47 protein-coding genes (2 of these 47 cut by a window edge) are annotated in these 57,671 nt (G+C 72.2%); 30 read left to right on the forward strand and 17 right to left on the reverse strand.

What is annotated here, in order from left to right:
* From ACFT41_RS00495 to ACFT41_RS00515, 5 genes are all read left to right on the forward strand, one after another.
* On the forward strand, window positions 1-33 hold the 3' portion of the coding sequence (locus ACFT41_RS00495; protein ID WP_377582061.1) for a transglycosylase domain-containing protein. Its footprint begins 2,157 nt before the window's first position; the window shows 33 of its 2,190 coding nt (coding positions 2,158-2,190); its start codon lies off the left edge, out of view; it ends in the stop codon at window positions 31-33.
* A 180-nt stretch (window positions 34-213) separates the two neighbouring features.
* Window positions 214-3,360 carry a hypothetical protein gene (locus ACFT41_RS00500; RefSeq protein ID WP_377582015.1) on the forward strand — a complete coding sequence of 1,049 codons (3,147 nt, stop codon included), beginning with the start codon at window positions 214-216 and terminating at the stop codon, window positions 3,358-3,360.
* A 196-nt stretch (window positions 3,361-3,556) separates the two neighbouring features.
* On the forward strand, window positions 3,557-4,018 hold the full coding sequence (locus ACFT41_RS00505) for a hypothetical protein (protein WP_377582017.1): 462 nt from the start codon (window positions 3,557-3,559) through the stop codon (window positions 4,016-4,018).
* Window positions 4,019-4,100: 82 nt separating this feature from the next.
* Window positions 4,101-6,170 carry a GAF domain-containing sensor histidine kinase gene (locus ACFT41_RS00510; protein WP_377582019.1) on the forward strand — a complete coding sequence of 690 codons (2,070 nt, stop codon included), beginning with the start codon at window positions 4,101-4,103 and terminating at the stop codon, window positions 6,168-6,170.
* A gap of 52 nt (window positions 6,171-6,222) precedes the next feature.
* Window positions 6,223-6,870 (forward strand): response regulator, encoded by a 648-nt coding sequence (locus tag ACFT41_RS00515; RefSeq protein WP_377582021.1) that lies wholly within the window; start codon window positions 6,223-6,225, stop codon window positions 6,868-6,870.
* On the opposite strand, the gene ACFT41_RS00520 is transcribed toward ACFT41_RS00515, so the two are convergent.
* The gene (locus ACFT41_RS00520; protein WP_377582023.1) at window positions 6,860-7,120 is read right to left on the reverse strand and encodes a hypothetical protein; all 261 of its coding nucleotides are present in this window, start codon (window positions 7,118-7,120) and stop codon (window positions 6,860-6,862) included. The two genes, ACFT41_RS00515 and ACFT41_RS00520, sit on opposite strands and share 11 nt — an antisense overlap.
* Before the next feature lie 84 nt (window positions 7,121-7,204).
* On the opposite strand from ACFT41_RS00520, the gene ACFT41_RS00525 reads away from it, so the two are divergent.
* From ACFT41_RS00525 to ACFT41_RS00535, 3 genes are all read left to right on the forward strand, one after another.
* Window positions 7,205-8,026: a TrmH family RNA methyltransferase gene (locus ACFT41_RS00525; RefSeq protein WP_377582026.1), complete on the forward strand. Its 822-nt coding sequence runs from the start codon at window positions 7,205-7,207 to the stop codon at window positions 8,024-8,026.
* Window positions 8,027-8,114: 88 nt separating this feature from the next.
* On the forward strand, window positions 8,115-9,566 hold the full coding sequence (gene argG / locus ACFT41_RS00530; RefSeq protein WP_377582028.1) for an argininosuccinate synthase: 1,452 nt from the start codon (window positions 8,115-8,117) through the stop codon (window positions 9,564-9,566).
* Window positions 9,567-9,588: 22 nt separating this feature from the next.
* Entirely contained in the window at window positions 9,589-11,457 is a 1,869-nt protein-coding gene (locus ACFT41_RS00535; RefSeq protein WP_377582063.1) for a PucR family transcriptional regulator, read from the forward strand.
* A gap of 15 nt (window positions 11,458-11,472) precedes the next feature.
* Here ACFT41_RS00535 and ACFT41_RS00540 read toward each other — a convergent pair whose 3' ends face one another.
* Window positions 11,473-12,819 (reverse strand): hypothetical protein, encoded by a 1,347-nt coding sequence (locus ACFT41_RS00540; protein WP_377582030.1) that lies wholly within the window; start codon window positions 12,817-12,819, stop codon window positions 11,473-11,475.
* 87 nt (window positions 12,820-12,906) lie between these two features.
* On the opposite strand from ACFT41_RS00540, the gene murD reads away from it, so the two are divergent.
* A complete protein-coding gene (gene murD / locus ACFT41_RS00545; protein WP_377582032.1) occupies window positions 12,907-14,265 on the forward strand; it encodes a UDP-N-acetylmuramoyl-L-alanine--D-glutamate ligase in 1,359 nt (452 codons plus the stop codon).
* Window positions 14,266-14,299: 34 nt separating this feature from the next.
* Here the strand turns inward: murD and ACFT41_RS00550 are convergent, their stop codons facing one another.
* The 3 genes from ACFT41_RS00550 to ACFT41_RS00560 all read right to left on the reverse strand — a co-directional run bounded on the left by ACFT41_RS00550 (window position 14,300) and on the right by ACFT41_RS00560 (window position 16,382).
* On the reverse strand, window positions 14,300-14,749 hold the full coding sequence (locus ACFT41_RS00550; protein WP_377582034.1) for a DUF6114 domain-containing protein: 450 nt from the start codon (window positions 14,747-14,749) through the stop codon (window positions 14,300-14,302).
* Between the two features lies 1 nt (window position 14,750).
* Complete coding sequence (locus ACFT41_RS00555; RefSeq protein ID WP_377582037.1) at window positions 14,751-15,383, reverse strand: DUF6230 family protein; 633 nt, start codon at window positions 15,381-15,383, stop codon at window positions 14,751-14,753.
* A 237-nt stretch (window positions 15,384-15,620) separates the two neighbouring features.
* On the reverse strand, window positions 15,621-16,382 hold the full coding sequence (locus ACFT41_RS00560; RefSeq protein WP_377582039.1) for a TetR/AcrR family transcriptional regulator: 762 nt from the start codon (window positions 16,380-16,382) through the stop codon (window positions 15,621-15,623).
* Window positions 16,383-16,728: 346 nt separating this feature from the next.
* Between ACFT41_RS00560 and ACFT41_RS00565 the strand changes: the two genes are divergently transcribed.
* Window positions 16,729-17,418, forward strand: a complete 690-nt coding sequence (locus tag ACFT41_RS00565; RefSeq protein ID WP_377582041.1) for a Tat pathway signal sequence domain protein — start codon at window positions 16,729-16,731, stop codon at window positions 17,416-17,418.
* A gap of 98 nt (window positions 17,419-17,516) precedes the next feature.
* On the opposite strand, the gene ACFT41_RS00570 is transcribed toward ACFT41_RS00565, so the two are convergent.
* Window positions 17,517-18,503: a hypothetical protein gene (locus tag ACFT41_RS00570; RefSeq protein WP_377582064.1), complete on the reverse strand. Its 987-nt coding sequence runs from the start codon at window positions 18,501-18,503 to the stop codon at window positions 17,517-17,519.
* A gap of 219 nt (window positions 18,504-18,722) precedes the next feature.
* Between ACFT41_RS00570 and ACFT41_RS00575 the strand changes: the two genes are divergently transcribed.
* Window positions 18,723-20,027, forward strand: a complete 1,305-nt coding sequence (locus ACFT41_RS00575) for an aspartate aminotransferase family protein (RefSeq protein ID WP_377582043.1) — start codon at window positions 18,723-18,725, stop codon at window positions 20,025-20,027.
* Window positions 20,027-21,535 (forward strand): CoA-acylating methylmalonate-semialdehyde dehydrogenase, encoded by a 1,509-nt coding sequence (locus ACFT41_RS00580; protein ID WP_377582065.1) that lies wholly within the window; start codon window positions 20,027-20,029, stop codon window positions 21,533-21,535. The genes ACFT41_RS00575 and ACFT41_RS00580 overlap by 1 nt, the downstream gene beginning before the upstream one ends.
* Here the strand turns inward: ACFT41_RS00580 and ACFT41_RS00585 are convergent.
* Window positions 21,507-22,913: an acyltransferase gene (locus ACFT41_RS00585; RefSeq protein ID WP_377613703.1), complete on the reverse strand. Its 1,407-nt coding sequence runs from the start codon at window positions 22,911-22,913 to the stop codon at window positions 21,507-21,509. The genes ACFT41_RS00580 and ACFT41_RS00585 overlap by 29 nt on opposite strands.
* Before the next feature lie 302 nt (window positions 22,914-23,215).
* Between ACFT41_RS00585 and ACFT41_RS00590 the strand changes: the two genes are divergently transcribed.
* Both ACFT41_RS00590 and ACFT41_RS00595 read left to right on the forward strand, forming a co-directional pair.
* A complete protein-coding gene (locus tag ACFT41_RS00590; RefSeq protein WP_377582050.1) occupies window positions 23,216-23,617 on the forward strand; it encodes a hypothetical protein in 402 nt (133 codons plus the stop codon).
* Between the two features lie 323 nt (window positions 23,618-23,940).
* Entirely contained in the window at window positions 23,941-24,798 is an 858-nt protein-coding gene (locus tag ACFT41_RS00595) for a hypothetical protein (RefSeq protein ID WP_377582052.1), read from the forward strand.
* 163 nt (window positions 24,799-24,961) lie between these two features.
* Here the strand turns inward: ACFT41_RS00595 and ACFT41_RS00600 are convergent, their stop codons facing one another.
* From ACFT41_RS00600 to ACFT41_RS00630, 7 genes are all read right to left on the reverse strand, one after another.
* A complete protein-coding gene (locus ACFT41_RS00600) occupies window positions 24,962-25,210 on the reverse strand; it encodes a hypothetical protein (RefSeq protein WP_377587381.1) in 249 nt (82 codons plus the stop codon).
* Window positions 25,210-25,806 (reverse strand): VOC family protein, encoded by a 597-nt coding sequence (locus tag ACFT41_RS00605; RefSeq protein WP_377587380.1) that lies wholly within the window; start codon window positions 25,804-25,806, stop codon window positions 25,210-25,212. The genes ACFT41_RS00600 and ACFT41_RS00605 overlap by 1 nt, the downstream gene beginning before the upstream one ends.
* Window positions 25,803-27,473: a (2,3-dihydroxybenzoyl)adenylate synthase gene (locus ACFT41_RS00610; RefSeq protein ID WP_377587379.1), complete on the reverse strand. Its 1,671-nt coding sequence runs from the start codon at window positions 27,471-27,473 to the stop codon at window positions 25,803-25,805. Before ACFT41_RS00610 ends, ACFT41_RS00605 begins: the two co-directional genes overlap by 4 nt.
* On the reverse strand, window positions 27,470-32,743 hold the full coding sequence (locus ACFT41_RS00615; RefSeq protein WP_377587378.1) for a type I polyketide synthase: 5,274 nt from the start codon (window positions 32,741-32,743) through the stop codon (window positions 27,470-27,472). The genes ACFT41_RS00610 and ACFT41_RS00615 overlap by 4 nt, the downstream gene beginning before the upstream one ends.
* Before the next feature lie 166 nt (window positions 32,744-32,909).
* Window positions 32,910-34,223, reverse strand: a complete 1,314-nt coding sequence (locus tag ACFT41_RS00620; protein ID WP_377587377.1) for a cation:proton antiporter — start codon at window positions 34,221-34,223, stop codon at window positions 32,910-32,912.
* 135 nt (window positions 34,224-34,358) lie between these two features.
* Window positions 34,359-35,684, reverse strand: a complete 1,326-nt coding sequence (locus ACFT41_RS00625; RefSeq protein WP_377587376.1) for an NAD(P)/FAD-dependent oxidoreductase — start codon at window positions 35,682-35,684, stop codon at window positions 34,359-34,361.
* Window positions 35,685-35,939: 255 nt separating this feature from the next.
* Window positions 35,940-37,364, reverse strand: coding sequence for an MFS transporter (locus ACFT41_RS00630; protein ID WP_377587375.1), 1,425 nt, complete (start codon window positions 37,362-37,364; stop codon window positions 35,940-35,942).
* A 174-nt stretch (window positions 37,365-37,538) separates the two neighbouring features.
* Here ACFT41_RS00630 and ACFT41_RS00635 point away from each other — a divergent pair, with 174 nt between their 5' ends.
* Window positions 37,539-38,453, forward strand: a complete 915-nt coding sequence (locus ACFT41_RS00635; RefSeq protein WP_377613704.1) for a LysR family transcriptional regulator — start codon at window positions 37,539-37,541, stop codon at window positions 38,451-38,453.
* Here the strand turns inward: ACFT41_RS00635 and ACFT41_RS00640 are convergent.
* Entirely contained in the window at window positions 38,450-40,516 is a 2,067-nt protein-coding gene (locus ACFT41_RS00640; protein WP_377587373.1) for an FAD-dependent monooxygenase, read from the reverse strand. The genes ACFT41_RS00635 and ACFT41_RS00640 overlap by 4 nt on opposite strands.
* An 830-nt stretch (window positions 40,517-41,346) precedes the next feature.
* Between ACFT41_RS00640 and ACFT41_RS00645 the strand changes: the two genes are divergently transcribed.
* Window positions 41,347-43,131 carry a BTAD domain-containing putative transcriptional regulator gene (locus ACFT41_RS00645; protein ID WP_377613705.1) on the forward strand — a complete coding sequence of 595 codons (1,785 nt, stop codon included), beginning with the start codon at window positions 41,347-41,349 and terminating at the stop codon, window positions 43,129-43,131.
* A 111-nt stretch (window positions 43,132-43,242) separates the two neighbouring features.
* Here the strand turns inward: ACFT41_RS00645 and ACFT41_RS00650 are convergent, their stop codons facing one another.
* Window positions 43,243-44,232 (reverse strand): N-acetylglucosamine kinase, encoded by a 990-nt coding sequence (locus tag ACFT41_RS00650; RefSeq protein WP_377587370.1) that lies wholly within the window; start codon window positions 44,230-44,232, stop codon window positions 43,243-43,245.
* A 197-nt stretch (window positions 44,233-44,429) separates the two neighbouring features.
* Between ACFT41_RS00650 and ACFT41_RS00655 the strand changes: the two genes are divergently transcribed.
* Genes ACFT41_RS00655 through ACFT41_RS00680 form a run of 6 tightly spaced genes read left to right on the forward strand, consistent with a single transcriptional unit; the run spans window position 44,430 to window position 50,638 of the window.
* Window positions 44,430-45,386, forward strand: a complete 957-nt coding sequence (locus tag ACFT41_RS00655) for a MurR/RpiR family transcriptional regulator (RefSeq protein WP_377587369.1) — start codon at window positions 44,430-44,432, stop codon at window positions 45,384-45,386.
* Window positions 45,383-45,535: a hypothetical protein gene (locus tag ACFT41_RS00660; RefSeq protein WP_377613706.1), complete on the forward strand. Its 153-nt coding sequence runs from the start codon at window positions 45,383-45,385 to the stop codon at window positions 45,533-45,535. Before ACFT41_RS00655 ends, ACFT41_RS00660 begins: the two co-directional genes overlap by 4 nt.
* Before the next feature lie 25 nt (window positions 45,536-45,560).
* Window positions 45,561-46,973 (forward strand): N-acetylglucosamine/diacetylchitobiose ABC transporter substrate-binding protein, encoded by a 1,413-nt coding sequence (gene ngcE / locus ACFT41_RS00665; protein ID WP_377587368.1) that lies wholly within the window; start codon window positions 45,561-45,563, stop codon window positions 46,971-46,973.
* Window positions 46,974-47,016: 43 nt separating this feature from the next.
* Window positions 47,017-47,958, forward strand: coding sequence for a carbohydrate ABC transporter permease (locus ACFT41_RS00670; RefSeq protein WP_377587366.1), 942 nt, complete (start codon window positions 47,017-47,019; stop codon window positions 47,956-47,958).
* A 13-nt stretch (window positions 47,959-47,971) separates the two neighbouring features.
* Window positions 47,972-48,931: a carbohydrate ABC transporter permease gene (locus ACFT41_RS00675; protein WP_377587364.1), complete on the forward strand. Its 960-nt coding sequence runs from the start codon at window positions 47,972-47,974 to the stop codon at window positions 48,929-48,931.
* A complete protein-coding gene (locus ACFT41_RS00680) occupies window positions 48,932-50,638 on the forward strand; it encodes a bifunctional 3'-5' exonuclease/DNA polymerase (protein ID WP_377587382.1) in 1,707 nt (568 codons plus the stop codon).
* Here the strand turns inward: ACFT41_RS00680 and ACFT41_RS00685 are convergent.
* Window positions 50,623-51,261 (reverse strand): TetR/AcrR family transcriptional regulator, encoded by a 639-nt coding sequence (locus ACFT41_RS00685; protein WP_377587362.1) that lies wholly within the window; start codon window positions 51,259-51,261, stop codon window positions 50,623-50,625. The two genes, ACFT41_RS00680 and ACFT41_RS00685, sit on opposite strands and share 16 nt — an antisense overlap.
* 92 nt (window positions 51,262-51,353) lie before the next feature.
* Between ACFT41_RS00685 and ACFT41_RS00690 the strand changes: the two genes are divergently transcribed.
* The 8 genes from ACFT41_RS00690 to ACFT41_RS00725 form a co-directional block, all read left to right on the forward strand.
* Window positions 51,354-52,370 (forward strand): hypothetical protein, encoded by a 1,017-nt coding sequence (locus ACFT41_RS00690; RefSeq protein WP_377587360.1) that lies wholly within the window; start codon window positions 51,354-51,356, stop codon window positions 52,368-52,370.
* A 91-nt stretch (window positions 52,371-52,461) separates the two neighbouring features.
* The gene (locus ACFT41_RS00695) at window positions 52,462-53,055 is read left to right on the forward strand and encodes an NTP transferase domain-containing protein (protein WP_377587358.1); all 594 of its coding nucleotides are present in this window, start codon (window positions 52,462-52,464) and stop codon (window positions 53,053-53,055) included.
* 329 nt (window positions 53,056-53,384) lie between these two features.
* A complete protein-coding gene (locus tag ACFT41_RS00700; RefSeq protein WP_377587356.1) occupies window positions 53,385-54,290 on the forward strand; it encodes a PaaX family transcriptional regulator C-terminal domain-containing protein in 906 nt (301 codons plus the stop codon).
* Window positions 54,287-54,754, forward strand: a complete 468-nt coding sequence (locus ACFT41_RS00705) for a flavin reductase family protein (RefSeq protein WP_377587354.1) — start codon at window positions 54,287-54,289, stop codon at window positions 54,752-54,754. Before ACFT41_RS00700 ends, ACFT41_RS00705 begins: the two co-directional genes overlap by 4 nt.
* Window positions 54,751-55,080 (forward strand): hypothetical protein, encoded by a 330-nt coding sequence (locus ACFT41_RS00710; protein ID WP_377587352.1) that lies wholly within the window; start codon window positions 54,751-54,753, stop codon window positions 55,078-55,080. Before ACFT41_RS00705 ends, ACFT41_RS00710 begins: the two co-directional genes overlap by 4 nt.
* Window positions 55,081-55,179: 99 nt before the next feature.
* On the forward strand, window positions 55,180-56,127 hold the full coding sequence (locus tag ACFT41_RS00715; RefSeq protein ID WP_377587351.1) for a transporter substrate-binding domain-containing protein: 948 nt from the start codon (window positions 55,180-55,182) through the stop codon (window positions 56,125-56,127).
* A gap of 7 nt (window positions 56,128-56,134) precedes the next feature.
* Window positions 56,135-57,100 carry an LLM class flavin-dependent oxidoreductase gene (locus tag ACFT41_RS00720; protein WP_377587350.1) on the forward strand — a complete coding sequence of 322 codons (966 nt, stop codon included), beginning with the start codon at window positions 56,135-56,137 and terminating at the stop codon, window positions 57,098-57,100.
* On the forward strand, window positions 57,097-57,671 hold the 5' portion of the coding sequence (locus ACFT41_RS00725; RefSeq protein ID WP_377587349.1) for a hypothetical protein. Its footprint extends 580 nt past the window's final position; the window shows 575 of its 1,155 coding nt (coding positions 1-575); its start codon is at window positions 57,097-57,099; its stop codon lies off the right edge, out of view. Before ACFT41_RS00720 ends, ACFT41_RS00725 begins: the two co-directional genes overlap by 4 nt.

Below are 57,671 nucleotides of genomic sequence, written 5' to 3' on the forward strand. Positions count from 1 at the left end.
GTGCTGCGCTGGCTCACCCGAGGCCGTGGCTGAGGCGCCCGCCCCCGGCTGACGGCCCCGCCGACGGGGACAGCTGTCCCTTCCTCCCGGGACGGCAGGACCGCCACTGTCCAACGTGACGGGTGGGGCCCCTGCCCGGCGAGAGGAGCAGTGGTGAGAACAGCTGGAACACCGATCGGACGCCCGGGCTACCGGGGAAGACGACGCAGGCCCGTGGGCCGGGGTCGGTGGAGTGCCGCCGCGCTGAGCGCGGTGCTGGTGGTCACGATGCACCAGACGCCCGCCCGGGCCGCCGACCCGGTGCCCTTCGACGAGCAGACGGTGCACGGCGCGCTGTTCGGGGCGGTCGTGCAGCTGCGCGACCCCGGCCCGACCGGCCTGAAGGACGCCCTGCTCACCGCCGAGCTGCTGGACTGGCGTACCACCCATCAGGCCGCCGACGCCGGTCAGGTCGCCGGGCACGTGGCGGCGACCCGGGCGGCCGCCGACGTCACCGTGCCCGACGGCGGCGGTGACGAGCGGTCCCGGTTCGCCGTGGCGATGGCCGTCCTGGCCCGGCTCGCCCTGACCTCCGGCACCGGCGCGGTGACCAACGGCCCGGCGCTGCGCGGCTTCCTGACCAGCACCGTCGGCGCGGAGGGCGCCAACGTGGTGCCGGAGACGCTCGACCTGGTGCGTGGGGGCTACCAGGACGCGGCCTGGAACGCCCGCAGTCGGGACCTGGTCCGGGCGACCTGGTCGGAGCTGCACCGCCGGGCCGCCACCGACGACGCGCTCGCCGCCGGCTGGGACACCGCCTTCGCCGGCCGCACCGGCACGGGTGTCCGCACCAGCGTCGACACCCTGCTGGCCACGAAGATCCACGAGCCGCGGGCCGGGGGCAACACCGGAACGCTGGGGTACTACGTGCCGCTGGCCGCGATCCGCGACGAGCGCGACGACGCGACCGCCTACCGGGCGTTGACCCAGGACCGGGCGTACGCGGCACTGGCCGTGCTGGACGAGGGCGGCCGGACCCGCGTCGAGGAGGTGATCGCCCGATCCACCACCTACCCGGTCAACGAGAATCCGAAGCCGGATCAGGCGGTGATCGACGCGGAGAAGCGCAAGACCGCCGAGAACAAGCTCATCTTCGAGGGCCTCGGTTCCACGGTCAGCGTGCTGTCCACGTTGGTCGGCTTCGTCGATCCCGAGTTCGGCAAGCAGTTGGCGACCATCGGCAAGGCCGTGGTCACCTCGGTCACGGCCATCAACACCTACATGATGACGGTGCTGGGGCAGGGGTTGAGCGCCGCGGCGACCGCGATGGGCACGGCGGTGCTGACCGGCAACCTCCTCGGCGCGGCGGTCAGCCTGATCGGCCTGTTCACCGGTGGCGGTGACCCGAACGCCGCCATCAGGGCCGAGATCGGCAAGCTCCGCGACCAGATCAACCGGCTGGCCCAGGGCATGAACCGGCGGTTCGACCGCATCGAGTCGGCGCTCAAGGAGATGTACGCCAACCTGATCACCCAGCTCAACGAGCTGCTGAAGGCGATCGACGAGGTGCGGGCCAATCTCGGCAGGATCGCCACCCAGCTCCAGAGCATCGAGCGCAAGATCGACTCGATGGCGCTGGCGACCCACGTGTCCCTGGAGAACATCGCCCGGTCCGGCCTGAACTCGGTGATCACCACCTACGTGCACCACCGGGAGATCACCGGGCAGCCCATCCCGGACTACGTCAACACGTACTACCCGAAGGCCGAGTCGCCGACCTTCAAGTTCGCCACCGTCGACGCGGCCCAGGAGGGCACCTTCACCGTCCCGGCCGGCACCAGCCTCGCCGACCCGGTGGGCGCGCTCGACATCTACCTGCCCGAAGGCTCGATCAACTACCTGTCCCAGTGGGCCAGCGCGACGGTCGGCGGCACCTGGACCACCGGCACCGTCGCCAACCCCGCCGCGTGGAACACCGCCGCCCGCGTCTACAACATCCTGCAACTGGAGAACCCCACGTTCGCCGCCCAGATCATCCCCGGCCGCGCCGCGGCCGTCGCCGACGCCGGCATCACGATCAACGAGCGGGTCCGCGAGTTCAGCCGCCCGGCCGGCGACGGCACCACCAACGCCCTGTTCACCAGGCTGATGGCCGACTACCGCAACGCGGTCGTCGCCTGGAACCAGCAGGTGGAGGCGGTGCGCAAGGGGGTCATCTGGAACGGCGACGACCAGCCCGCGCCGGTACACGACATGTGGGGCAGCCCGGACCAGGAACTCCCGGCCGCGAACCGGATCATCGAGAACGAGTCCATCGGCGGCTGCACCACCACGGGCAACCGGCCCAGCCGCTCGATACCCGCCACCCTCCGCCGCGCCACCCTGCCCAACCCCTTCCACCTGACCAACCACGCGATGCCGCCGGGGCACAAGCCGACCTTCTCCTCCTGCTACGAGGCACAGTTCGTCAACGTCGAGGAGAACGAGGGGCCCCGGTTCCACACCTGGAGCGGTGACCTCCAGATCACCGTGCGATCGCGGGTGAAGTGGGCGACCGGCGACTGGCAGCAGGTGCAGACGGCCACCCGGGTCTTCCCGATCGGCACGTACTGCTCGTGGAGCACGACGTCGCCGACGCCCAGCGGCTACTGCTACGACGAGAACAAGTACCTCAACGAGCGCTGGGGCACGTACCGGTCGGCGTTCGAGTCGGCGGCCATCCCGGTGGACGCGGCGCAGGCGGCGAGCGCCCGGGCGAAGGCCGCCGCGATGCTCGCCGGCCGGCAGAAGTACTTCTACCGGGTGATGCGCGCCGGCACCGGGCCCAACCCGCCGAGCCCCGACACGTGGGCGGTGGCCCAGACGCTGTGGCAGCGGGGCAAGGCCGTCTCCAACGCGCTGCGGATGCTCCAGGCGTACTCGGAGCTGGGCTGGGCGGGCGCGTTGGAGCAGGACGACAGCCTCAACGCGCTGCTCTTCGGCGCCAACGGGCTGCCCGCCGACTACACGCGCCCGCGCAGCGACGCCGACCAGTCGCTCAATCGGCACCTCTACAACGCGTTCACCCAGGCGGTCGTCAACTACGCCGATTGCGAGCAGACGGTGGACTGGGACGCGTGCGCCAACGACAAGTCCGGCTTCGACCCGCAGGCCAACCAGGGCCAGTACGGCGTGGGCTGCGCGCAGGCGGACATCGCCGACAAGCCGCGCGAACCGGTGAGCGCCTGCCTGGCCGGTGGTGCCGCCGCCCGGCTCGCCCTGCTCGGGCAGCGCTACGACCACTGGTCGGCGCGGGTGCATTCGGGCACCCACACCGAGGGGCTGCCGAAGGTCAGGGCGGCGGTCGACATGACCCGGGCGACCAACGCGAGCGTGCACTGACCCCGGGTGCCACGACGCCCGCCGGCCCGGGACATCCGCCCCGGGCCGGCGGGACATCGCTCGGGTGACGATGAGCCGGACGTTCGCCGACGGTCATCGGCCCGCCCGGACGGTGCACTGTGGACGGCTGTCACCTACGCTGCGCCGGGCCGGAGGAACTCCAGCCGACGGCCCGGCCGTCACCCGAGGAGCACGCATGACCCTGCACACCGCCGGCGACCAGCGGATTCTGCTGATCGCCGTGAACGACACCTTCTGCCACGTCTACCAGAATCTCGCCGACCTGCTCACGGTCGACGACCACGGCGAGAAGCTCGGCGGAGCCGTTGAGTTCTTCGACGCCGCCGGCCGCCGGCTGCACCCCCGCTTCGCCGCCGACTGGCGGCTGGAGGACCTCCCGCCCGGCACCGACGCGGCCGACCCGGACGCCGTCCGCTCGCGGTTGCAGGCGGTCGTGAGCCACCTGGCGCGGTACGTCCGTGACCATCCGGACGTGCTCACCCGGTCCCGGCTCACCGTCGAGCAGGCCCTCGCCGGGTTGCCCGCCCTCGCCGGCCCGACCCTGTCGGACGACCTCGACGCCCTGCCGGACCACCTCGAACACGACAGCGGCAACTGGATGCACAACGCCATGCACGCGGCCGGCTGGGCGGACTGAGCCGCCCGGCACGGCGAGCAGCACGCCGAGAGCGGCCAGCCAGCCGGACCGGCCGCCACCACGACCGCCCGGAGGGCACACCTTGCCGTCGACCGCCGGCCCACCGACCGCCCCCCGCCGTGGCCTGGCCGCGCTGGGGCTGGCCATCGCCGTACTCGTCCTGATCGGACAGTGGCGCAACCACGACCCGGCAGCGGGCGGGCTGGCGGCGCTGACCGGCGCGATCGCGGTGTCGTTCACCGCCCTCGGCGGTCTGGTGCTCGCCGGGGTGCCCGGACACCTCGTCGGGCGGCTCATGGTGGCGGCCGGACTCACGGCCGGCGTGGCGGTCCTGGCGTTGAGCTGGCCGGACCTGGCACCGGTGGCCTGGCTGAGCCAGTGGCTGTGGTGGCCGCCGTACGGCCTGATCTTCCTGGCCCTGCTGGTCTTCCCGGACGGCCGGCTGCCCGGGCGGCGCTGGCATCCGGTCGCCGCCGGCCTCGTCGGCACCACCGGGGTCGCGGCCGTCGCCCTGGCGGTCGCCGCCACCAGCGACCCCACGGGACTGCTCCTGTCCGCCGCACCGGCGGCCACCCGCCAGGCGCAGCTGCTGGTCCGGATCGCCCTGGTCACGATCGCCGTCGAACTGCTGCTGGTGCTCGGGGTGCTCGGCTCGTTGGCGGGCCGCTGGCGGCGGGCCACCGGCGAGGCCCGCCAGCAACTCGCCTGCCTGTTGGCGGCCGGAGCCCTCTTCCTGCTCGGCTTCGGGCTGGACTGGCTGAACCTCTCCGGGGCCTGGGTGCTGATGGTGGTCGCCGTCCCCGGCGCGATGACCCTGGCCGTGCTCCGGTACCGGCTGTACGGGCTGGAGCAGGTGATCAACCGCACCCTGGTCTGGCTGGTGATGAGCCTGCTGGTGATCGTCGCCTTCGTGGCCACCGTGGCGGTGCTGCGCGACCTCGTGCTGCGGGGCGACACCTCGAACGCCTCGCTCGTGGCGACCGGACTGATCGCGGTGACCTTCGAGCCGCTGCGGCACCGGGTGCAACGCGGGGTGAACCGGTTGCTCTACGGCGACCGCGACGAGCCGTACGCGGTGCTGGCCCGGCTGGGCGATCTGCTGGAGCGGACGGTGGAGCCGCAGGCGGTGCTGCCGCTGCTCACCGGCACCATCGCCCGCTCGCTCCAGGTGCCGTACGTGGCGGTGGAGCTCGGCGGAGACGACCCCGGCCGACCGGCACAGCTGCACGCCGAGCACGGTCGGACGACCACGTCGGTCGAGCGGTTCGACATGGTGACCCACGGGGAACGGGTGGGACGGCTGGTGGTGGCCCACCGGGCGCCCGGTGCCCGGTTCACCCCGGTCGAGCGCCGGCTGCTCAGCGACGTCGCGTTGCACGCCTCGGTGGCGGCGGCGTCCGCCCGGCTGATCCGGGACCTGCGGGAGTCCCGGGAGCGGCTGGTCATGGCGCGTGAGGAGGAACGGCGACGCCTGCGCCGCGACCTGCACGACGGCCTGGGCCCGGCCTTCGCCGGCATGTCCATGCAGGTACGCGCCGCCCGCAAGCTCGCCGGCACCGACCAGGAACGGTTGACCCAGATCCTCGACGGGCTCGCCGACGACCTGCGCACCTGCACCGGCGAGGTGCGCCAGCTGGTCGACGAGCTGCGCCCGGCCGCCCTGGACCGGGGACTGGAGTCGGCGCTGCGGGCCGAGTGCCAACGCTTCGACGGGTCGAGCCTGACCGTGCGGTTGCGGATCGAGGACGCCCTGCCCCGGCTGCCGGCCGCCGTCGAGGTGGCGGCCTACCGGATCGTGGGGGAGGCGCTGGCCAACGTGGCCCGGCACGCCCGGGCCCACTCCTGCGAGGTGGCGGTGCGGCGGGGCCGGGCGCTGGTGATCGAGGTGTCCGACGACGGCGTCGGCATCGCCGGCCCCCGGCCGGGTGGGGTGGGGCTGGACTCGATGCGGGAACGCGCCGCCGAGCTGGGGGGCGAGTGCGAGGTGATCGGCCGGGAGCCGCGGGGAACCCTGATCCGGGTACGGCTGCCGTGCCGACCCGTACCCGATGTCCCGCCGGAGCCCGACGTGCTCACGGTGCCCGCGTCGTCCGCTGTGGACGACGGGGGCCCGCCGGCCCCGGACGGCGGTGCGGGCGGTCGGGCCGGCTGAGAGGATGACGGCCAACCAACGGGACGACAGGGCGGGGAACGGGGCGACGGGGATGGCCGAGCCGATTCGGGTGCTGATCGTCGACGACCATCCGGTCGTCCGGCGCGGTCTGCGGACGATGCTCGAAGGGGAGAGCTGGGTCGACGGCATCGTCGAGGCGGCCACCTGCGCCGAGGCGGTCAGCAGTGTCGTGACCGAACGCGTGGGGGTCGTCGCGATGGACGTGGCGCTGCCCGACGGCGACGGGGTGGAGGCGACCCGGCGCATCCTGCTGTCCCGGCCGGAGATCCGGGTGCTCATGCTGACCATGGCCGACGACGAGGACGTGGTCAACCGGTCGCTGCGGGCCGGCGCCCGGGGTTACGTGCTGAAGGACACCGATCCGGACGTGATCATCGACGCGCTGCGCACGGTGGCCGGCGGTGGTCTCGTCCTCGGCCCCCGGGTCGGCCCGCAGGTGCTCACCACCCTGCAACGCCAGCCGATCGAGCTGCCGCCGCCCTTCGACCAGTTGACCTCCCGCGAGCGGGACATCCTGCGGCACCTGGCGACCGGCGAGACCAACGCCCGCATCGCCCGGCACTTCGGGCTCAGCGAGAAGACCGTACGCAATCAGCTCTCGGCGGTCTTCGCCAAGCTCGGGGTGACCGACCGGGTGCAGGCCGCGCTCCTCGCCCGCGATGCCGGCCTCACCGGCTGAGCGGTCCCGTCGTCGGCGCAACCACCCGGTCCAGCGCGGCCGCCACCTCGTCGGGGTCGCCGTCGCCGGGCACCACGACGAACCCGCCGAACTCCGGCAGCGCCCGGTAGGCGGCGTCCAGGGCGCGCAGGTGCGCCAGCTCCTCCGTGTCGATGCCGCGGGCCAGCACCCGCCGCTGGGCCACCTCCGGCGCGACGGCCAGGAAACAGACCAGGGTCGGCGCCGGGAAGATCCGGTACACCGCCCGCACGGCCTGCGCCCCGGGTGCAAGAAGGGGACCCTTCTCTACCGTATGCGTTAACAAGGGGCCCTTCCTTGCGCCTAGGGTGGGCCGGTGGCCGTCCAGAAGATCACCGACCCCGACGACGACCGGATCGCCGACTACCGCGCGCTGACCGACGTGGAGCTGCGCACCCGGTGGGAGCCGCCGCACGGCCTGTTCATCGCCGAGGGGGAGCTGGTGCTGCGCCGGGCGCTGCGGGCCGGCTACCCGGCGCGATCGTTCCTGGTGGACGCCAAGCGGGTCGACCAGCTCGCCGACCTCGACACCGGCGATGCCCCCGTGTACGCGGCGACCCCGGACGTGCTGGAGAAGGCCACCGGCTTCCACGTGCACCGGGGGGTGCTCGCCTCGTTCCGGCGCAGGCCGCTGCCGGACGCCGCCGGGGTGCTCGCCGGCGCGCGGCGGGCGGTGATCCTGGAGGACGTGAACAACCACACCAATCTCGGCGCGATTTTCCGGGGGGCCGCCGCGCTCGGCATCGACGCGGTGCTGCTGTCGCCCACCTGCGCCGACCCGCTCTACCGGCGCAGCGTGCGGGTCAGCATGGGCGAGGTCTTCGCGGTGCCGTACGCCAGGTTCGGGCGCTGGCCGGAGGGCCTGGACCAGGTGCGGGAGGCGGGCTTCACGGTGCTCGCCATGACGCCGGCCCCGGACGCCGTGCCGATCCAGCGGTTGACTCCGGCGCAGCGCGAGCGGGCGGCGCTGCTGCTGGGGGCCGAGGGCCCCGGCCTCACGGCGGCGGCCCAGGCCGCCAGCGACGTGCGGGTGGTCGTCCCGATGCGGCGCGGGGTGGACTCGCTGAACGTGGCCGCCGCTGCGGCGGTGGCGTTCTGGGAGCTGGGCCGCGACGATCCGCCGTTCGGCGGCGGGTAGCCGCCGGCCGTGGGCCCGGCCGCGTGACGTCCGTCCCGTCGGGCGCTTCCGCTTGCATGACCATGCGGCGTGATGAATAATCTTCCCCGTGTCCAAGGTTCTCACCTCCCTGCCCATCGGTGAACGTGTCGGCATCGCCTTCTCCGGCGGCCTCGACACCTCGGTTGCGGTCGCGTGGATGCGCGACAAGGGCGCCGTTCCCTGCGCCTACACCGCCGACATCGGCCAGTACGACGAGCCCGACATCGACTCGGTGCCCGGTCGCGCGCTCAGCTACGGCGCCGAGGTCGCCCGGCTGGTCGACTGCCGCGCCGCCCTGGTCGAGGAGGGCCTGGCCGCGTTGACCTGCGGGGCCTTCCACATCCGCTCGGGCGGGCGGGCCTACTTCAACACCACGCCGCTGGGCCGGGCCGTGACCGGGACCCTGCTGGTGCGGGCGATGATCTCCGACGACGTCCAGATCTGGGGCGACGGCTCGACGTTCAAGGGCAACGACATCGAGCGGTTCTACCGGTACGGCCTGCTGGCCAACCCGCAGCTGCGCATCTACAAGCCGTGGCTCGACACCGACTTCGTCACCGAGCTGGGTGGGCGCAAGGAGATGTCGGAGTGGCTGCTGGAGCGCGGCCTGCCCTACCGGGACAGCACCGAGAAGGCATACTCCACCGACGCCAACATCTGGGGCGCCACGCACGAGGCGAAGACCCTCGAACACCTCGACACGGGCATCGAGACGGTCAACCCGATCATGGGGGTCCGGTTCTGGGACCCGGCCGTGGAGATCCCCACCGAGGACGTCACGATCGGCTTCGACCAGGGCCGCCCGGTGACGATCAACGGCAAGGAGTTCGGCAGCCCCGTCGACCTGGTGCTGGAGGCCAACGCCATCGGCGGCCGGCACGGCCTGGGCATGTCGGACCAGATCGAGAACCGGATCATCGAGGCCAAGAGCCGGGGCATCTACGAGGCGCCCGGCATGGCGCTGCTGCACGCCGCGTACGAGCGGCTGGTCAACGCCATCCACAACGAGGACACCCTGGCCAACTACCACCACGAGGGTCGCCGCCTCGGCCGGCTCATGTACGAGGGGCGCTGGCTGGACCCGCAGGCGCTGATGCTGCGCGAGTCGTTGCAGCGCTGGGTCGGCACGGCGGTCACCGGCGAGGTGACGTTGCGGCTGCGCCGGGGCGAGGACTACTCGATCCTCGACACCACCGGCCCGGCGTTCAGCTACCACCCCGACAAGCTGTCGATGGAGCGCACCGAGGACTCGGCGTTCGGCCCCTCGGACCGGATCGGCCAGCTCACCATGCGCAACCTGGACATCGCCGACTCGCGGGCGAAACTGGAGCAGTACGCCTCCCTCGGCCTGGTCGGCGGCGCCGTCCCCCAGCGGATGGTCGGCGCGGCGCAGGCGGCCTCGACCGGGCTGATCGGCGCGATGCCGCAGGGCGGCGCGGAGGCCATCGCCTCCCGGGGTGTCTCCTCCGCCGACGACGCGGCACTCGACCGCGCAGCCATGGAGCTCGGCGTCGACTGAGCGGCACCCGGGTCCGGCGGACCTGGTCAAAATCGGCGGCCTGTTCAGGTTCGGCGTCACGGACGGTAGCGTGTCGCCCGTGTTCCCTACCGTCCGTGAGGTTCTCGCGCTCGACCCGGTCCGCCACGGCGCGCCCCGCCTGGTGGCCGGGGAGGCCGGGCTGGACCGGCCGGTGCGCTGGGTGCACGTGGCGGAGGTGCCCGACATCGCCTCCCTGCTGCGCGGCGGCGAACTGGTGCTCACCACCGGCATCGGGCTGCCCGGCGACGACGCCGGCCTGCGCGCGTTCATCGGCGAGTTGGCCGACGTCGGGGTCTCCGGCCTCGTCGTCGAGCTGGGCCGCCGGTATGTCAGCGGCGTGCCCCGGGTGATGGCCGCCGCCGCGGCCCGGCGCGGGCTGCCCCTGGTCGAGCTGCGCCGGGCCACCCCGTTCGTGCGGGTCACCGAGGCCGTGCACGCGCTGATCGTCGACGCCCAGCTCACCGAGCTGCGGGCGACCGAGGAGATCCACCAGCGGTTCACCGAGCTGTCGGTCGAGGGCGCCGGGCCGGCCGAGGTGGTCCGGCAGGCCGCCGAGCTGTCCGGCTGCCCGGTGGTGCTGGAGAACCTGTCGCGGCAGGTGCTCGCGTACGACCCGGCGGGGCAGAGCGCCGAGCTGCTGCTGGACGGCTGGGAGCAGCACTCCCGGCGGATCAGCCCGCCGGGGCGGACCGCGTACGACGCGGACCGGGGCTGGCTGGTGACCACCGTCGGGGCCCGGGGGCAGGACTGGGGGCGGCTGTTGCTGCGCTGGCCGGGCAGCGGGGAGCTGACCACCGGCGCGCCGGTCGGAGACGGGGCGCCGGAGCCGGGCCCCGCCGACGTCGCCCCGCCGACCCGGCTGACGATCCTCGTCGAGCGGGCGGCCTCCACGCTCGCGCTGGGCCGGCTGATCCGGCGCGACGCCGAGGGGCTGGAGCGGCAGATCCACCGTACGCTGCTCACCGCCCTGCTGGACCACTCCCGTCCGGTGGACGAGGTGGCCCTGCGCGCGCGGGCGCTGGGGGTGGTGCTGGACCGCCGGCACCTGGTCGGCGTGGTGGTGCGCTGGCGCGGCGACGAGCCGGCCGCCGACGGTGCCCCGCCGGATGAACCCGGCCCGGTGGACCCGGAGGCGGGGCCGGCCCGGCTGCGGGACCTGTCCGAGGCGGTCGGGCAGGCCCTGCGGGAGGCGAAGCTGACCGGGCTGAGCAGCGCCGTCGACGACCAGGCCGTAGGCGTGCTGCTGGCCCTGCCCGACCCGGCGGCGGAGGAACGGGCGCTGACCGGGTTCGCCGCCGCGCTGCGCCGCAACCGGGTCGACGCCGCCGGGCCGAGGGCCGCCGAGCCCGTTGCGGCGCGGGCCGCCGACCCCGTGGCGGCGCGGGCGACGGAGCCCGCCCCGGCGCGGGGGACCGGGGCGGGCGGGGTGATCGTCGCCGCCGGCTCCGGGGTGGGCAGCCTGCGGGAGGCGCGCCGCTCGCTGGTGGAGGCGCGGCAGGTCGCCGACGCGGCCCGCCGGGACCGCCGGGACCTGCCGATCTTCCGGCTGCCGCATGTCGGGCTGGCCGGCCTGCTGCACCTGCTGCGCGACGAGCCGCGCCTACAGACGTTCGTCGAGCGCGAGCTGGGGGCCCTGCTCGCGTACGACGCCCGGCACCCCCGCGAGCAGCTGCTGGGCACCCTGCGGGCGTATCTGGAGCAGGGGCGGAACAAGTCGGCGGCGGCCGCCGCGGCACACCTGTCCCGGCCGGCGTTCTACGAGCGGCTGGCCCGCCTCGCCCGGGTCCTCGACGCCGACCTCGACTCGGTGGAGGCGTGCCTGTCCCTGCACGTGGCCCTGCTGGCCCTGGACGCCGTCCGCGCCCCCTGACCAGCTCACCCCTGATCAGCCCGGCGAGAGGGCCTTCGCGTAGGCGGGCGGGACAAAGTGGGGGCCGCCGGGGGTGAAGACGTCCGAGGTGGCCGCCGCCGACCAGGCCGTCTCGGGGACCGCGTCGACCAGGGCGCGGACGACGGGGGCGTCACGCCACTGGTCCTGCTCGGCGAGGAGGCTGAGCGCCACCACCGACTCCTCGACCTCGCCGACGCACTCGAACGGCTTGTGCCCGTCCACGCCGAGCAGCTCCCGGTAGCCGGGGAGCTGGGTGGCGTCGGCCAGCAGGTCCCCGCCGAAGATGCGTACGACCCGTTCGCGCGGCATGAACGGCGCCATGGCCAGGAACACGAACCGGCACTTCGGGCAGTCGCGGCACCAGCGCTCGCTGGCGTCGCGCAGCTTGAACGCGGCGTTGCAGCTGGTCACCACGTCGTCGTACCGGTCGATCTCGGCGAAGAGCCGGGCGATGTGCAGTTCGGACAGCGAGCGCAGCAGCGAGAAGTACGGCTCGGTGAGCCCGGCGTGCTCGGCCAGCGCCGCCCGCAGCAGCCCCTCGGCCTCCACCCCCTTGGACCACTGGTGGTTGATCTCGTGGCCGTTCCAGACCAGGTTCGGGTCGGACGCGGACCGCTCGTTGGACATCACCACCGGGCCGAGCCCGTTGAGCACGGCCGTGGCGACCGCGATCAGTGAGTTGATCGCGGTGACCGGGATGTGCCCGTTGCGGGCTCCGGCGGCGTTGAGGTCGAACAGCACCGGGTCGATGCGCCGCCGTGCCGCGAGGGCGGTCAGCCCGGACGCCTCGTTGACCGCGACGATGACGTGGTTCGGATTGACCGAGAACGGCACCGGGTCGAGGCCGGCGCGGCGCAGCGCCTCCAGGCTGACGATGGAGTCCTTGCCGCCGCCGACGGCGGACAGGGGCCGCAGGTCGGAGTTGTCGTACGCGCGGGCGGGCGACACCGACCCCGCCGGGACCTCCGGGGCCAGCTCCAGCACGTGCGGGAGCCGGTTGCGGTAGGCGTACTCGGCGAGGCCCTTGGTGTAGACGGCCGTGACCAGCGCGGCGGCGGCCCCGCCCAGCGGCGCCGGCAGCACCAGTCGGCGGGGCGCGGCGGCCTTGTAGTAGCTGACGCCGGCGACCACGTGCAGCAGCTCCAGGACCCGGCCGAGGGTGGCCACCGTGGCGTCGGACGGCGGCTGCGCCGGCAGGGGGAGGGTGATCGCCTCGGTGAACCGCTGCTCGCCGCCCGCGCCGGTCAAGGCGTAGTCGAACAACGCCTCGCCGGTGGCGAGGTCGATCGAGTAGGACGGGAAGGTGAAGGCGTCCATCCGCCGGAGCTGCTCGTTGGGCACACGCCATACTAGGCCCTGGTTCGTCCGGCCGTGCCCGGCTGCGCCGGGCCGGCCCGCCGACGTGCCCGACCGTGGAGGAGATCACCTGTGCGCCTGTCTGACCTGCGCGGACGTACCGTCGCCGTCTGGGGCACCGGCCGGGAGGGCCGGGCGGCGGTGATCGCGATCGCCGCGCACGGCCCGGCGGACCTGGTCGCGGTCGACGACAGTGGCAACTTCCTGGCCCTGCCCTGGGAGGGGCCGCTGGCCGAGGCGGCCCCGCTGGTCACCGGCGAGGAGGGTTTCGCCCGGCTGGCCGCCGCCGAGGTGGTGGTCCGCTCCCCGGGGGTGCCGAACACCCACCCGTGGCTGGTCGAGCTGCGCCGCCGGGGGGTCACCGTCACCCAGGGCAGCGCGCTGTGGATGGCCGACCATGCCCGGCGCACCGTCGGGGTGACCGGCAGCAAGGGCAAGTCCACCACGTCGAGCCTGATCAGCCACCTGCTCACGGCGGTCGACCGGCCGAACGTCTTCGGCGGCAACATCGGGGTGCCGCTGCTCGACCTGCCCGACGCCGACCTGTACGTGCTGGAGCTGTCCAGCTACCAGTGCACCGACCTGACCGACTCGCCGCGCGTCGCGGTGGTCACCGCGCTCTTCCCCGAGCACCTCGACGCGCACGGCGGCGAGCGGGAATACTATCGGGACAAGCTCAACCTGCTGGCCCACGGGCCGCAGACGATCGTGGTCAACGGGGCGGACCCGCGGCTCGCCGCCGAGCTGGGCGACCGGCCGGCCGTGCGCGCCGGCTCCCCGGACACCACGCACGTGGCCCCGGGCCCGGACGGCACGCCCTGGTTCCACCTCGGCGACCGGCCGCTGTTCCCGCGCGCGGTGCTGCCCCTGGTGGGCCGGCACAACGAAGGCAACCTCTGCGTCGCCCTCGCCGTGCTCGACGCGCTCGGCGTCGACGTGGCGGCCCGCGCCGACACCCTCGCGGTGGCGGTCGCCGGGTTCCAGGGCCTGGCCCACCGGCTCACCGAGATCGCCGACCCGTCCGGGCTCACCTTCGTCGACGACACCCTGGCCACGAGCCCGTACGCGGCGATGCACGCCATCGACGCGTACGAGGGGCGGCCGTTGACGGTGATCGTCGGCGGCACCGACCGGGGGCTGGACTACGCCCCGCTGCGCGAGCATCTGGCCGAGCGGGAGATCACCGTGCTCGGCATCCCGGACAGCGGGGAGCGGATCGTGGCCGCCCTGGCCGGGCTGCCGAAGGTGCGGGCCGAGGTGGTGGACGACCTGGTGGCCGCCGTGGGCCGGGCCCGGGAGCTGACCCCGGCCGGCGGGGTGGTGCTGCTGTCGCCGGCCGCGCCCAGCTATGGCCGGTTCCGCAACTTCGAGCACCGCTCCGAGGTCTTCGCCGAGGCGGTCCGCGACACCGCCGCCCACCCCGCCCGTTAGCCGGGGCGGGCGGCGATGGGCGGCGATGGGCGGCCTACGTCGGGTCGGCCTCCGCCGGTGCCGCCTGCGGGGCCGGCGACCCGGGGCGGGCCGCCTTGACCGGGGCCCAGGCCAGCGCCAGGCAGCCGCCGACCAGCGCGAGCAGCATCCCGACGAAGAACCCGCCCAGGTTGGACGTCAGCCAGGAGGCCAGGGCGAGGACCAGGCCGACCAGTGCGTAGAACGGCCGCTGCGCCGGCTGGGTCAGCAGCAGCACGCCGCACAGCAGCAGGATGACCGGCACCAGGTAGCCGGCCAGCCCCTGCGGCCCGATGTGCAGGATCACCGGCAGCGGGGCGCGCAGCGTCACCAGGATCTCGACCCCGCCCAGGGCGATCAGCAGACCGCCCCAGAAGGGGCGGCTGCGCCGCCAGGCCCGGAACCGGGCCCGCGTCGGGCGGCCCGTGGCGGGGCCGCCGGGTGCCACGGTCTGCCCGTCGGTCACCTCAGCACCCTTCGGGGCTGAAGCTCATCCGCAGGTTCGGCAGCGTGAAGACCGCGGCTGTCGTGGCGTAGTTGTGCTGCCGCAGCCCGGTGATGGTCACCTTGTCGGCCTGCTGCCCGAAGACCCCGGGGTTGCCGCGTACGCCGGGCACCTTGTCGAGGGTGCTGGCGTCCTGGCCGATGTCGATGGCGTCGAACGAGGCGTTGCCGGAGATCTCGTCGGAGTCGACCACGAGGGTGCGGGCACTCACCGGCTTGCCGGCGTTGCCGGCGGTGAGCTTCATGAACATGCCGCCGAGGTCGATGCTCTGGCAGAGGTTGGTCAGCTCGGCCTTGTCGATCGCCGAGACCAGCACGACGATCTGGCCGCCGGTGTCGCCCTGGTTGGGGCTGTCCGGGATCATCTGGTCGAGGGTGGCGAACTGCTCGAACCCGGTGCCACTGAGCTTGTCGGCGGTGACCACGAACGGCATTCCGGAGATCGCGAACTGGGCACCGAGCACGCCCTGGGCGGTCAGCATGACCATGCCGGCGGCACCCGCGCCGACGACCGCCATGCTGGCCGCGAAGCGGCGCCAGCGCACGCCGCCCTGCGGCGGCGGGACCGGCTCGGTGGGTACGGTGTCGTCCGACATGACGGCTCCCCTTCGTGTCGATTAGTCAGCGGCAACGGCACGGTCGCCGCGGGGCGGGGCGGGGTGGTGTGGTGAATGGGGGAAAGCTGCGCGACGGGGGCGCTGTGCCGGGGAAGTTACCGTCGGGTAAAGGTCGGGTCAAGTTTTTCGACCAGTGAACGTGGTCGATCTGCGAAAAATGGCCAATAGTGAGAAACCGCAGCGGTTTCTGACCGGGGCGGGGTCGGGTGTGGTCGGTCAGCCCGGCGGTGTCGCGCAGGGCGCGGTCACGCCGGGCGCGGCGTCCGGCTCGCTCGCCCGGGCGGCCCGGCCGGCGGCCTCGGGGCCGAGGAACGGCGCGGTCATGGCGTACGTCAGGACGGGCAGCAGGCGGGGCAGTTCGGCGGTGCGGCCCACGGCCACCCGCTGCCGGAGGGTGGTGTGTATCCCGCCGACCACGGTGGTGACCAGCAGATCGTCGTCCGCCTCGGGCAGCGGCGAGCGGGGGCGGGTCGGCTGGAAGAATCGGTGGAACCGCGACAGCAGCGCGTCCCGCTCGGCGCGGGCGTCCACGCCCGCCGCGTCGATCTCCACCAACGCCATCCGCGCGAACTCGGGCACGCTGGCCAGCACGTCCAGCAGCGTGCGCAGGGCGGCCCGGGCGCCGTCGGTCCAGTCCGGGCCGGCGTCGGCGTAGGCGTCGTCCATCATCCGCAGCAGCACGGCGGTGCCATGCCGGTAGGTGACCAGGAAGGCGTCCTCCTTGCCGGCGAAGAGGGCGTAGAAGGCGGGCCGGGTCACTCCGGCCGCCCGGCAGATGTCGGTGACCCGGGCGTTGTCGTAGCCCTTCGCCGCCACCTCGTGGACGAGCCCGTCGAAGAGTCGGTCGCGCTGGGTGGCCGCGATCGTCTCGGCCGGCAGGCGGCGCGGACCGCGCTTGATGGCGCGCTCCGGGTCGCGCCCGGGTCGGGCCCCGGGCAGCGGCGTGGCTCCGGACGCCGGGTGGGGTGCCAGCGACATTGCTATCGACCTTCCTGAATCATCGATTGACTTTGCGACCCTCTGAGGTTTATAACTTCACCACGTTTGGTACTCCGATTGTCACTGACGGCCGTCAGTGCGACACCGGGACCACCGCCCGGGCCGTCGCCGACCGTCAACCCGCACCGCCCGCACCGGTCGTCACCGTCCCGCCGTCCGGGCGGGCCCCACCCACCGTCGCCGGCCAGCCCGGCGACCCCGCCGGTCGCGTCCCGCACCACGCGGCCACCGCACCGCGGCCGTCCGGTCGCGCCCGGTCCACACCGGGCGCGGCGCCACGCCGGTCCGGCCGTCACCATCGCACCATCACCCGGAAGGATCCACCATGTCCCGACACGGACGCGCCGCCGTCGGCCTCGCCGCCGCGCTGCTGATCTCCCTCGTCGCGGCGGCCCCGGCCGCCGCCTCCGCCGCCGAGGAGCCGGAAGCCGCCTCCGGCGTGCTCACCTACGGCAGCCTGAGCGGCCCCGACGTCGCCGTGGGCGACGTGCTTCAGGCCAACCTCGCCACCGGCACCACCGCCAACTTCTACTCGTCGGCCACCGGCACGAGCGGCGTGAAGTGCGCCGCCTCCAGCTTCGCCGCCACCGTGCTGACCAACCCGGCGGCCCCGGGAACCGCCACCGAGCAGCTCAGCGCGCAGAGCTTCGGCAGCTGCACCGTCAACGTGTTCGGCGCCCTCGGGGTGAACAGCGTGTCGGTGGACAACCTGCCCTACACCACCGCGGTCACCAGCGCCGGCAGCCTCACCCTCAGTGGCACCGCCGCCGCGCCCATCCAGAGCACCGTCGTCCTGCGGACCCTGCTGGGCACCGTCACCTGCGTCTACCGGGCGACCGGCAACGTCGTCGCCGGGACCACGTCCAACGCCAGCCCGTCGATCAGCTTCGTCAACCAGCCCTTCGCCAAGTTCTCCGGGCCCGGCACCTGCTTCAACTCGGCGTACTTCACCGCCACGTACGCCCCGGTGCGGGACGCCAGCCAGGCTGGCAGCCCGATCGTCTACGTGAACTGAGCCACCCGTACCCGTCCGGCCGGCCGGCGTCCGATCTCCCCGTCGGCGTCGCGCCGGCACCGCCCCGCAGCTCGACCGGCTGCGGGGCGCGGGCGGGGTCAGCCCGGTGGCAGCGCCGAATGCAGGGCGCGCATCGACCGGATCGCCGAGCGGATCTCCTGGAGATAGCGCCCCGGCGTGAGGGCCGGCTCGGGCAGCCGCGCCAGGTCCGGCAGGGCCGGGTCGACGCCGACGGTCTCGATCCCGCACCCGTACGGCACGGCGAGCGTGCGCAGCGCGTCGCAGTGCTGGAACGGCACGTAGATCGGCGCGGTGACCATCAGCACCGGGTCGCCCGGCGAGAGCCGGACGTGTCCGGCCCAGAACCGTTGCGTGTCGGCGGTGTGCGCGCGCCGCCGCCCGGGTTCGCCGGACGGGGCGGCGAGCACCCGCACCGGGGGCAGCCCCGCCGGCCGCCAGGTGCGCGAGGACCAGGAGCGGTGCGGGTGGCCGGCGTCCACGCCGTCCTCCTCGGCCGACCCGGCCACGCCGAACGTGAGCCGGACCGCCGCGTCGAGGGCGTCCACCTCGGTGTCGCCGGCCGTGACGCCCGCGTCGGCCAGCACCCGCCGCTCCGCGCCGGACAGCGGGCGGAAGCTGCCCAGCACGGCCACCTCGCCGGCCACCGCCGTGCCCGAGCCCACCAGATGCGCGGCGTACGCGACCCGGCGCAGGCAGGCGTGCGCGAGCCCGCCGAGGACGACCAGGTACGCGTACGCCGGGCGGGCCGGCGGGACCGACCGGACCAGGCCCAGCGCGGACGCCGCCGCGAGCACCAGCCCCGCCGTGCGGGGATCGAACGCGGGCTCGGCGGCCTCGGGGCGTTCCCGGCCGCCCCGGAAGTCCCAGTGCCGGGCGGAGAAGTCGTCCAGCCAGGCCAGCGCCGCCGCCAGATCGCCGGAGAGCGGGTCGCCCGGGGGCCCGTCGCCGCCGAACCGCGCGACGAGGTCCCGCAGCGGCGGCGAGGCCACCCAGGCGCGCACGCCGTCGACGATCCGTGCCGGGGTGACGCCCGCCTCGCCGTCCGGCAGCGCCACGTCCCGCATGATCCGCACGCCCGGATCGTACCGTGCGGATCGCGTCGCCTCCGGAGCCAACAGCCACGGGAAACGCGCGTCGGTCGCGCCGAACGCCCCGGAAACCGCCGCCGATCGGTTGACGTGCTGTCAGCCGAAGGCCGCCGGTCCGCTACACAGTGGCAGTTGTCCCCGCTGCCGGTGAGTGGGAGCGTGCGGTGACCGCCGACGCGCTGGAGGGTGCGACACATGACCGACGACCTGCTGGCCCGGCACCGGGCCGTGCTGCCGTCCTGGATGCCGCTCTACTACGCCGAGCCGATCGAGCTGGTCTCCGGCTCCGGCCGCCGGGTCACCGACGTGCGGGGCCGCACCTACCTGGACTTCTTCGGCGGCGTGCTGACCAACATGCTCGGCTACGACATCCCGGAGATCCGCGAGGCCGTACAGCGGCAGTTGGCCACCGGCCTCGTGCACACCTCGACGCTCTACCTGATCCGCCAGCAGGTCGAGCTGGCCGAGAAGATCGCCCGTTGCTCCGGCATCCCCGACGCCCGGGTCTTCTTCACCAACTCCGGCACCGAGGCCAACGAGGCCGCCCTGCTGGCCGCCACCAACCACCGCCGCTCGCACCAGATCCTCGCCGTGCGCAACAGCTACCACGGGCGCACGTACGCGGCGATGGGCGTCACCGGCAACCGGAGCTGGTCGGCCAGCGCCCTCAACCCGCTCCAGGTGGCCTGGCTGCACTCCGGTGAGCGGCTGCGCGGCCTGCTGTCCCGCCTCGACCCCGCCGACCGGATCGACGCGGCGGTCGAGGACCTGCGCGAGGTCCTCGCCACCCAGACCGCCGGCGACGTCGCCTGCCTGATCGCCGAGCCGATCCAGGGCGTCGGCGGCTTCGTGCACGGCCCCGACGGCCTCCTCGCCGCGTGGAAGAAGGTGCTCGACGAGCACGGCATCCTGCTGATCTCCGACGAGGTGCAGACCGGCTGGGGGCGCACCGGCGAGCACTTCTGGGGCTACCAGGCGCACGGCGTCACCCCGGACCTGCTCACCTTCGCCAAGGGCATCGGCAACGGCTTCGCCCTGGCCGGGGTGGTCGGCCGGGCCGAGATCATGGAGTCGGTGCCGGCGATCAGCTTCTCCACCTTCGGCGGCAACCCGGTCGCCACGGCCGCCGGCAACGCCGTCCTGGACTACCTGCTCGACCACGACCTCCAGGCCAACGCGGCCCGCGTCGGCGCGATCCTCGCCGACGGGCTGCGCTCCGCCGTGGGCGGCCTCGACTGCGTCGCCGAGGTACGCGGCAGGGGGCTGATGCTCGGCGTCGAGTTCGTCCACCAGGGCACCGTCGAGCCCGACCCGGCCCTGACCACCCGGGTGTTCGAGGCCTGCCGGGCCGGCGGCCTGCTCGTCGGCAAGGGCGGCCTCTACGGCAACGTGCTGCGGATGGGCCCGCCGCTGACCCTCACCGAGGACGAGGCCCGCGAGGGGCTGGCCATCCTGGTCGACGCGATCCGCTCCTGCGCCGGCGGCGAGGTGGCGGCGTGATGTCCGGGGCGGGCGGCGGGCAGCCGATCGGGCACTTCGTCGACGGCAAGCGGGTCGACGGCACGTCCAGCCGGCGCGGGGACGTGTTCGACCCGGCCACCGGCCGGCGTACCGGGCAGGTGGCCCTGGCCTCCGCCGCGGACGTGGCGGACGCGGTCGAGGCCGCCGGTCGCGCCGCGCGGACCTGGCGCGACGCCTCCCTGGCCAAGCGGACGGCCGTGCTGTTCGCCTTCCGCGAGCTGGTCCACGCCCGCCGCGACCGGCTCGCCGAGGTGATCACCGCCGAGCACGGCAAGGTGCTCGCCGACGCCGCCGGCGAGGTGCAGCGCGGCCTGGAGGTCATCGAGTACGCCTGCGGCATCCCCTCGGCCCTGCGCGGCGGGTTCAGCGAGAACGTCTCCACGGAGGTCGACTCGTACAGTCTGCGCCAGCCGGTCGGGGTGGTCGCGGTGATCTCCCCGTTCAACTTCCCGGTGATGGTGCCGCTGTGGTTCGTCCCGGTCGCGGTGGCCTGCGGCAACGCGGTGGTGCTCAAGCCCAGCGAGAAGGACCCGAGCGCGGCGCTGCTGCTGGCCGAGTGGTTCGCCGAGGCCGGCCTGCCCGACGGGGTGCTCAACGTGGTCAACGGCGACGCCGAGGCCGTCGACGCGCTGCTCGACCACCCGGGGGTGAAGGCGGTGTCGTTCGTCGGCTCCACCCCGGTCGCCCGGCACGTGCACCAGCGTGGCACCGCCGCCGGCAAGCGGGTGCAGGCGCTCGGCGGGGCGAAGAACCACATGGTGGTGCTCCCCGACGCCGACCTGGACCTGGCCGCCGACGCGGCGGTCAACGCCGGCTTCGGCTCGGCGGGGGAGCGGTGCATGGCGATCTCCGCGCTGGTCGCGGTGGAGCCGGTCGCCGACGCCCTGGTCGCCCGGATCGCCGAGCGGATGGCCCGGCTGCGCACCGGCGACGGCCGGCGCGGCTGCGACATGGGTCCCCTGGTGACGGCCGCGCACGCCGCGCGGGTGCGCGCGTACGTCGAGGCCGGGGTGGCCGCCGGGGCGGTCCCCGTGGTCGACGGGCGCGACGTCGCCCCGGACGGGGACCCGGACGGCTTCTGGCTCGGCCCGACCCTGTTCGACCGGGTCACCCCGGACATGTCGATCTACACCGACGAGATCTTCGGGCCGGTGCTCGGCGTGCTGCGGGTCGGCTCGTACGACGAGGCGGTGGAGCTGGTCAACGCCAACCCGTACGGCAACGGCACGGCGATCTTCACCAACGACGGCGGGGCGGCCCGGCGCTACCAGCACGAGGTGGAGGTCGGCATGGTCGGCATCAACGTGCCGATCCCGGTGCCGATGGCGTACTACTCGTTCGGCGGCTGGAAGGCGTCCCTCTTCGGCGACCTGCACGCCCACGGCGCCGACGGGATGGCGTTCTTCACCCGGGGCAAGGTGGTCACCAGCCGGTGGCTGGACCCGCGCCACGGCGGGGTCAACCTCGGCTTCCCCACCCAGACCTGAGCGTCCGCAGCAGCCCCGCCCCGGCCAGGTACGCCACCAGCGCCGGGGCGGGCAGCCCCAGCGGCTCGGGCGCGGACTTCGGGGTGCCGGTGTTGACCAGCAGCCCCGCGACCACGGCGGCGTACCCGGCGACCACCAGCACGGTCCGGGCCGGGCGACGACCGCCGCCGGTGGTCCCGCGGCGGCGCGCCTCCTCCCCGGCGCGCCGCCGCCGGCCGGCCCGCGCCTCGACCGGCCCGAAGACGGCGACGAGCCCGGCCAGCACCACGGTGAGCAGCAGCAGCCAGGGCACCCGCCAGGCCAGCCACCCGGCGGTCCCCACCGCCGGGGTGGGCAGCAGGCCGAGCGCGTCCAGCAGGCCGACCAGCAGCAGGGCGGCCGTGAGGTGCCAGAGGAAGACGGTCAGCACCACCGAGTTCACCGCGACGACCGCCTGCCACGGGCCGGGCCGGCGCAGCCACCGCTCGGCGGGGGCGCGCAGCAGCAGCACCAGCCCGAGCTGGGCGGTGGCCAGGGCGAGTAGCGCCAGGCTCGGCGGGCTGGCGTTGTCCAGCCGCTCGCCGGGCACGTGCAGCATCGCCATCGGGTACGGTCCGACGGCGGTGAGCAGCAGCAGCGCGCCGAGGCCGCCGGCCAGCAGCGCGACCGCCGCCGGGCGGGACGTCGGCAGCGGATGGCGGGGTGTGTCGCCGCTTCGCCCGCTCCCTGGGTTCGGTCGGGCGGCGGCGTGGGCGTCGTACCAGGCGAAACCGACCTGGTGCACGGCGAGCCAGCCGGCCAGGTAGCTGCCGTACGCGAGGGTCGCGGGCCCGACCAGCCGTCCCAGGTCGCCGAGGGCGACCAAGCCGACCAGCGCCACCGGCACGGCGAGCCCGACGCGGCGGTGCAGGGCGTGCATCGGCGGGGTGAGGGCGACGACGGCCAGGTAGGGCACGAGGAACCACAGCGGGATGGTGGCGAACCAGACCACCGTGCGGATCCGGGCCTCCCCGGCGCCCCACAGGTACGCCCCGCCCGCGCCGGCCGCCAGCACCAGCAGCAGGACGGTGGTCGGCGGCACCAGCCGGGCGCTGCGGTCGAGCAGCCAGCCGGTGGCGTCGCCGCCCCGGGCCCGGTTCGCGGTCAGCGACGCGGCGTTGGCGAACCCGCCGACGAGGAAGAACACCGGCAGCACCTGCCCCACCCAGGTCAGCGGGTACGCCCACGGCAGGTCACCGAGCGCCGAGTGGCCGGTGGGCCGGCCGGCATCGTCGCGGCCGATGACGGTGACGCCCCAGTGCCCGACGACGACCATGCCGATGGCGATCGCCCGCAGCAGGTCGACGTAGCGTTCCCGCCGGGCCGGCGTGCGCTCGGCGAGCTGCCGCAGGCGGCGCATGGGTCCAGGCTAGGCCAGATCGGGGCGGCCGGTGGCGGCATCGGTCAGCATGTCGAGTGCAGCCCAGGCCCGGTGGGGGAGCGCAATTGAGGGCTGTGCCTGGTGGCGACCCGACGGTAATATGAAAAGCACCTCGACTGTCCGAGTAGCTTCATCCATTTTGATCGCATTGGTCGGGATGGGGAGATCTGGTTGACTCGTCGCACGAAATCTCTCTTGGCGCTGGCACTGGTGGTTTCCGCTGCGGGAATTGGCACGTGGGCCTGGTTCCTGTCCGGAAAGCCCCTTCAAGAGGCGGACAGTTGGTCGAGTGTGCTCGCGGGCTTCGCCGCCATGGCCTTTGGTTTCGCGAGCGTGTTGAACGCCGGTTGCAGGGCAGCCCGGAGTTCGTCAAGACAGCCCGAGCGCGCTTCGCGGGGGCGCTCCTCATTGTCGACGCGCGCGATGGCGGCCGTTTCGTCTACGATCCACCAGATTCGCGTACCGACGTCTTCCCGGTGACCGGAACCGTAACCAGCGCCGAGCCGGTCTATGTCCTTTCGGGGCAGCGTTCGGCGGGTGAAGGAGTCACCACGGCCAACGCCGTTGTCGGTGGCATGCTGGACCTCGGCGGTAACGAGCCGGTAATCCGACTCACGCTGACGACCACGGCCCTCGCCACGACAACCTCATACGAGGTCGAGGCCGTGCTCCGCGCGCAGTGATGCCACTGTCGGGTGAGCAACTCATTGACTGAATCACACGCGGGCCACAGGAGAATATCCGTATGGCTCGGCCTGTCGTCGCGCGGAATGTCAGTGGCAAGCAGGAGGTGAGGTCAGTCATGAGCATCGTCCGTCGTGTCTGTTCCGGTTTGGTGGCCACCACATTGCTCGTGGGGACGTCGGGCTGCGGCGACGACGGTCCGGGCACCTCGGCCGCCACGCCGAGCCTGGCCCCTTCGCCCACCGGCAACCAGGACAGTGAGCCGACGCCTGCGCCGTCGCCGACCACTGTCGCCATCAGGACGACGTCGCCCAGGCCGGTGGTGAGCATCCCGGGTACCTTCCGGACCCGCGACATCCTGTCGCTCAACGGGGCGGTGGGCGGTCAGCGGCAGCGGGTCGCGGACGCGATGTGGGACTTCCGGGGCGGCAGGTTCACCTTCGACTCGACGGATGTGATCGCCGATCTCTACCCGCTGGTCGGCACCTACTCGGTTTCCGGGACCAGGGTGTCGTTCCGCGCCTCGGGCTCGTCCAGCGCGGGGACCGGTACCAGCACGACCGCACATGTCGAGGGCACGATGGACCTGATGGCGGCCGAGGTGAGCTTTCTGTGGGAGAGCAACGCGTTCGGGGCGGCCGTTCCCAACGGTCAACCGATGGGCGGGGGAAGCGTCTCGGTGCTCCAGGGTGAGGTCCGGGTCAGGACCGGTCCCAGGATCCCGCCGCACTACACAGGCCCGCGACCCGGGTCATACTCCGTGACCCTTGACGGCACCGTCAACGGAGTCGGCTTCCGCCGGCCCGGCACCGTGCACGTGGCCAAGCCGGCCGGCGGCAATGCGGTGGACGTGTGCCTGATCTCCGGGTTCCCGCTCGGCGCACCCCAGGTGGGAGCCGTTCAGTTCCTCAGCAACACGGTGTGTGACCCCAACAGCAGCAACACCTTCGACATGGGGCGGGCCACGGTCTCCGGCTCGACCATCACCGTCACCGCGGACCCGATGACGGCGTCGACCGGGATGAGCCTGTTCACAGCCGCCAACAGCATTCTCGCGTGCCCGTACACCGTCCAGAGCGGGTCAATGAGGGTGACGGTCGCCAACGGCCGCGCCAGTGGATCCATCGACGTCAGCAGCGCCAGTTGCGGCGGTGGCCGCCTCCAGGCGACGCTGGGCTGAGCGGCCTCGCCTGGCCGGCGGCCACCACCAGCGCTTGGGCCAGCCCGAGCAGCCGGAACAGCCGGGCGGCCGGATCGCCGACCGCCGCGTCCACGACGTCCCGGCCGGCCGCCCCGGTGCGTCGCGACGCACCGGGGCGGACTTCAGTGGTGGAGCCGACGGGTCATTCGCTCGCGCGCAGGCACAACCGATCGTGGTCGAACTGGACGATGCTGCCGAGCAGGCCGCCGGTGAGCGCGGCGAACCAGATCGAGGGACGGACGTCGGTGTGCCTGCGTTCGAGTACGACCTCCGGTTCGCTGCTGGTCGCCTCGTAGTAGTCGTCCTGGTGGTGGATCTCCATGCCGGCCAGCCGGGCGGTGTGCAGGATCGGCTTGAATTCCGGGGTGTCGAGGATGAACAAGGTGAGCATCAGCGGATCCCCAACCCCAACTGCGAGCGGACCATGTCCGCCTTGCGCTGCCACATGGCCTCCACGGTCGGCTTCGGCGTCGCTGCCACCTCGGCCAGCGCGCGGACGGTCAGCTCGGCGTCTCGGGCATCGATGTCGTTGAAGGTGCGCAAGGGTCGGACGATCTCCAGTTGGATCCCGTTCGGGTCGTCGAAGTAGATCGACTCCAGCAGTTCGTGGGTCAGCGGCGGCGTGACCTGGATGCCGTGTGACTTGACCTTCGCTCGCCAGGCGAGCATCTCCTCCTCGGTGTCCACGTGCAGCGCGATGTGCCGGGCAAGGTGCATCAGCTCGTTCGGTGGCTGATCGACCGGAAGGCCGAAGAAGTAGAAGAAGGCCAGGTAGTTGCCCTTGCCGAGTTCGAAGAAGAAGTGCGCGAAGTCGGGGAAGTCGTCGCTGAGCCAGCCGACCCCGGTGACGGCGTGCACCAGCGGCAGTTCCAGCACCTCCCGGTAGAAGTCGGCGGTCTCGCCGGGTTTCCAGGTGACGTGGGCGAGGTGGTCCACGCCGTACAAGCTCAGGCCGGAGGGCCTGCTGCTCGACCGGGCTTCGATCATGATGCGACCGTCCTTGTCGGTAGGAGGGCGGTGCGGCCGGCGACATGTCGCCGGACCGCCTTGCGGTCGACCTTGCCGACCGCGGTGAGTGGCAGCGCGTCCAGCGCCTCGATCCGTTCCGGGATCTTGTAGTGGGCCACCCCGTGACAGTCGAACGCGGTACGCACCTCCTCCAGCCCGGGTGGCCCGGCCGGGCCCGGCACGACGACGAGACAGACCAGCTCGCCGAACCGCTCGTCGGGAGCCGGCACCACCAGGGCGTCCTGAATGGCCAACAGTTCCCGGGCCAGGTTCTCGACCTCCTCGGCGGAGATCTTCTCTCCGCCTCGGTTGATCAGGTCCTTGCGACGTCCTTCGACGACGAGGTTGCCGCCTGGACCCAGCCGGACCAGGTCACCGGTGCGGTACCAGCCGTCCCGGGTGAAGCTGCGGGCGTTGTGCTCGTCGGCGCGGAAGTACCCGCGCGGGGTGTACGGGCCGCGGGTGAGCAGCTCGCCCGTCTCACCCGGCGGGACCGGCCGGTCGTCCTCGTCCACGACCAGCAGCTCGTCGTCCCGGCTGATCGGTCGTCCCTGGGTGCCGAACACGATCTCGTCGGGGTCGTCGAGGCGGGTGTAGTTGAGCAGTCCCTCGGCCATTCCGAAGACCTGTTGCAGGCGTGCCCCGAGGGCCTTCGGGATGGCCCGCGCGAGCGCGGGGTCGAGCACCGATCCGCCGACCTGGACGACGCCGAGGCTGCTCAGGTCGGCGTCGCTGGTCGCCGCGAACTGGACCCAGCGCTGCGCGATGGCCGGCACCACCGAGGTGACCGTCACCCGCTCCCGGGCGATGGTGGCGAACGCCCGCCGCGGCTCGGGCGAGGACGACATGACCACCCGACCGCCGACCGCCAGGGTGCCGAGGATGCCCGGGCAGCCCAGCGGGAAGTTGTGCGACGCGGGCAACGCGACCAGGTAGGTCGTCTCCTCGCTGAAGAGGCAGACCTCCCCGCTGCGGCGGAGGTTGTACTCGTAGTCGTTGTGGGTCCGGCCGATCATCTTCGGTTGTCCGGTCGTGCCGCCGGAGAGCAGGAACAGCACGACGCCGGCCGGGTCCGGTCGTACCGCGTCGAGCCGGGCCCGGCGCTGCGGGTCACCGTCGACCTCCAGCAGCCCACCCAGGTCCACCGCACCGGAACGGGCCTGGGCACCGAGCACCAGCACCTGGCAGCGCCGGTCGAGCTGCGCGGCGATCGTGGCCGCGAGCTGCTGGTGATCGAACTCCCGCCACCGGTCCGGCACCACGATGGCCTCGACCTCGGCGTGCCGGGCGAGGTAGCCGATCTCGTGCTCACGGTGCGCCGGCAACGCGAGGACCGGAACGACGCCGGCGCGCGCGCAGCCGAGCAGCACCGCGACGAACTCCCAGCAGTTGGGCAACTGCACGAGTATCCGGCTGCCCGACTCGATCCCCTGGTGGCCGAGCCGCTCGGCGAACGCGTCGGCGTGCTCGGCCAGCTGTCGGTAGCTGATTCGCCGATCGCCGTCGACGATGGCCGTCCGTGCGCCGAACCGGTCGGCCCAGACCCACATCCAGTGCCCGAGCGGCTCGTCCCGCCACAGGCCGCCGGCCCGGTAGCGCCGGGCGAACTCCACCGGCCAGGCCACCTGGTCGGCCGCCGGCCTCATGCCAGCTCCAGATCGGGTACGCGTGCGGCGTGGTCCTGCTGCTCCCCGGTGAGCTGGCCGGCGATGTAGTCCGCGATCGCCGCCACGGTCGGGTGGTTCCACAGCAGTGTGGCCGGCAGGGTCAGGCGGAAGGACTTCTCCAGTTGCCGCCGCATGACCAGGGTCATCACCGAGTCCACGCCCATCTCGGCCAGTGGTCTGCGGACGTCGAGCTGGTCGGTCGGCATCCGCAGTTCGGCGCAGACGTGGCGGGAGACCTCGCCGACGACATGTGCCTGCAGCTCCTCCGCCGGCAGCTCGTTCCAGCCCGGGTCGTCCATGGCCGCGCCGGTGTCGGTGTCGTCGACGGAGATCTCGGCCAACAGGGGAATCCTCGGCAGGCCCGCCTCCATGGGGACCGGCCGGAACACCGCGAAGTGCGCGCCCCGGTACCGGTCGGCGTGTTCCCAGCTACGGAAGGCCTCTGTCGCCGTGATGTCGGCGGTGCCCCGGGCGTTCAGTTCGAGGTCGATGAGCTGCGACGAGGTGGACATGCCGAGCCCGCGCCACGAGGTCCAACCCAGGCTGACGGTGTCCCGCGCGCCGTCGGCCTGGCGGTGCGCCGCCAGCGAGTCGAGGAAGGCGTTCGCCGCACCGTAGCTGGCCTGCCCGGGCAGCCCGAGCAGGTATCCGCAGGAGGAGAAGTACACCAGGAAGTCCAGGCTCCCGGGCGGGAACATCTCGTGCAGGACGACCGCCCCGTCGACCTTCGGCCGCAGCACGGTCCGCAACGACTCCTGGTCGAGGTCGACCAGCATCCGGTTGTCGAGCACGCCGGCGGCGTGCACGACGCCCCGGATCGGTGGCAGCAGCCGGGTCGCCGCCTCGATGGCCGCCGGTGCGTTCCGCCGGTCGCTGATGTCGGCGGCGACGACGACCATGGCCACACCCAACGCCTCCAGGGATCGCACCGCGGAGATCTGCTCCCGGGTGGTGGGATCGACCACGTCGTCCCACTCCGCCCGTGGCGGCAGCCCGCGCCGGCCCACCAGGACGATCCGCCGGGCACCCTGCCCGGCCAACCACCCCGCGATCTCCAGGCCGAGGACCCCGAGCCCGCCGGTGATCAGGTACGTGCCGTCCGGTCGACACCCCACGGGGGAGCGGTCCGGCTGCCGGTCGACCAGGACCAGCCGGGTGCACAACGCCCCGCCGCGGCTCAGGGCGATGACGTCCTCGTGCGGGCGTGACCGGAGCAGGTTCGGCAGCATGCCGGCGGCGCCCCGCAGGTCGGTCTCGTCCAGGTCGACCAGCCCGCCCCAGAGCGCGGGGTGCTCACCCGCGATGATCCGGCCGATTCCCCACACGCTGGACTGTCCGACGGCGCTTTCGGAGACGCTGTCGCGTACCCCTGCGGTGACCGCCCACAGTCTCGGGCCGTCGGGCCAGGTCGCGAGCCGGGCGGCGGTGGCGCCGAGCAGCCAGGCCGCGCGGGCCGCTGTCTGGGGCAGGGCCGCGCCGTCGAGGTGGGAGGTCGCGACGAGGACCGCGCTGGCGCTCGTCAGGTCCGCCCGGCACGCGTCCAGCTCCCCCGGCCCGGTGACCAGCCGGTGCGGTATGCCGGCCGAGGTCAGCGCGTCGGTCAGCGCCGAGCCGACCGGGTCCTCGCCGCCGACGACGAGGACCCGGTCCAGCGTGCCGGTCGGTGCGGCATCCTGTTCCAGGCAACGCCAGGTGAGCTCGTGGACGAGCCGGCGAGGGCTGGCCGTGGCGCCGGGGTCACCGTCGAGCCGGCCGTACCGCAGGTTGGTCAGTTCGGCGACCACTTCGCCGTCGGGGGTGGCGATGACCACGTCGACGGTGTCGGCACCCGGGGCGTCGGTGGTCTGCACGCTGAGCAGCACGCAACCGGGCGAGTCGCCGCGGACGGCGACGCGTTCGATGCCTGCGGGCATGCGGAGCGCGGCGGGGCCGTCGAAGACGACCGAGGCCGCCGACAGTGCCGCGTCGAGGACGCACGCCCAGCTCGACGGGGCCTGCTCACCCGCACTGATCCTGGCGAACAGTTCCTTGCCCGGCGACCAACGCAGCTCCTCGATCCGCCAGGGAAAACCCATGGCGGCGACACCGATGGACGCCAGCCGGTCGATGACGAAGGTCTCGGGCAGTTGCACGGCGCAGCGCAGCCGGGCCTGATCGGGGTCGAGCACCGAGGCGACCGGATCAGCGGTGCGGTCGATGGTGGCGGTGGTGTGCACCAGCCACGAGTCGTCCTCCCCGGCCAGCCGGGAGGCCAGGCGCAGGGTGTTGTCCTGTGCGGATACCTGGAGGTCCCGAGGCGCGGCCACAGAGACCGGAACCCGCAGGTGAACGCCGGCCAGGGCGGCCCGTTGGGCACCGGTGGCGGTGCTGGCGGCGGTGAAGAAGGTGTTCAGCAGCACCGCTGCCGGGATGATCTCGACGCCCTGCACCGGGTGGTCCCCCGGGTACGGACGGCAGTCCTCGTCCAGGTAGGTCTGCCAGAGTCGGAGCGAGGTGGTGCCGGCCACCGTGGTCAGCCCGCCGAGCAGGGTGTGGCTCTGTACGTCGTGCTGCCGCACCTGGTGGCCCTTCCGGGCGCTGCCGTCGCGCCAGAAGGGCCGCTGTTGCCACGCGGTGGTGGGCAGGTCGGCGAGTTCCCGGGCGGAGAACTGCGCGGCGAGGTCGAGCGGTACGCCGTGGCAGTACAGCGCGGCGAGGGCGGCCAGCAACGCCTGTTGCTCCGACTGGTTGCGGCGCAGCGTCCCGGTCACGAACGCCTCCTCGACGCCGGAGTCGGCAAGGACCTCGGAGACCGAGTGGGCGACCACCGGGTGGCTCGACACCTCCAGAAAGACGCGATACCCGTCCTCGGCGGCCGCCTGGACCGCGGTGGCGAGCCGGACCGGGTTGCGCAGGTTGGCCGCCCAGTAGGCGCCATCGTGCACCGGGGTCGCGCGGGGATCGGCGAGCGCGGTGGTGTAGATCGGCAGTCGCGCAGGGCGAGGGCTGAGGTCGGCCACGGAGGCGGCGAGTTCGTCGAGGAGCGGGTCCATCTGGCCGGAGTGGAAGGCGACGTCGGAGGCGACCCGGCGGACCACCCGGCCGGCCTGCGTCCACCCGGCGGAGAGCTCGTCGACGGCGGCGGCGGTGCCGGCGACCACGGTGGCGGTGAAAGAGGCGGCGATGGCCGCAGCGACATCGGTGCGGTCGGCCAACTGCTGGGCCACCTCGGCGAACGGCAGGTCGACCATCGCCATGGCACCCTGTCCCGCGACGCGGCGCAGCAGGATCGACCGACGGCAGATCAGCCGCGCGCCGTCCGCCAGGTCCAGTGACCCGGCTGTGACGCTTGCCGCGATCTCGCCGACCGAGTGGCCGATCACGGCGGCCGGCTCCAGTCCGCGCTCGCGCCAGACGGCGGCCAGGCCGACCTGCATGGCGAAGATCATCGGCTGAATGACGTCGACCGTCTCCAGAGGGCCGTCGAGCAGCACGTCGCGCGGGGTGAAGCCGATCTCCTCGGCGAAGATCGGGCCGATCTCGTCCAGCACGGCGGCGAAGGCCGGCTCGTCCCGGATGAGCTCGCGTCCCATGCCCGGCCACTGCGAGCCGTGTCCCGAGAAAACCCAGACCGCCCCGGCGGCGGCACCGGCCACCGGGCTGCCGGTGGCTACCGTTCCGTCGCCGTCGCCCGCGAGGCAGCCAAGCTGGTTCGCCAGGTCGATCCGGTCCGTAGCCACGACGACCGCCCGTTGGCCGAGCTGAGCCCGGCGCGCGGCGAGGGTGTGTCCGATCGCGTCCAAGCCGGGCGTGTCCGTCCCGGTCAGCAGGTCGGTCAGCCGGGCGGCGTGGGCGCGCAGGCCGGCCTCGGTCGCTGCGGAGATCGGATAGAGGCGGGGTGCCGGGAACTGATCCGTGGTCGCGACGTCCGACGGCACCGAAGCCGATTCCGGAGCCTCTTCGAGGACGACGTGGGCGATGGTCCCGCCGTAGCCGTAACCGGAGACGCCCGCCCGGCGAGGGTGGTCGGTCACCGGCCACTTGGCCAGCTCGGCGACCACCCGCAGGCCCGAGGTGGCCCAGGGAATGGCGGGATTCGGTTCGGAGAAGTTGAGGCTGGGTGGGATCTCGCCGTGGCGCAGGGCGAGCACCGCCTTGATCACACCGGCCACACCGGACCCGGCCTCCAGGTGCCCGATGTTGGGCTTGACCGACCCGATCAGGCACGGCGCGTCCGCAGCTCGTCCGGCGCCGAAGACCTCGGCCATGGCGCCGGCCTCGATGGGATCACCGGCCCGGGTACCGGTGCCGTGCGCCTCCACGTAGTCCACGGTGCCCGGATCGATCCCGGACACCTGATAGGCGTGCCGGAGCAGGTCGGCCTGTGCCTCGCCGCTGGGTGCCATGATTCCGTTCGTCCGGCCGTCCTGGTGCACGGCGCTGCCCTGGATGACGGCGAGCACCCGGTCACCATCGCGCTCCGCGTCGGCGAGTCGCTTGAGGACGACGGCTCCGCAGCCCTCACCCCGGCCGTAACCGTTGGCGGCGGCGTCGAACGACTTGCACCGGCCGTCGGGGGAGATCGCGCCCGCCGCGTCCAGGACCATGGTGAGGCCCGGGCCGGCCATGATGTTCACCCCGCCGACCAGGGCGAGCGAGGTTTCCCCGGTGGCGAGCGCCTGGCAGGCCAGGTGGGTCGCCACCAACGAGGCCGAGCAGGCCGTGTCGACCGCGAAGCTCGGGCCACGCAGGTCGAGGGAGTAGGAGACCCGGTTCGCCACGGCGCACATCGCGGCTCCGATGCCGGTCCACGCCTCGATGCCGGGCAGATCCTCCAGCAGCCGCCGGCCGTAGTCGTCGGAGCCCACCCCGACGAAGACTCCGGTGTCGCTGCCGGCGAGGTGGTCCGGGACGATGCCGGCGTGCTCCAGCGCCTCCCAGGCCACCTCCAGCATGATCCGCTGTTGCGGGTCCATCAGTTCGGCTTCCCGGGGGGTGATGCCGAAGAAGTCCGCGTCGAATCCCGAGATGTCGTCCAGGAACGCGCCGAAGCGGGTGGTCTTCTGCAACGCGGCGGCGTTCTCCGTGCTTGCCTCGAGGTAGGCCGCCCACCGGTCCGGCGGAACCTCGGAGATCGCGTCACGGCCGTCGACGAGGAGCTTCCAGAAGTCCTCCGGCGAGTTCACCCCGCCGGCGAATCGGCAGCCCATGCCGATAATGGCGATCGGGACGGTGTCAGGTCTTTTCGAGAGGGCAGACGGATCGACCACAGGACGGTCCTTCCAGGCATGAGGGGTAGCTCTCGAGATGCGGCAGTGGTGCCGCGGGGCGCCGCGAGCCAGCGATTTCCGATCAGCCCGCACGGTGATTCTTGAACCGCTCGTTCGAGCCGATGCCGGGCAGGTGTCGAGCTGCTGTCGAGCCCTGTTGGTGCGATTACTGGACTGCGGCGGGGGTGCCGGCGGGAGTCCTCGCCACCTGCAGTTGGGCCTCGGCGTGGGCCCGTTCCACGTCCTCGAACCTGGCTGGCAGAGAGCGCCGGTAGATCGGCATGGCGGCAGCGGTGGTCACGACGGCGACGACGACGAGGATCGAGAAGAGTTGCGGCGCGACCAGGTGGTAGCCGAGGCCGACGTTGATGAACACCAGGATCATCAGCCCGCGGGCGTTCATCAGCCCGCCGATCGCGGACGCGTGTCGCCACGACATGCCCTGGCCCCGGACGGTCATGGCGCAGCCGACGTACTTCCCCACGGTGGCGACGAGCACGATGACCACCATGGGCAGCACGTAGCGTCCGTTGCCGAGACCGGACAACTGGGTGTTGAGTCCGGAGAACGCGAAGAAGACCGGCAGGAGGAGAATGGCGTTCAGGTCCATCAGCTTGACGCGGAGTTCCTCCCGCAGCAGCGGCGACTGTGGCATCGCCAGGCCGGTGACGAAGCCACCGAAGACCGAGAAGACCCCGATGCTGTCGGTCAACCAACCGGCGGCGAGGACGAGCAACAGGACGATGGCCATCGTGTCGTGCCGCAGCCCGCCGTCGCGTTCGACCCGGGTGGCGAGTCGACGTAGCAGGCGACGACCGATGGTGAGCATCAGCGTCGCGAAGAGCACTGCGCCGATCACCGTCGGCAGGGCGCTCGCCAGGTGGCCGGCCGATCCGACGGCGATCACCACGGCCAGCAGGATCCAGGCGACTGCGTCGTCGATGGCTGCGGCGACCAGGGTCAGGCTGCCGGTGGGGGTGTTGGCGATACCGCGTTCCTCAAGGATCCGGGCCAGCATCGGGAAAGCGGTGATGGACAGGGCGCCGCCGACGAAGAGCATGAAGACCCACCGGTCGGTGGTCGGTAGCGCGAGTCGGGAGTAGAACAGGGCGGCGGCACCGATCGCGAGCAGGAAGGTGGGGACGATGCCGGCGGTTGCCAGCACCGCCGCCCGCTGAACGGACCGCCTGGTGATGAAGCTGTGGTCGAGGGCGGCGCCGACCAGAAACATGTAGAAGGTCAACCCGATGGTGCTCAGCACGTAGAGGACGCTCTTGACGTCGGCGGGAAAGAGGTGGTGCTGCAGGCCCGGTGCCACGCTGCCCAGGAGGGACGGGCCGAGCAGGATGCCCGCCACCATCTCGCCCACCACCCCGGGCTGCCCGAGCCGGCGGGCGAGACGCCCGCACACGGTGGTGGCGGCGAGCACGACGAAGACGGCGGCGAGGACGTTGATGGCCAGGTCGAGGTTGTCCCCCAACGGTTTACTCCAGTTCAGAGGTTGTGGCGACGGAGCGGTGGCCGGTCCGGTGGGTTCGCTGGGCCGGCCACCGGCTGGGATCGGTTCGTTCGTGTGTCGTCGATCGGGGTCGGGCGCGGGCGGTGGAGCAGCCGGTCAGGAAACGGCGAGGGCCTTCGCCTCCTGTTGGTTGAGATGCTCGTAGAACGGGCAGCCCCAGGCCGGCTCGAACGGTGCGAACGTGTCCCAGCGGGACTGCTCGCGCAGGCGGTGGGTCAACTCGTTCTGCCCGGCCCAGAAGTCACCGCTGAGGAGCCGGACCAGCCATTTGTTGCTGGCGAGCTCGTCACCGGCGAGGTCGAATCCGACCGACTTGAGGAAGGGCCGCAGGTTGTAGTCGAACGCGTAGTACGCATAGATGAGTCGGGCGTAGACGTCGTAACCGGTCTTGTAGAAGTTCGAGTACGCGTGTTGCAGTTCCTCGGCGCGTGCGGGTTCGGCCAGGATCTGGGCCACGGTTTCCGCCGCGCGGACACCGGTGGTCATCGCGAGGAACGCCCCGCCGGAGAAGATGGGGTCGACGAAGCAGGCGGCGTCTCCGGCCATGAACCAGCCGGGGCCGGTGATGGTGTCGGAATAGTAGGAGTAGTCCGCCTCGACGTGCAGCTCGCCGGTCGGTCGGGTGCCGGTGATCCGGGCCGAGATGCGGGGCGCCCGCGAGACGTGCTCCTGGAACAGCTGCTCCGGGTCCCCGGCGCGCAGCACCGAGCGGGGCATGACCGCGCCCACGCTGATCGTGTCGGCCCAGATCGGGATCCCCCAGACCCAGCCGTCTTCGTGGCCGTGGATCTGGATGTCCCCCGCGCAGCCAGGATTGTTGCGCTCGTCGAGGCCGGTCAGATGCCGGTAGACCGCAACCATCCGGACCCCGTCGATGGTGCGGCGCAGCCCGAACGTCTGGGCGATCTTGCTGGCCCGGCCGCCGGCGTCGATGACGTACCGGGCGTGGACGTTGTGCGCGGCCCCACCATGGTCGTAGCGCACGCCGACCACCCGGTCGCGGTCGAGGAGCAGCTTCTGGACGGTCGCCTCCTGCAGGACGTGCGCACCGCACTCCTGGGCGTAGTCGGTGAACGTCTTGTCGAAGTGGGCACGCTCGACCTGGAAGGTCGAGGGGTGCCGGCCGGGCCCCTGGCCGCTGAAAGGGATGCGGCCGAATTTGCCACTGCGGCCGCCGCTGAACTCGGCACCATGCTTGATCACGTAGCCCTGGCTCTTCATCCGGTCCAGGACGCCGAGTCGCTCCAACAGCGCGTTGGTGGGCGGCAGCAGCGATTCGCCGACGTGGAATCTGGGCAGGGAGCGACGCTCCAGCAGCAGGACTGAGTGGCCGGACCTGGCCATCTGGGTGGCCGCAGCCGCGCCACCGGGGCCAGCCCCGATGACGACGACGTCGACGGTTTCCGGATACAGGGTTGTCATGTGTCGCTCTCCTGATTCGAGCAGTTCGACGGAAGACGGGACGAGAGTGTCGATCGCGTTTCGTTCCGCGTGCCGGTGGCCCGGCAGGGATTTCCCGTCTCGACCCTGCCGGGTGAGCGTCGAATGATTGTCGAAGTCCGGTCGGAGCACGGTCTGATGACGTTCGGGTTCAGGCCGACGGGCGATTCGGAGTCGGCTGCAGCACAAAAAGCCCGTCGTGCCGGATCCGGCACGACGGGCTTTTCTCGGTGCTGCTCAGTTTCTTCGGCCCACGAAGGCCGCCACCACGACCGCGCCGACGACCAGGGCGACACCGGCGACGGTGAGCGCGGCCCGCGCCCCGCTGGTCGTGGTCGATCCGGTGTTGAGGATCGCACCGAGCACTGCCACCCCGAGCACGGCGCCGGTCTGCCGGCTGGAGTTCAGCGCGCCGGAACCGATGCCGGTCAGGTCCTTGGGCAGCGCACTGACCACTGCCGTCAGCAGCGAGGGAATCGCGAAGGAAACCCCGAGCCCGAGGACCAGCAGACCGATCATCGAGATCGTGACGTCCCGGGCCGAGCTTCCGCTGAAGGGCACCTGGACGAGGGTGCCCACGGCCATCATCAGGAAGCCGACGGTGGCGGGAACGCGTGGTCCGACCCGGGCCACCAGCCGGCCGGTGAAGATCGGGTTGAAGGCGGTCGGCACGGTCAGCGGCAGGAACGCCGCCCCGGTGGCGGCCGCGGTGTAGCCCCGGCCGTCCTGCAGGAAGAGGGAAAGGACGAACAGGACGCCGGAGAGACCGAAGTTGACCAGGGCCCCGGCGAACAGCCCTGCGGAGAAGGTGCGGTTGCGGAACATCCGGGCCGGCAGCATGGGCGAGTGCGTCTCGGTCTGCGGTCGGCGTTCGGCGGCCACGAACACTGCGGCGGCGATCAGGAACACCAGCAGCGCGGTGAGCACCTCGGGGGCCGACCACCCGGTCGCCCCGCCCTGGATCAACCCGTAGGTCAGGCTGGCGAGGGCCGTCACGGCGGAAATCTGACCGACCAGGTCGATTCGGTGGCCGGGCTTGATGGTGGTCTCGGCCCGCAGCCGGCTGACGGCGATGATGCTGATCAGCGCGAACGGCACTGCGGCGATGAAGATCGACCGCCATCCCAGGGCTGCGGTGAGCACCCCGCCGAGCAGTGGTCCGGCCACCAGCCCGGAACCGCTGAGCGCCGCCCACACCCCCAGCGCCTTGGCCCGTGCCCCGGGGTCGGAGAAGACCGTGGCGATCAGTGCCAGCGAGGTCGGCACCAGCAGCGCCCCGGCGATGCCGAGCAGCGCCCGCAGCACGATCAGGGCTTCCATCGAACTGGCCAGCGCGCAGGCCGCCGAGAGGATGGCGAACGCCCACAGGCCGATGAGGAACACCCTCCGGCCACCGAACCGGTCGGACAGCGCGCCCGCGGTCAGCAGCAGGCCCGCGAAGGTGACCGTGTAGGCGTTGGAGACCCACTGCAATGCGCTGAGCCCGCCGGACAGTTGGTCGCCGATCGACGGCAGGGCCACCGTGACGATCGTCGTGTCGAGCATGACCAGGAAATATCCGAGTGACAGGCCGAACAGCAGCAGACCGTTGCCCCCCGTGACGGTGGACTTCGCTCCGCCGGGAGCCGCCGTTGCCCGCTCCTGCGTGCGCTGTTCTTTCATTGCTTGGTTCTCCCGTGCTGGCTGGTTTCTCGGTGAGCAGGCATGCGGAGCCACGGCAGATCGGCTCGTCGGGCGTCGAGATGCCCTTCGTACGTTTCCAGACCGGTGGTGTGGAGGGAAATCGGCAGTTACGATGCGGCATATCGACGGAACCGAAAGGGGGCATCGGGCTCGATGGAGTTGCGACACCTTCGCGCTTTCCGTGTCGTGTCCCGGACGCTGAGCTTCACCCGCGCGGCGTCCGAGCTGCACTACGCGCAGTCCAGCGTCACCGAGCAGATCCAGGCGTTGGAGGCGGAGCTGGGCACGCCGTTGTTCGACCGCAGCGGCCGGCGGCTGCGCCTCACGGCGGCCGGCGAGCGCCTGATCGAGTACGCCGACCAGGTCCTGCTCCTGGTCGAAGAGGCTCGCAGCGTCGTGCCGGAGAGCCCGGACGAGCCGAGCGGGGAGCTGACCGTCGGCGCGCTGGAGACGCTCTGCGCCCATCGGCTACCGCCACTGCTGTCGCGTTACCGCGAGAACTGGCCGAAGGTGCGGGTCGCACTGAAGGAGGGCAACCGGGGTGAGCTCTACGGCGCGGTGCGTCGGGGCGAGATCGACGTCAGCCTGACCTTCGGTGCCCCGCCGACGGATGCCGCGCTGGGCAGCGAGACCCTGGCGTACGACCGGTTGATGCTGGTCACGCCGCCGGGGCACCGTCTCGCTGCGTTCGACGAGGTGCGGATCGCGGACCTCAAGGGCGAGGCGGTCCTCGCCACCGAGCAGGGCTGCGGTTTCCGTGAGATGTTCGACCGCGCGGTGGCGGGACTGGGGCCGGACGGACCCTTGATCGTCGCCGAGGTCACCAGCCTGGCGGCGTTGTGCACCTGCGTCGCGTCCGACATGGGCTGTGCGCTGCTGCCCGAGATGGCCGTCAGCGGATTCGTCAGCCAGGGCCGGATCGCGGCGGTTCCCCTGCTCGACGGGGACGGCTGGACCACCCTGACGATGACCTGGCTCGCCCGGTGGGAGGGCAAGCCCGCGCTGGCCGCGTTCATGTCGACCGCGCGGGCGATGTTCACCCAGCAGGTCGTCCAGCCCCAACCCTAGGACGGTCCGACAGGTGCCGGGTGCGGTCCCGCTGCCGCCAGTCCCTTGTCGGACACCGCCGGTGGCCGGTGCGGCCGATCAGGGGTGAGCTGTGGCCGGGCGACGACGATGTCGACCCGGCCGGCAAGGACGGCCAGGTGCAGCCGGGGCCCGCAGTCGTCGTCGATGTCGTGGTGGGTGCCGGTCGTCCAACCGGTCGGGCCGTCGAGCAGCACCGGCAGCTCGGCCTCGGTGCGGATCCGGTCGGACCAGTCCAACCGGCGGTCCCAGTCCTCGTGGAGCGCGCCGACGGTGTGCAGGTGCACGGCGGCGATGCCGGCGGCGTGCAGTGCCCGGCAGTTCTCCAGCAGTTCATCGCCGAGCGCGGACCAGGCCGCGTCGGGCGGGCAGTGGATGCCCACGCAGAGCGGGGTGGGCGTCAGCCGGTCAGCGATCGTGGTCAGCCGCGGCACGTCCTTCGCCGAAGCAGCTCCGAGCAGCATCTCGACCATCCCCGCGCCCGTCGCCACCACCATACGCACGAGGTCGTCGATGCTCGTGGTCTGGTCGACCACCATCCCCAGCGCCCCGTCACGGGCGGTGATCTCCCTGGCCGATGCCGGCCGGCCGGCGAACCGGTCCACGGGGGGCGCCGAGGCCGCTGTCGGATCGCCGGGCCATTCGGCGGAGCTGCTCCGCTGGCAGTCCAGCAGCACCAGGGAGGCGCTGCTGAGCCCGTAGGTGAAGGTGGGTGCCTGCTGGTCGCCGGTGGCCGACACCGATACCGCGATGCGGTTGCGCAGTCGGAGCGGGCCGAGGTGTACCGGCAGGTCCAGGGCATGCGTCCCGGGAGCAGCGAGGAGTGGCTCCGGTTGCCTGCCCGGCCCGTCCCCGGCCGCCTGGTGCGGCGTGCTGCGTCGCCGGAGTTCGATCTCTGCGGCGTCCAGCCGGTCGCGGTGCCGGCGGACAAGTCCGCCATAGCTGATCGCTCCGGTACGCGTCACGAAATGGGCCCCGAACTGGTTCGGTGGCAGGTGCAGGCGACGGCCGAACGTTTCCCACCAGCGCATGCTGCGGGCCGCCCAGGTCTGGGTCCGCGCCACCGGAGGTTGCCGGATCGCCTGGTATCCGGCGAAGGCGTCGGCCACGGTCGCCTCGGTGCTCAGCGTCCGGGCCAGCGCGATGGCGTCCTCCATGGCCAACTTGGTCCCCGAACCGACCGAGAAGTGCGCGGTGTGCGCGGCGTCGCCGAGCAGGACCGCGTTGTCGTTCCACCAGCGGTCGTTGTGCACCACCCGGAAGGCCGCCCACCTGCTGTTGTTGCCGATCAGGGGCGCGCCCGCGAGGTGCGCGGCGAAGACGTCGGTGAGCAGCGAGCGGGAGTGTTCGTCGGTCCCGGTGGTGCCGGCGGCGGTGGACCGGTCCATGCCCGCAGCCACCCAGGTCGGTTGGTCCGTTTCGACGATGAAGGTGCTCATCCCGTTGTCGAACGGGTAGGCGTGCGCACCGAAGGTGCCGTGCGCCGTACGCACGAACGGGAAGGTCACGGCATCGAACATGGCGGTCGTGCCGAACCAGATGTACCGGGCCTTCCCGGTCTCGATGCGGGTGCCCAGTCGAGGGGCCAGTGAATCCCGATTGACCGAGTTGACCCCATCCGCGACGGCGATCACGTCCGGCCGGGCGCTGCCTTCGCCGTTCAGCGTTTCCAGTGTCAAGGTGCTGTGGAAATGTAGCTCCACACCGGATTGCCGGGCCTGTGCCTGGAGGATCTGCAGCAGACGCCGTCGCGAGATCGCGGTGAAGCCGTACCCTCCGAAGCGGAGGGTGTCGGTGGGCAGCCGGATCTCCATGTCGGTCCAGGACACGCTGGCGTGCCGCATGAGCTGGTAGGTCTCGGGGTCCGCCTGGTGGAACGACGACATGGTGCGGTCGGAGAAGACCACCCCGAAGCCGAAGGCGTCCGTGGGCCCGTTGCGTTCGTGCACTTCGACACTGGTGCCCGGGTCGGCCAGCTTGAGGAGCCGCCCCAGGAACAGGCCGCCCGGCCCTCCACCGATCACTACGACTCGTAGGGAACGCAAGACGCCTCCTCATGCGTGGCACCTGGGCTGTTGCGGATCGGCCGGCTGTCGCCCGGGACGCTCGGTGACGATAGGCGCTCGTGGTCGAACGGAGATTGAGCGAATGTCGAGGATTTCCGACAAGCCTGCGGGTGCTGGTGAGGGCCGGTCGGCCGGTCGGCGGCGGGGCACCCAGTGGGTGAGAAGACCGTTTCTTGCAAGAAAGTGCCTTATTGGCAATTTGGTGGGGTATGGGAGCTTTTCGACGGGGCGTCGACCCCTTCGTCAAGTGCGTGTAGATCGCGCCGATTGTGATGTGAGTCACGTTGCGGTTGGCAGCGGCGGTGGGGTGAATCGCCACCCTGCCCTGGGTTCTGGTGACGCGGGTGGGCGGGCGGGTCGGGGTCGGCTTCGCCGGTGCCGGTGTCATTAATGAGGGACTTGCCGTGCGTCGATGGTTCATCTAACGTGACTGAGCGATCGCGCAGAGCTATTCGATGCGGCTATCCTTTACCGTCGGGGCGTCGTAAAACTGTAATAAGTGGGCATCAGGAAAGATCCAATGCTGCTCAATGCAAGGTTTCCAGGGTGTAAATTCCGGGGCTGTCGCCCTGTGCTGAGACGTAATTTCCCGTAAATTGCGCAAAGGCTCTTCGTTTGCGTGGTCGAGCCTGGCGGATGAACAGAAAGAGGTCTTTTGAACAGCCTGTCCACGGCGCCAGTGCGGGCGCCCTGTCGGTGCGGCTTCGAGTGGATCGGCATCGAGTGGTCCGGCAAATCGGGGGAGGCAAGAGGGAATGCAGATCGACCTTCTGGGACCTTTGCGGGTCCTTCGGTACGGCAAAGAGATCATGCTGCCTGCGGCAAAGCCGCAGCTAATTCTCGCGATGTTGAGCATGTACGCCGGGACCGTGCTGCAGACGCACCAGCTGGTCGATGAACTATGGGGGGAGCGACCGCCGCCGAGCGCCACCCGCACCGTCCAGACGTACGTCTACCATCTGCGGAGAAGGTTTACACTCGGCGGTAACCGGGACGCCGGCGAGCCCGGTCGCAGCCTCCTGTTGACCCGCACCGGTGGCTACGAGCTGCGCTTCGGCGAGCCTACCGTCCTCGATTCGGCGCGCTTCACCCTGCTGGTCAACCAGGCGCGTGAGCAGGTCAGCCGGAACCACCTCGCCGATGCGGCGAAGAGCCTACGGGCCGGATTGGACCTCTGGCGGGGTGAGCCCTTCGCCGGGTTGAGGTCCGGACCGGAGCTCTCCGCCGCCCGGGTCCGGCTCGGTCAGGCCCGCATGAGCGCGATCGAGCTGCGCCTCGACCTCGAACTCCAGCTTGGGCGACATCGCGAACTTCTCGACGACCTGCCGAGCCTCGTGCTGGGCGCTCCGGCCAACGAGGGCTTCTCGAAGTGTCTGATGATCGCGCTGCACCGTTGTGGCCGGCGCACCGAGGCCCTGGAGGTGTACCACCGGCTGCGCCATCATCTGCGCGAGGAGTTCGGCGTCCTGCCGTCCCCTGCCGTGCAGCAGGTGTTCCAGGACGTGCTCAACGACGAGGTTCTGCAAGCGGATTCGCCTCGACGTTCGGCGCTGACCCTCAGCCAACCCGGGCACAACCAGCTGGTCCTGCCTCCGCGTCCCGCCCTGCTCGGGCGGGATCGGGAGATGCGGCGTCTGCACGGTGCCCTGAGTCAACGAGGGCTGCAGCAACTGAGGACGGTCGAGGTGACCGGAGGCCCGGGGGAGGGGACGACCTCCTTCGCCGTCCACGCCGCCCACGAGTTCCGCTCCGAGTACCGCGACGGGGCCGTCTTCGTCGATCTGCGCGGCATCGTCGAGGACGAGCCGAACGTGGCCCGGCTGCTGTCCGAGCGGTTGTCCGACGCCGGGGTGCAGCTGGACGAGGTCGACGATCTCGACGAACTGTCCTGGGCGTTTCGGACCTGGAGTCGGAATCGGAGCATTCTCCTGGTCGCCGATCATGTCTTCTCGACCAGGGTGCTCGCCGCCGTCCGACCGTCCGGCCCGGACAGCGCCATGATCGCCGTCAACCACTCCGGGACGCCGGGGCTGGTGGGTGACGTCCTGATCGAGCTGGGGCCGCTCAGTGCCGACGTCGCGCTGACGTTGCTCACCAGCATCACCGGTCCGGGTTGCGTCCGGCAGCAACCCGAGGCGGCCGCCCGGTTGATCGAACTCTGCGACGGGAACTCCCTCGCGCTGTGCGCTGCCGCCCGTCTGCTGGCCTGCCGGCAGGACGTCCAGGCATCCCGGGTGGTACGCGACCTGGAGGGCGATCCGAAGCGGTTGATCAGATTGTGGTGGGCCGGTCGGACGGTCGAGGACAGCATCCGGGACCGGCTGCGCCACCTGCCCGCGGACGCGACGGCGGCCCTTGCGGCACTCGGGGAGTCCAATCCCTCGTCCCGACCGGTCCGGGCGGGACTGTTGACGGCGATGCTGGAGTGGGAGCCGAACCGGGTCGAGTTCGGCCTCGACAAGTTGGCCGACGCGCAGTTGATCGAGGAGGTCTCCGACGGGACGGAGGAGGGACATCGGGCCGCGTCCCGGCCCCTCGCCCGGGCCTTTCGGGTGCGGCCGCTGATCCTGCTCAGCATGGCCGCACAGCCGTGAGGGCGGCGGTCCCCGTCGCGCCTGCCCGGGTCGCCGACACCGGATCCTGCTGATCACCGAGCTTCGGCCCGGCACCCGCTCCAGCAGCGGTCCACCCGGTCCGGGATGCCCTCAACCCGTGGGCGGGACCAACAGCGCGTGCAGGGCGGCCGGGTCGGTCACCTCGGGCAGGTCGCGGGCGGCGAGCCAGGCCGCGCCGGCCGCGCCGTCCCCCGCCGGGTGGACCGCGGCATCGGGCCAGCGCCGGCCCGCCTCGACCCGGATCGCCGCGGCCAGTGGGGTGTCGCCGGTGAGCAGCCCACCGCCGAGGACCACCGGGTCGACCGCGCCGGCCGGTCGGATCCGCGCGGCGCTGTCGGCCAGGTGACCGGCCGCCTCCCCGATCAGCCCCGCCGCGGCCGGTTCGCCGTCGAGGGCGGCGGCGACCACCAGTGGCGCGAGGCGGGACAGCTCGACCGGGGGCCGGCGGGTGACGGCCTGCACCACCGCGTCCACTGTGTCCCGGGGTCGGTCGGCGACCCGGCCGACGCCGAGCAGTTCGGCGAGCACCCGGCGGCCCAGCGGCCCCGGGGGGTGCCCCGCGTCCAGGTCGGCCAGGAGCCGGCGGACCGCCTCCCGGCCCAGCCAGAACCCGGAGCCGGCGTCGCCGAGGAGCCAGCCGTGGCCGTCGGCGACCCGGTCCAGCCGCAGGTCGCGGACCTGCGCGGCGATCGCGCCGGTGCCGGCGATGAGCACCGTGCCGTGCGCGCTGGGCGTGCCGGAGGCGTATGCGACGAGGGCGTCGCCGTGCAGCGTGTACGGGCAGCGCAGGCCGGCGTCGCGCCAGGCGTCGTCGAACGCCGCCTGCCCGGCTGGGTCGGCGCGCAGCCGTCCCGCCCCGGCGAGCCCGATCGTGCCGGCCCGTACCCGGGTCGGGTCCACGCCGGACAGTGCGGCGCGCAGGGCGGCCAGGAGTTCGGTGGCGGCCCGCTGGGCGCCGTGGCTGGTCGGGTTGCCCCCGCCGGCCCGGCCGGTGCCGAGGCGTTTCCCGGCCAGTGTCACGGCGAGCGCGCGGGTGGACGTACCCCCGACGTCGAGGCCGACCACGACGGTGTCGGACATCCGGTGGGCCTCCCGGGTCGACAGTGCGGGCGGCTTCATGCTGGTCGGCCGGGCCGCGTGGGGCAAGGTCCGCGGCCGGCCCGGCGGCCGTGCGCCAGGTAACAGTTTGAAAACTTCGACCACGGTCTTGACACGGAGGGCCCTTCAGTAAGAACTTTTACCACTAACAGTTAACACTCTTTTCCGAAAGGCGTCGCATGGTGGATCACGAGGTCGACACCCCCCGGGGCGCCGCCGTGGTCGACGCCGGCCCGGCCGATCGGCGGGGCACGCTGCCCACGGACGGCGTGCTCGCCCGGGTCCGGGCCGGCGCGGGGGAGCTCACCGGCGCGCTGCGCCGCGTCGCCGAGCACGTGCTCAGCGACCCGGAGGCCGCCGCCCGGGCGACCATCGTCGAGCTGGGCGAGCGCAGCGGCACCTCCCCGGCCACCATCACCCGGTTCTGCCGGGCGATGGGCTTCGAGGGGTACGCCGACCTGCGCCTCGGCATCGCCGCCGAGACCGGCCGGGCCCGCTCCGCCGGCTGGACCGTCGACATCGGCCGGGAGATCCAGCCTGGCGACCCCCTGGAACGGGTGCTCGACCAGATCATGGCGGCCGACACCAGGGCCATGCACGACACCGCCGCGCTGCTCGACCTCGCCGAGGTGGAACGGGCGGCGGTGGCCATCGCCGGGGCCAGCCGGGTCAACATCTTCGGCGCCTCCGGCAGCGCCCTGGTCGGCGAGGAGATGCAGTTCAGCCTGCACCGCATCGGAGTGGCCGCGTGGGCCTGGAGCGACGTGCACGAGGGATTGGCCAGCGCCGCGCTGCTCGGCCCCGGTGACGTGGCGCTGGGCATCTCGCACACCGGGCAGACCCGGGAGACCATCGAGATGCTGGCCGAGGCCGACAGCCGGGGCGCGACCACCGTCGCGCTCACCGGCTTCCCCCGCTCACCGCTGGCGGAGCTGGCCGACCTCGTGCTGCTCACCGCCAGCCAGGCCACCACCTTCCGCCCCGACGCGCTGTCGGCCCGGCACCCGCAGCTCGTCGTGCTCGACCTGCTCTACGTCGCCGTCGCCCAGCGCACCCACGACCGCGCCCACGCGGCCTTCCGGCGCACCGCCCAGGCCGTCGACGGGCACAAGGCCGCGAAGGGGGCCACCGCATGACCAGGCTGGTGACCGCAGCGGTCGTACGACGGTTCCACCAGGCCGGGGAGGTAACCCCTATCCGCCTCTCCGCCGACGTCCCCGGTGGGGACGAGCACCACCTCGCCCTCAGGTCGCGCCACGCCGGGCGTCTCCGGCGTACCGCCTGATTCGACACCTCAAGGAGAGACAACGATGTCGGTTACCCCCGAGCACCCGGCCGATCTTAGCCGTCGGACCCTGCTGCGCCGCGCCGCCACGGCGGGCCTGCTCGTCACCCCCGCCGTGGGCCTGCTCAGCGCCTGCGCCGGCAGCGAGCCGAGCAAGTCCGACGACACCGGCGCGGCCAAGAGCAAGGACAACCCGTTCGGCGTGCAGGACGGCAGCGCCGTCAAGGTGGTCGTGTTCAACGGCGGCCTGGGCGACCAGTGGGCCCAGGAGGACAAGGCCGTCTTCACCGCCAAGCACGCGGGCGTGACGGTCAACATGAGCTCCACCCAGAAGATCAAGACCGAAGAGCAGCCGAAGATGGCGACGCAGCCGAGCGACCTCGTCATGAACTCGGGCGCCGACATGATGGACATCAGCACCCTGGTCAACGAGGGCGCGATCGAGCCGCTGGACGACCTGCTCACCGCCCCGGCCTGGGACAGCGAGGGCACCGTCGCCGACTCGCTGCTGCCCGGCACCGTCGAGGACGGCACCTTCCAGGGCAAGTTCTACGTCGTCAACGTGGCCTTCACGGTGTGGGGCAACTGGTACAACGGCGCGCTGTTCACCAAGGAGGGCTGGCAGCCGCCGACGACGTTCGACGAGTTCTTCGCCCTCGCGCCGAAGATCAAGGCCAAGGGCATCGCCCCGTACGTGCACGACGCCGTGCACGGCTACTACCCGCGCTGGGCGCTGATGGCGACGATCTGGAAGTCCGCCGGCAGGCAGGCGGTCGTCGACATCGACAACCTCAAGGAGAACGCCTGGAAGGCCGACGGGGTGCTGCCAGCCCTCCAGGCGTGGGAGAAGCTGGTCAAGGACAAGCTGCTGCTGCCGGGCAACCTCAACCACACCCAGTCCCAGCAGGCGTGGCTCGACGGCAAGGCGGCGTTCATCCAGGTCGGCACCTGGCTGAAGAACGAGATGGCGGCGACGATCCCGCCGGGCTTCGAGATGAAGCTGTCGGACTACTGGGGCCTCGGCGCCACCGACAAGGCGCCCAAGGACGTCTTCGCCGGCGCCGGCGAGGGCCTCGTGGTGCCGAGCAAGGCCCCGAACAAGGCGGCGGCGAAGGAGTTCCTGCGGGCCGTGCTGTCGAAGTCCGGCTCCGCCAAGTTCGCCGAGCTGACCAAGTCGCTCGCCTCCACCAAGGGCTCCGGCGACGGCGTGCAGGACACGGCGCTGGCCAGCGCCAACGAGCTGATGCGTAACGCGCCGAAGGACCTGATCAAGACCAAGCTCTTCGACTTCTACGCCGACCTGGACAAGGAGAGCCAGAACCTCTCCGAGGAGCTGATGGCGGGCCGGCTCACCGCGCAGCAGTTCGTCGACAAGATGCAGGCGGCGGCCGACAAGGTCGCCAAGGACTCGTCGATCAAGAAGCAGACCCGCGCCTGACCGACGGTGGCGGCCCACTGATCCGTTCGAGAGAGTGAGTGGAATGCGGCACGGTGTCGCGCGCTTCGTCACGGGCTTCCTGGCCCTCCCCGTCGCGCTGTACCTCTTCTACGTGGTGTGGCCCTTCGCCCAGGCGGCCGGATACTCGCTGACCAACTGGGGCGGCTACTCCGACAGGCAGGAGTTCGTCGGGCTGGACAACTACGTCCGGCTGTTCTCCGACGAGCTGATCAGGAAGGCGTTCTGGCACAACGTGTTCTTCCTGGTCACCGTGCCGCTGTTCACGATCGCGCTGGCCCTGTTCCTCGCGTTCCTGCTCAACGTGGGCGGACGCGAGGACAGGGCCGGCATCCGGGGGGTCTTCGGCTCCGGGCTCTACAAGGTCGTCTTCTTCTTCCCGCAGGTCCTGTCGCTCGTGGTGATCGCCGTGATGTGGCAGCAGATCTACCGCTCGGACAACCAGGGCCTGATCAACGGCCTGCTGATGAAGACCGGGCTGGTCGACGCCGACAACCCGATCGGGTTCACCGCCGACCCCGAGCCGTTCCTCGGCGTGCCCGCGGTGCTGTGGTGGCTGCTGTTCATCGCGGTGTGGAGCGGGGCCGGCTTCTACATGGTGCTCTTCTCGGCGGCGATGCAGTCGATCCCCAGGGACATCTACGAGGCGGCCATCCTCGACGGGGCCGGCCGGTTCCACACGTTCTTCCGGATCACCCTGCCGCTGCTGCGGGACACCATCTCGGTGGCCTGGGTCTACCTGGGCTTCATCGCGCTGGACATGTACGCCCTGGTCTTCGTCATGACCCCCAGTCAGGGCGGGCCGAACCATGCCAGCGAGATCTTCGCGTCGGTGCTCAACTTCACCGCGTTCCAGAAGGGGCAGTTCGGCTACGCCTGCGCGATGGGCGTGGCGCTGGCCATCTTCACGATCCTGCTGGCCGCTCTCCAGCTGCGGATCACCCGCCGTGAGCGGATCGAGTACTGAGGAGAGTCCGACGATGAGCACGGTGACCCAACCGTCCGGCGAACTGGCCCGCCCCGGGCGTCTGGCCCCCCGCCCCGCGCCGCACCGGGGCCTCGTCAGCCGCGGCCGGGAGCTGGGCGGACGCGTCTTCAACGGCTTCTCCCACCTGTTCCTGGTGGTCTGGGCCGTGATGGTGATCTACCCGCTGCTGTGGGTGGTGATGTCGGCCTTCAAGGACGACTCGGAGGTCATCCGCGAGCCGCTGTCGCTGATCCCCGACGAGCTGCACTGGGACAACTTCACCCGGGCCTGGGGCGAGGGGCACCTCGGCGCGTTCTTCCTGAACACGCTGCTGGTCCTGGTCGGCAGCGTCTTCCTGACCATGCTGCTCGGCTCGATGGCCGCGTACGTGCTGGCGCGCTACGAGTTCCCCGGCAACCGGCTGATCTACTACATGTTCCTGTCCGGCCTGACGCTGCCGATCTATCTCGCCGCCGTGCCGCTGTTCAAGGGCGTCTACAACACGGGGATCGTCCTGCCCCTGCTGGGCCCCAACAAGCACCTCATGCTGATCATGGTCTACGTCGCCTGGTCGCTGTCGTTCACGGTCTTCTTCATGCACTCGTTCTTCCGGACGCTGCCCGACTCGATCGCCGAGGCCGCGATGGTGGACGGGGCCTCGCACAGCCGGCTGTTCTTCAGCGTCATGCTGCCGATGTCCAAGCCGGGCCTGATCAGCATCGGCATCTTCAACGTGCTCGGCCAGTGGAACCAGTGGTACCTGCCGACGCTGCTCATGCAGTCGGTGGCCGGGGAGCCGAAGAACCAGGTGATCGCCCAGGGGCTCATCGAGCTGTCGGTCAACCAGGGCTACAAGTCCGACTGGAGCGGGCTCTTCGCCGGGGTGACCATGGCGATGCTGCCGGTGCTCATCGTGTACGTCGTGTTCCAGCGGCAGGTGCAGTCCGGCCTGACCGCCGGCGTGAGCAAGTAACTGTCGCACCGGACAGGCAGAATCGCGTCCGTGCTGGTGGCGGTGGCGGCGGACGACCGGGGCGGGGGAGTGCTGTGCTCCCTCGACCCGGCGGGCCGTCCCGCCGGCCCGGCCGAGCCGGTCGCCGACCTCGCCGCCGCCGTCGCCGCCCGGGAGGCCGCCGCGCGCCCCCGCTGGGTCTGGGGCTGCGGTGCCACCGTCTACCCGGCGCTGCTGCGCGCCGGGGTGCGGCTCGACCGCTGCCACGACGTCGAGCTGACCGAGTCGCTGCTGCTCGGGCACGCCGGCCGCTGGGGCGAGCCCCGCTCGCCGGCCGCCGCGTGGGCCCGGCTGACCGGCGCGCCCGTGCCGCCGGACCCGCCGCCCCGCCAGGCCGAGCCGCCCGGCCACGGGCAGGGCGCGCTCTTCGACACCCTGCCCGGTCCGCCGGGCCCCGGCGTCGAGGCCCTCACCCGGGTGTACGCCGACCAGCTCGACCGCATCGCCGCCACCGCGCACCCCGGCCGGTTCCGGCTGCTGGTGGCCGCCGAGTCGGCCGGTGCGCTGATCGCGGCCGAGATGGGGGCGGCCGGCCTGCCCTGGCGGGCCGAGGTGCACGACGGGCTGCTCACCGAGCTGCTCGGCGAGCCGTCCCCGGTCGGCGGTCCGCCCCGCCGGCTGGCCGAGCTGGCCGCCCGCATCGCCGAGGCGTTCGGGGTGCGCCAGGTGCACGCCGACTCCCCGGCCGAGCTGCTGCGGGCGTTCGCCCGCGCCGGCGTCGAGCTGCCCAACACCCGGGCCTGGGTGCTGCGCGGGGTCGACCACCCGGCGGTGCCGCTGGTGCTGGAGCACAAGGAGCTCTACCGGATCTGGACGGCGCACGGCTGGGCCTGGTGCGACGCCTGGGTGCGCGGCGGCCGGTTCCACCCGGAGTACGTCCCCGGTGGCGTCGTCTCCGGCCGGTGGGCCACCCGGGGCGGGGGCGCGTTGCAGATTCCCAAGGTGATCCGGCGGGCGGTGGTGGCCGACCCGGGCTGGCGGCTCGTCGTCGCCGACGCCGGCCAGCTCGAGCCGAGGGTGCTCGCGGCGGTCTCCGGCGACGTCCGGCTGGCCGCCGCCGGCGGGGCGGGCGACCTCTACGCCGCCCTGGCCCGGGACTCCTTCGGCGGCGACCGGCCCCGGGCCAAGGTGGCCCTGCTCGGCGCGATGTACGGGCAGACCGGCGGGACGGCCGTGCCCGCCCTGGCGGTGCTGCGGCGCAACTACCCGACCGCCTTCGCGTACGTGGAGGCGGCGGCCCGCACCGGCGAGGCCGGCGGCCTGGTGCGGTCCTGGCTCGGGCGCACGTGCCCACCCGGCGCGGCCGGCTTCGCCGACGGCGACGACGCACGCGCCGATCCGGAGGCGGCGGCCGACCCGCAGGGCCCCCGGGCGAGGGCGGCCCGCTCCCGGGGCCGGTTCACCCGCAACTTCGTCATCCAGGCCACCGCCGCCGAGTGGGCCTCCACGCTGCTGGCCACGCTGCGCACGGCGCTGGCCGGCAGCGACGCCGAGCTGGTCTTCTTCCAGCACGACGAGGTGATCGTGCACTGCCCTGCCGGCCAGGCCGACGCGGTGGCCGAGGCGGTCCGCGCCAGCGGCGAGCGGGCCACCGCCCTGCTGTTCGGCGACACCCCGGTCCGGTTCCCGCTCGACCTGTCGGTCGTGGACTGCTACGCGGACGCCTGACCGGCGCCGTCGCCGGGGCGGGCGCGCCCGCGCACCAGCGGCAGGTACACCTCGTCGACGATCTCGACGAGCACCTCGTCGGGCGGGCTCGCGATCCCCCGCGTGACGATCTCGTTGCGCAGCAGCGCGACGGCCACCGTGGCCACCCGGGGGTGCAGGGCCTCGGGCGGCGCCTGCCCCCGGGCGACGGCGCGGGCCAGGACGGCCAGCCACACGTCGGCCCCGGCGACATCGGCGTGTGCCTGCAACTGGGCCAGCAGCTCCGGCTCGGCACCGACGCCCGCCAGCAGGCCGCGCAGGATCTCGCCGAGCGGAGAGCCCCACTGGCAGTTGATCCGGCGGAGCAGTTCCAGCATGTCGTCGCGCAGTTCGCCGGTGTCGGGCGGGACGAGCCCGGCCATGGCGAGCTGCCGGTACGCGGCGACGCCGAGCGCGGCCCGGTTCGGCCAGCGCCGGTAGATCGCGTTCTTGTTGGTGCCGGCCCGCCGGGCGACCCGGTCCATGGTCAGTCCGGCGTAGCCGGACTCCCGCAGCTCGTCGGCTGCGGCACGCAGGATCGCCTGCTCCAGGAGCGCGCCGCGTCGCCGCGTCGCCCCGGCCCGTGTCACCGAGTCGCCTGCCATGTCGGGTACGGATCGTACTCCGGCTTCCGCCTTGCGCCGCCTGCCTCCACCGCTTTAAGGTACTCCTCGTACCTTAAAGGAAGGGGCCGACTGTGCGCGGCAAAGGAATCACGTACGACACCGGCTACGTCGACGGCGGCTCGACCACCCGCGAACCGTTCGACCCGGACGTCGTGCGGCGCGAGATGCGGGTCATCCGGGACGATCTGCACTGCACGGCGGTCCGGGTCACCGGCGGCATACCGGACCGGATGGAGGTCGCCGCCCGGCACGCCGCCGACGCCGGCCTGGAGGTGTGGGTCTCGCCGTTCACCTGCGACCTGACCACCGACGAGCTGCTCGACCTCCTGGCCGACTGCGCCGGGCGCGCCGAGCGGCTGCGCCTCGGCGGTGCCGAGGTCGTCCTGGTCACCGGCGCGGAGCTGATGCTGTTCACCAAGGGATTCCTTCCCGGCGACACGCTCACCGAGCGGCTGGAGCTGCTGCGGCAGCCGCACCGCCTCCGGGAGGTGCTGCCGCAGGTGCCCGCCCGCCTCGACGCGTTCCTCGGCGAGGCGGTCCGCGTCGTCCGCGCCCGCTTCGGTGGCAAGGTCACCTACGCCGCGCTGCCGACCGAGCAGGTCGACTGGACGCCCTTCGACTTCGTCTCGGTCGACGCCTACCGCTCCGTCGAGATCGCCGACCAGTACGTCGACGCCATCCGTGGCCTGGTCGCGGGCGGCAGGCCGGTCGCGATCACCGAGTTCGGCTGCACCACCCATCGCGGGGCGGCCGACCTCGGGGCGCGGGGCCTGTTCAGCGTGGAGTGGGACGGCGCCACCGGGGTCCGGCTGGTCGACGAGTACGCGCGTGACGAGGCGGAGCAGGCCGGTTACCTGCGGGAGCTGCTCGACGTCTTCGCCGCCGAGGGGGTCGACACCGCGTTCTGGTGCACCTTCGCGTCGTACAACCTGCCGCACCGCGACGGCGGCGACCCGCGGCTGGACCTGGACCGGGCGTCGTACGGGCTGGTGAAGGTGTTCGAGGACCGGTTCGGCGACACGTATCCCGACCTGCCGTGGGAGCCCAAGGAGGCGTTCGCCGCGCTGGCCGACGCGTACCGGGCCTGACCCGACTGTGCCAAGTTTGGGTTAAATATCCTTTTAGCCCCCGACACTCATCCTCCGAGTGCTCGTTGCACCCGGTGTGCGTATCGCAGGAATGATCATCGCGGCGGGCGGGGGACGCCGCCTCGGCGGCCCCGAGGCGTTGCTCCACCAGGGCGACCAGCCCCTGGTGGACCGGATGATCGACACGATGACCGAGGCGGGCTGCGCGCAGATCGTGGTGGTGCTGGGCGCGGCGGCGAACCAGGTCCGGCAGACCGCCGACCTGACCCGCGCCACGGTGGTGGTCAACCGGGCCTGGGGCACCGGGGTCGGCTCGTCGATCCGGGCCGGCCTCGCGGCGCTCACCGACCAGAGGGTCGAGGCGGTGGTCGTGGTCCCGGTGGACATGCCGGGGCTCACCCCGGCGGCCGTGCGGCGGGTGGCCGCGCTGCCGTACCCGGACGTGCTGGTCTGCGCCACCTACGACGGGCTGCGCGGCTACCCGATGCTGTTCGGCCGCCGGCACTGGTCCGGCATCGCCACGCTGGCCAGCGCCGACGTCGGTGCGCGACCATACCTGCTGGCGCACAAGGACCGGATCGTCGACATCTCCTGCGACTCGGTGGCCGACGGCAGCCGCGTCGACACCCCGGAGCTGATGGCCCTGTACGGGTTGACCGTCCCACCCCAACGCGTCGGCGCCTGATCTCGCGCGCTGGGCTGTCGGGGCTCGCGCCCCGCGTCACCCGGACGGTCGCCGCGAAGCGGCGCGTACGGGATTCCACCGTTTCGCCCCGGATTCCACCGGGGCTTCTTCGCTGCCGGACGGGCGGTCCACGCCGACTTCCGGGCGTGTTCACGACATCGTGCGGAATGCGATGACCCGTAGGTAGGCGGGGTTTTCGGCTGCCTTTCTCCCCGGCCGCCCCACCGGTGGGGCGCCGTAATCGCGGAAACCGCGAGTTTACATATCACTCTCTTGACGGTCGTCGCAGAGTCGATATGCTCCTGATCGTGGGACCGATGGGAGGGCCTGTGAGCAGCGAAAACCCCAACTTCGACGAGATCGAGGCTACCCCGGGAAACACGACGTCACTGCTGCGTACCGTCGTGGGAACCTCGTTGCGCCGCATCGGCGGCTGGATCGCGGTGGCAGACCTGGTCACTCTCATGCGGGCCATCGACATCCCGGACACCCGAACCCGCAACACCATCAGTCGGCTCAAGGCCAAGGGGCTCGTCCTGCCGCTCACTCGCGACCGGGCCCTCGGGTACGAGCTCAACCCCGCCGCGGTGCCCATGCTCGAGAAGGGCGACGAGCGGATCTACCACCCGCGCAGCATGGCGGCGGGGGAGCGCTGGTGCCTGATCTCCTACTCCGTACCGGAGGAGAACCGCGACCTGCGGCACCAGTTGCGCCGCAGGCTCTCCTGGATCGGCTGCGGGTCCGCCTCACCCGCGCTCTGGATCTGCCCCGAGTACCGGTTCCGCGACGTCGAGGAGATCCTCGCCGACCTCGGCCTCAGCGCTCGGGCGACGGTGTTCATGGCCGACGAGGTCCGTGGCGCCAAGGCACCCCAGGTCGCCGTCGCCCTCTGGTGGGATCTCGACGGCATCGCCGCCCTGCACCACACCTTTCTGGACCTCTGCGCCAAGCAGATCCCGGACGGGGAACCCTCGCCCCGCGAGGCCTTCGCCACCTGGATCCGTTGCCTCGACGCCTGGCGCGTCATCCCCTATCGCGACCCGGGCCTGCCGAGCTGGCTCCTGCCGGACGACTGGCCGGCGCGGCAGAGTATTCCCGTCTTCCTCGACCTGCGCGACCGGATCCGGCCGCTCGCCGACGCCTTCGTCGACGAGGTGACCGCAGGTAGCCGCGTTCCGATCAGACCGGGAGGTTCGCAATGTCCCTCGCCGAACACGGCAGCGATCCCACGTTGATCCGTGAGGCATTCGCCCGCTACCCGTCCGGCGTCGTCGCGCTCGCGGCTCAGGCGGACGGGGATCCGGCCGTCATGGTCGCCTCGTCGTTCGCGGTCGGCGTCTCACTCGACCCACCGCTGGTGCTCTTCTCGGCGCGCAACGAGTCGCGTACCTGGCACCGGATGCGGGAGTATCCCCGCATCGGGGTGTCGATGCTCAACGCCGACCAGGCGGCGCTGTGCCGCAGCCTGGCCGCCGCCGACGCCGCCACGCGCCTCGGCGACGATCCGGTCGAGCGCACCGCCGAGGGCGCGGTCCTGATCCCCGGCGCGCCACTCTGGCTGGACTGCTCCGTCTTCGGCGAGGTGCCGGCCGGCGATCACACCGTGGTGCTGCTGGAGGTGCACCGGCTCTGGCAGGACAGAGCGCTCGAACCACTGATCTTCCACGATTCGGCCTTCCGGCGGCTGGACGCGGCATGACGACCGCCGATGCCGTTCGGGCTGCGCACCGGCCGGCCGGGCACCGGCTCGGCATCGCGGTCGGCATGCCGGCGCCGGACGCCCTGGTCGACGGCCTCGCGGCGATCCTGCGGGCCGGCGGTCAGGACCCGCGGCGGCGGCTGGCCAGGTTGCGGCCTCGCTACGGCGAGACGGCCACCCGGCCTGAGGACGTCGCCTACTTCATCGACCGCTACGGGCACGAGTACACCGTGGTCGTGCTCGGCCCGACACACACCAGTGACGCCGTGATCGCGGCGTGCCGCGCCGAGGGCTGTGCGCTGGTCCTCGACGACTCCACCGGCTGACCCCCGCAAGCCGCCCCCATACGCACCGTCCTCGGCCCACAACGGGATGCTTTATCGCAATTTATCGGTATGAGCTACGAACAATCGATTGGACCTATCATGACCACCCTTCGACGTTCACGTACCGCTCTGGCCGCCCCGGCCGCCCTGCTGGCCCTCGCCACCGTCCTCGCCGGATGTTCCTCCGGGGACGACACCACCGCAGAGCCCGTATCCTCCGCCGCGGTGGACAGCGCTCTCGCCGCCGAACTGCCCGACGCCGTCAAGACGGCCGGGGCCATCACCGCCGGCGCGCTCTGGGAAACCCCACCGGTCATCAGCGTCACCGTCTCCGACACCTCGACACCGGTCGGCGTCGCGCCCGACCTGGCCGCGGCCGTCGGCTCGGTGCTGGGCGTGAAGGTCGAGTGGAAGAACATGCAGTGGCCCGCGCAGCTGCCCGGCGTGCAGTCGGGATCCGTCGACGTGCTCTGGGGCCAGGTCTCGGCCACCGCGGAGCGGGAGAAGAGCGTCGTCGACCTGGTGCCCTTCTACAAGTCCACGATGGCCCTGCTCCTGCCCGCGGACAAGGCGTCCGGCGTCACCGGGCTGGCCTCCATGTGCGGCAAGAAGGTGGGCCTTCCCGTCGGCTCGGTCCAGTCCAAGGTGGCGCAGACGGTCAGCGACGCCTCCTGCGCGGGCAACCCGATCAAGCTGGCCGAGTACTCCGGCGCCACGGCCGCGATCAGCGCGGTCAAGGCCGGCACGATCGATGCCTGGATGGACTCGACCAGCAGCCAGGAGGAGGTCGTCGAGCAGAGCGGTGCCACGTTCGCCGTCGCCGAACTGCCGGCCACCGAGTTCCCGCCGACCTACACCAGCATCGCGGTCGGCAAGAGCCAGCCCGGCCTCACCAAGGCGCTGCTCGGCGCGATGCAGAAGATCGTCGCCGACGGCACCTACGGCAAGATCATGGCCAAGTACGGCATGCAGGGCTCCGAGGTGACCGCGCAGGAAGTGGTGGCGAACCCGGTGACCAAAACCGCCATCGGCCAGACGGCCTTCTGACCCCGCCATGCGCTTCAGCATCCGGATCGGCAGTGGCGTCCCGGCCCGCGTCTTCCGCGACTGCGCGCTCACCGCGGAGGAGTTCGGCTTCGACCAGGTCTGGACCGGCAACGACCTGCTGCGCCGTTCGGGCGTCGTGCCGGTCACCCTGGCCCTCGCCGCGACCAGCCGGATCCACGTCGGGTCCAGCGTGCTGAATCCCGTCTCCCTGCACCCGGCCGAGATCGCGATGATCGCGGCCGGGTTGCAGGACCTCAGCGACGGGCGCTACCTGCTCGGGATCGGCGCGGGATCCGAGGTGTTCCTGCGCTGGGCCGGGCTCGAGCCGGGCACGCCGGTGCGGCGGACCCGGGAAGGGCTGCGGGCCGTGCGCACCCTGCTGGCCGGCGGCGTGCCGAGCGGCTGGCACGAACGGGCGGTGCTCAAGGACGGGCCGCCCGCCGCGACCCCGATCTACGTGGGTGCGATGGGCCCGCAGATGCTCGCCCTCGCGGGGCGTGAGGCCGACGGCGTCCTCGCACTCTGCCTCCCGCCGGACCGCCTCGACTGGTTCACCGCACAGGTCGGCGCCACGAAACCGGACTTCGACCTGGCCTGCTGCCTGTGGGTGTCGATCGACGAGGACCGGGACGCCGCCCGCGCCCACCTCGCCCAGAAGATCGCCGCCTACTCCGGGTCGCTGGCGCCGGCCACGCTCGAGGCCGGAGGCTTCGACGTCGAGAAGTTCCGGTACGTCCAGTCTCTCGTCACCGCCGGCGACCCGGCCGCCGCCGCGGCCGCCGTCGACGACGACATGCTGCGGCTCGGCATCGCGGGCGACGTCCGCGACGTCACCCACCGCTGCCAGGAGCTGATCAGCTCCGGCGTCCGACACCTCTCCTTCGGACAGCCCCTGGGCGCCTCGCTCACCGACGCCGTCGCCCTGCTCGGCCGTTCGGTCCTGCCCCTACTGCGAACCGGAGACCACCGATGAGCATCACCTCGGCCGCGCTGCCCGCCCTGCGTGAGCCACTCACCAGTGCTGACATCCTCGCCAACGTCGAGACCCTGATCCCGGTCGTACGGGAGGAGGCCGACGCCACCGAGGCCGACGCCGCCCTCACCGACCGGATGCGGGAGGCCCTGCGGGCGGCCGGCGCCTTCCGGGTGGGCTTTCCGAAGCACCGCGGGGGCCCCGCGATGAGCCTGACCGACCAGACCCGCATGGTCGAGGCGGTGGCGACCGCCGACGCCGGCGTCGCCTGGAACATGACCGTGCTGGCGGCCACCGGCTTCTACGCCGGCCGGCTCGGCGACGACGCCTTCGCCGAGCTGTACCCGACCCTCGACGTGCCGACCTGCGGCTCGTTCCATCCCAAGGGCCGGGCCGTCGAGGTCGACGGTGGCTACCGGGTGACCGGCCGCTGGAAGTTCGGCAGCGGCGTCCGCGCCGCCGAGCGGATCGTGGCCGGCGTCGAGGTCGAGCGCGACGGCGAGAAGGTCCGCAAGCCCGACGGCAGCGTTCTCACGCTCGGGGTCTGGCTGCCCGTCGACCAGGTCACGCT

It is taken from the genome of Micromonospora sp. NPDC057141 (assembly GCF_042670805.1).
Classification (GTDB): Bacteria; Actinomycetota; Actinomycetes; order Mycobacteriales; family Micromonosporaceae; genus Micromonospora.

Excerpts from the sequence above, each read along its gene's own strand:
- ACFT41_RS00505 (WP_377582017.1), top strand. The coding sequence starts at position 3,557 with ATGACCCTGCACACCGCCGGCGACCAGCGGATTCTGCTGATCGCCGTG.
- ACFT41_RS00515 (WP_377582021.1), top strand. The coding sequence starts at position 6,223 with ATGGCCGAGCCGATTCGGGTGCTGATCGTCGACGACCATCCGGTCGTC.
- ACFT41_RS00555 (WP_377582037.1), bottom strand. The coding sequence starts at position 15,383 with ATGTCGGACGACACCGTACCCACCGAGCCGGTCCCGCCGCCGCAGGGC.
- ACFT41_RS00560 (WP_377582039.1), bottom strand. The coding sequence starts at position 16,382 with ATGTCGCTGGCACCCCACCCGGCGTCCGGAGCCACGCCGCTGCCCGGG.
- ACFT41_RS00565 (WP_377582041.1), top strand. The coding sequence starts at position 16,729 with ATGTCCCGACACGGACGCGCCGCCGTCGGCCTCGCCGCCGCGCTGCTG.
- ACFT41_RS00570 (WP_377582064.1), bottom strand. The coding sequence starts at position 18,503 with ATGCGGGACGTGGCGCTGCCGGACGGCGAGGCGGGCGTCACCCCGGCA.
- ACFT41_RS00575 (WP_377582043.1), top strand. The coding sequence starts at position 18,723 with ATGACCGACGACCTGCTGGCCCGGCACCGGGCCGTGCTGCCGTCCTGG.
- ACFT41_RS00580 (WP_377582065.1), top strand. The coding sequence starts at position 20,027 with ATGTCCGGGGCGGGCGGCGGGCAGCCGATCGGGCACTTCGTCGACGGC.
- ACFT41_RS00585 (WP_377613703.1), bottom strand. The coding sequence starts at position 22,913 with ATGCGCCGCCTGCGGCAGCTCGCCGAGCGCACGCCGGCCCGGCGGGAA.
- ACFT41_RS00600 (WP_377587381.1), bottom strand. The coding sequence starts at position 25,210 with ATGCTCACCTTGTTCATCCTCGACACCCCGGAATTCAAGCCGATCCTG.
- ACFT41_RS00605 (WP_377587380.1), bottom strand. The coding sequence starts at position 25,806 with ATGATCGAAGCCCGGTCGAGCAGCAGGCCCTCCGGCCTGAGCTTGTAC.
- ACFT41_RS00610 (WP_377587379.1), bottom strand. The coding sequence starts at position 27,473 with ATGAGGCCGGCGGCCGACCAGGTGGCCTGGCCGGTGGAGTTCGCCCGG.
- ACFT41_RS00625 (WP_377587376.1), bottom strand. The coding sequence starts at position 35,684 with ATGACAACCCTGTATCCGGAAACCGTCGACGTCGTCGTCATCGGGGCT.
- ACFT41_RS00630 (WP_377587375.1), bottom strand. The coding sequence starts at position 37,364 with ATGAAAGAACAGCGCACGCAGGAGCGGGCAACGGCGGCTCCCGGCGGA.
- ACFT41_RS00635 (WP_377613704.1), top strand. The coding sequence starts at position 37,539 with ATGGAGTTGCGACACCTTCGCGCTTTCCGTGTCGTGTCCCGGACGCTG.
- ACFT41_RS00645 (WP_377613705.1), top strand. The coding sequence starts at position 41,347 with ATGCTGCCTGCGGCAAAGCCGCAGCTAATTCTCGCGATGTTGAGCATG.
- ACFT41_RS00650 (WP_377587370.1), bottom strand. The coding sequence starts at position 44,232 with ATGTCCGACACCGTCGTGGTCGGCCTCGACGTCGGGGGTACGTCCACC.
- ACFT41_RS00655 (WP_377587369.1), top strand. The coding sequence starts at position 44,430 with ATGGTGGATCACGAGGTCGACACCCCCCGGGGCGCCGCCGTGGTCGAC.
- ACFT41_RS00660 (WP_377613706.1), top strand. The coding sequence starts at position 45,383 with ATGACCAGGCTGGTGACCGCAGCGGTCGTACGACGGTTCCACCAGGCC.
- ngcE (WP_377587368.1), top strand. The coding sequence starts at position 45,561 with ATGTCGGTTACCCCCGAGCACCCGGCCGATCTTAGCCGTCGGACCCTG.
- ACFT41_RS00670 (WP_377587366.1), top strand. The coding sequence starts at position 47,017 with ATGCGGCACGGTGTCGCGCGCTTCGTCACGGGCTTCCTGGCCCTCCCC.
- ACFT41_RS00675 (WP_377587364.1), top strand. The coding sequence starts at position 47,972 with ATGAGCACGGTGACCCAACCGTCCGGCGAACTGGCCCGCCCCGGGCGT.
- ACFT41_RS00685 (WP_377587362.1), bottom strand. The coding sequence starts at position 51,261 with ATGGCAGGCGACTCGGTGACACGGGCCGGGGCGACGCGGCGACGCGGC.
- ACFT41_RS00695 (WP_377587358.1), top strand. The coding sequence starts at position 52,462 with ATGATCATCGCGGCGGGCGGGGGACGCCGCCTCGGCGGCCCCGAGGCG.
- ACFT41_RS00710 (WP_377587352.1), top strand. The coding sequence starts at position 54,751 with ATGACGACCGCCGATGCCGTTCGGGCTGCGCACCGGCCGGCCGGGCAC.
- ACFT41_RS00715 (WP_377587351.1), top strand. The coding sequence starts at position 55,180 with ATGACCACCCTTCGACGTTCACGTACCGCTCTGGCCGCCCCGGCCGCC.
- ACFT41_RS00720 (WP_377587350.1), top strand. The coding sequence starts at position 56,135 with ATGCGCTTCAGCATCCGGATCGGCAGTGGCGTCCCGGCCCGCGTCTTC.